The sequence below is a fragment of the Cronobacter sp. 153480017-3 genome, assembly GCF_053627815.1.
In genome coordinates this window covers 686033-739207 of the sequence record NZ_JBSEYN010000002.1, presented here as the reverse complement: position 1 = coordinate 739207, position 53175 = coordinate 686033, and the positions used below count along the sequence as shown (strand labels likewise).

The window sequence follows — 53175 nt, the reverse complement described above, 5'->3', positions numbered from 1 at the left end:
TTTCTGCGCGCCACCGGTGTGCAGATTTAACTTCAGGTTAATACGGGCTTTAGGAATTTCTTCCTGAAATGAACCAGACATGACGTGTTCCTTCATTAAGGCAATTTGACGTTGACGGAAAGAACAGGGAGCGTCAGCGACAATCCCTGCCGCATTCTCTGCCGCATCCTTTACGGCAGATAAAATCAAACACTTTAAATATGTTACGCCCGAAGCCAGCGTATACAAGAGGCCCGACTCTTATATCTGTTACACTGCATTTCAAAAAACAATAAAGCTTACAGACAGCCTTTGATATAATACAAAACGACTCCTGCTTCGTGTATTTATACACAAATACAGAAACCGGCAGGCGAAAATGACATCCGAATCTGGACCACGAAGAAATAAACGGAAAAATCCGCACTGCGCAAAGGCGAATCCACCACAAAAATTTCAGCCTCAAAAAAAATTCACCATAAAAATACATATCAGGGAATAACATTCATCCGCAGGCAATTCATCCCAAAAATACATTTGACGCACTAATAATAATCAGGACACCAATTCGAAATTATCCATTAATAAATAACAACACTACTCATTTAAATATTGGCGTTAATACCGCGACACGTTTTCCCTTTCACCACGTATATTCGCTGACAAACGCTTTCTTTTTTGCTTTGTCATACAGACAAATCAGGCTAACCTTGTGTTTCATCTTGCCTGTGTTGCCTTTCATCATTAGCCCTGCCATACCCGTTTCATCCGGGAATAATACCGGTTTCGAAACTTGCACCTCGTCTATCCCGGCCGCGCTGACGCAAGCTTTGTTCATCGCGGAGAACAGCGCCTGCCAGCTGTCATCGCTTGAGGCTAACGCAGGGAGACTGCACATCGCGCTCCCGAAAAACATCATCGTCACGATTAATTTCATCACCTTACTCCGCATAAAAGTTCGCGCGAGGCGCGCCCCAGAAAGCATAGCGTGCGAACAGACTTCTGACCGCAAAGAGGCCGTTATTATGATTTCAACAACCCGTAAAATCGTCATCACCGGCGGGCCCGGCGCAGGCAAAAGTACGCTACTGGCGAGCCTTGCCCGCGCGGGATCGAACACGTCGCCAGAAACCGGCAGAGCAATTATTCAGGAACAGGTAAGCGCGGGCGGCGTTGCGCTGCCGTGGCTCGACAGAGAAGCATTCGCGGCGATGATGCTCAACCGGGAAAAGCAGGCATGGTATGCAGCCGACGCGATGAATGATGTGGTGTTCTTCGACCGGGGCATTCCGGATATCATTGGTTACCTGAATCTGTGTGAGTTGCCTGTACCAGAAACGCTTCACGACGCCGCACTTCGATTGCGCTACGACGCCACCGTTTTTATCGCGCCACCCTGGAAAGCTATCTTCACGCAGGACGCCGAACGCAGGCAGACATTTGAAGAAGCGGTACGTACCTGGGAAGCAATGAAGCAAGTCTACACGCGCTACGGCTATGAACTGGCGGAAATTCCATTCGCCACGCCGCAGGCACGAGCCCACTGGATACGGGCACAAACCGCGTTAATTCCGCCATGCCAGTAATCAACACAAACTGCCCTGATGGCCTGGCCTGTTTCTCATTCCGCCTCTCCCGTGCCGGGATCAAAAAAGGCCACTCGCGTGGCCTCACTCCTTTTACACCTCCGGGAACACCAGGTTGTTCCCTGGCGCTTCGCGATGAAGATGAATAAAGTTCAGGTGACGCTCGTACTGGTCGAGAATATCGATAATCACCTGCTCTTTGTTGTAATCCATCAGGTCATTGCCCTGGCTGCCCTCCAGCAGGAAGGTTTCCAGGCGGAAATAGTGCGATTTTCCGCGGCGGGCGCGGTAGGTAAAGCCCGGCACTGAATACTGCTGCGGCCACACCTGATAAATAAAATCCTGCTCCTCGCCGAGATGCACGCGCAGATCCAGATACCCCAGCGGCGTCTCGTCGTCCGCCGCCACTTTTCTCAGCGTCACGCGGCCACCGCGCAGCTCCAGCTCTTTCGCCACATCTTCCATCGCCGGGTAAATCACGGTTTCCATCATCTGCTGGGTATAGCGCGTTCCCGGATAATTCATCAGGCGTGACAGGCGTTTTTTCCAGCTCAGACGATCATTGCCCGATGGAATATACGGCGCCGTATCGCGGCTGGCGCTGACGCGACGGTGATCTTCCACCTTCAGCGATTTATAGAGGCCTGCCATGATGAAGAAAATGACGAAGCTGAACGGCAGCCCCATGATAACCGTCGTGTTTTGCAGCGCCGAGATGCCGTTGGTCATCAGCATCCCCATCGTCAGCACGCCGATGGCGACCGACCAGAAAATACGCAGCCAGTTCGAAGCGTCGCTGTTAATGTCTTTCAGCTTTGAGGTGAAGTTCGCAAGCACCAACGAGCCGGAATCGGCGGACGTCACATAAAACAGCATGCCGGTGATGGTCGCGACCGACGCGCTCAGTTTAAACGCCGGATACTCTGCCAGCAGGCTGTAAAAGCCGCGTTCGGCATGGGCGATAACCTCCTGCGCAAAGCCTGCGTCGCCGTGAATGATCTCGTACAGCGCCGCGTTGCCGAACACCGAGAGCCACAGCAGCGTAAAGGTAAACGGAATGATCAGCGTGCCGAGCACGAACTGACGAATGGTGCGCCCGCGCGAAATGCGCGCCAGGAACAGCCCGACAAACGGCGACCACGCCACCCACCAGGCCCAGAAGAAGAGCGTCCAGCTGTTCATCCACTGGCGCGGCATGTCAAAAGCGAAGGTATTGAGCGTCATCCCCATAAAACGGTTGATGTAATCGCCAATATTGAGCACCAGCGCGTTCAGCAGGAAATCCGTTTTACCCATAAACAGCACAAACAGGATAAGCCCCAGCGCCAGAATAACGTTCAGCTCCGAAAGAAAACGGATGCCTTTATCGACGCCCGATGTCACCGAAATGGTGGCGATAATCACCGACAGCACAATCAGCGCCATCTGCGCCGTCAGCCCTTCCGGGATATCAAACAGCACTTTCAGGCCGTAGTTAAGCTGTACCACGCCGATGCCAAGCGTCGTCGCGATGCCGAAAATGGTGCCGATCACCGCCGCGATATCAACGGTGTGACCAATCGGGCCGTTAATGCGCTTGCCGAAAATCGGGTACAGCGCGGAGCGAATGGTCAGCGGCAGGTTATAGCGATAGCTAAAGTAGCCAAGCGCAATACCCATCAGCGCGTACATCGACCAGCCCGTCAGACCATAGTGAAACAGCGTCCAGACCATCGCCTGTCGCGCGGCTTCGATGGTTTCCCCTGCCCCAGTCGGCGGTTGCATATACTGTGTGACCGGCTCGGCCACCGAGAAAAACATCAGGTCGATGCCGATGCCTGCGGCAAACAGCATCGCCGACCAGCTCAACAGGCTGAATTCGGGTTTTGACTGCTCAGGCCCGAGTTTAATATCGCCATAGCGCGAGCAGGCCATGAAAATAACGAAAACGATGTAGAGCGTGGCGGCCAGCATGTAATACCAGCCAAACGTCGCCGAGACCCAGTTGACCGCCGTCTGGATCCAGGCCGCAGACAGCTCACTGAAGAAGATAGTGACCAGTGAAAAAGTCAGAATCAGCGCGGCTGAGGTGTAAAACACCACGGGGTTAATTCTGTTTTTTTCACTGGCAGGTGGATTAGTCATCGGTTACCTCTGGTTAATATCCTGTCAAAAATGAAAGCGTTAGCGTGTTTATTGTTCTCCGCCCCTAAGGCGCGTCTCTTCTCTCCTTTCCAATAATTCATGACGGTGATTAATCGCCTTTTAGCGTAGCGTACCGTTTCGCTTTTGCGACAAAACAATCACAGCATCTTAACAATTTCTTTTTTTATATTGAACGTCCAATCAAAAAAAGTTCTAATAGATATTAACAACGTGGTGAAGCGGAGTCCGGGTCATGCCCAAAGTAGGAATGCAGCCGATACGGCGCAGGCAGTTAATTGATGCAACGTTAAGCACCATTAATGATGTTGGGATCAACGACGCCACTATCGCGCAGATCGCGCGCCGGGCGGGCGTCTCGGCAGGCATTATCAGCCACTACTTTAAGGACAAAAACGGCCTGCTCGAAGCGACCATGCGCGACATTACTCGCCAGCTTCGCGATGCCGTCGCCGCCCGCCTGAGGCCGCTGGCGCAGGCCAGTACTGAGGCGCGCCTGCTGGCGATTGTCGAAGGCAACTTTGATGACACCCAGGTACACAGTGCGGCGATGAAAGCCTGGCTCGATTTCTGGGCCAGCAGTATGCATCAGCCGCAGCTCGGGCGGCTTGAGCGCGTCAGCAGCCGCCGCCTGTTTTCGACGCTCGCCGCCGAGTTTCGCCGCGAGCTGCCGCGCGAGCAGGCGCGGCTGGCGGCGCATGGCCTGGCCTCGCTCATTGATGGCCTGTGGCTGCGCGCGGCGCTAAGTGGCCAGCCGTTTAATCTGGAGACAGCCCGCACGCTCACTACCCAATTCATCCGCCAGCAACTGGCTGGCGCAGCACCCCATGAGAAGGAGGAATGATGTCCCGATTCGCAGAACAGCCGCTTTATATTGACGGCAAATATGTACCCTCCGCCACGGGTAACACTTTCCAGACCATCAACCCGGCAAACGGCGAAGTCCTCGCCGACGTCCATGAAGCAGGCAAAGCCGATGTCGATAGTGCCGTGGAAGCGGCCCGCAAAGGCCAGAAAATCTGGGCGGCGATGACCGCGATGGAGCGCTCGCGCATCCTGCGTCGTGCGGTCGATATCCTGCGCGAGCGCAACGATGAACTGGCCGCGCTGGAAACGCTCGATACCGGTAAACCGCTGAGCGAAACCCAGGCGGTGGATATCGTCACCGGTGCCGACGTGCTGGAATACTACGCCGGGCTTATCCCCTCGCTTGAAGGACAGCAGATCCCACTGCGCGACACCGCTTTCGTCTACACGCGCCGCGAGCCGCTCGGCGTGGTGGCGGGCATCGGCGCGTGGAACTACCCGATCCAGATTGCGCTGTGGAAATCCGCGCCGGCGCTTGCCGCCGGTAACGCCATGATTTTCAAGCCAAGCGAAGTGACGCCGCTCACCGCGCTTAAGCTTGCGGAAATCTACACCGAAGCGGGCGTGCCGGACGGCGTCTTTAACGTACTTAACGGCAGCGGCGCGGTCACCGGACAACTGCTGACCGAACATCCGGGCATCGATAAAGTCTCGTTCACGGGCGGCGTCGCCAGCGGCAAAAAAGTCATGGCGAACGCGGCGGGATCGACGCTGAAAGAGGTGACGATGGAGCTGGGTGGTAAATCCCCGCTGATCATTTTTGACGATGCGGATCTCGATCTCGCCGCCGACATCGCCATGATGGCCAACTTCTACAGCTCGGGCCAGGTCTGCACCAACGGCACGCGCGTGTTTATCCCGGCGAAATGGCAGGCGGCCTTTGAAGAGAAAATCGCCGCGCGCGTGGCGCGTATCAAAGCGGGCGACGTGAACGACCCCGCCACGAACTTCGGCCCGCTGGTGAGCTTCGCACACCGCGACAACGTCATGCGTTATATCGACACCGGCATTCGTGAAGGCGCGCGCGTCCTGTGCGGCGGTAAACGTCTGACCGGCGACGGGTTCGATAACGGTGCCTGGGTTGAGCCCACCGTCTTTACCGACTGCCGCGATGACATGACCATCGTGCGCGAAGAGATCTTCGGGCCGGTGATGTCGATTCTGACTTACGAGCGCGAAGACGAAGTCATACAGCGCGCCAACGCCACCGATTACGGCCTCGCCGCAGGCGTCGTCACGCGGGATCTCAACCGCGCGCACCGCGTGATTCACCAGATTGAAGCCGGGATCTGCTGGATCAACACCTGGGGCGAATCCGCAGCCGAGATGCCGGTCGGCGGCTACAAACACTCCGGCGTTGGCCGTGAAAACGGGCTGATGACCCTGCAAAACTACACGCAGGTGAAATCCGTGCAGGTCGAGATGACCCGCTTTCAGTCCGTATTTTGATCCACCTTTTAACCTGAGGAACGACTAATGGAATTTGATTACATCATTATCGGAGCCGGATCCGCAGGGAATGTTTTGGCAACAAGACTGACCGAAGACAGCGATGTCACTGTATTACTGCTGGAGGCGGGCGGTCCTGACTATCGTTTTGATTTCCGCACCCAGATGCCGGCGGCGCTGGCATACCCGTTACAGGGCAAACGCTATAACTGGGCTTATGAAACCGAGCCTGAGCCGTACATGAATAATCGTCGCATGGAGTGCGGGCGCGGCAAGGGCCTCGGCGGCTCGTCGCTGATTAACGGCATGTGCTATGTGCGCGGCAACGCGATGGATCTCGACAACTGGGCACAGCAGCCCGGCCTTGAGCGCTGGACCTATCTCGACTGCCTGCCCTACTACCGTAAGTCGGAAACGCGCGATATCGGCGCTAACGACTACCACGGCGGCGACGGCCCGGTCAGCATCACCACCTGCAAGCCAGGCAACAACCCGCTGTTCGCAGCGATGATAGAAGCAGGCGTGCAGGCGGGCTATCCGCGTACCGACGATCTGAACGGCTATCAGCAGGAAGGCTTCGGCCCGATGGATCGCTTCGTCACGCCGAAGGGCCGCCGCTCCAGCACCGCGCGCGGCTATCTGGATACCGCGAAACAGCGTCCGAACCTGAAAATCATCACCCATGCCACAACCGACCGCATTCTCTTTGAGAACAAACGCGCGGTGGGTGTGGCATATCTTCACGGTGCCAGCAACGCGCCGCAGGAAGTTCATGCGCGCCGCGAAGTGCTGCTCTGCGCGGGCGCTATCGCCTCGCCGCAGATCCTCCAGCGTTCCGGCGTCGGTAATGCGGAACTGCTGAAACAGTTTGATATTCCGGTGGTGCATGATCTGCCGGGCGTCGGCGAAAATCTGCAGGATCACCTGGAGATGTATCTGCAGTACGAATGTAAAGAGCCGGTTTCGCTCTACCCGGCGCTGAAATGGTGGAACCAGCCGAAAATCGGCGCGGAGTGGCTGTTTAACGGCACCGGTATCGGCGCCAGCAACCACTTTGAAGGCGGCGGGTTTATCCGCAGCCGTGACGAGTTCGCATGGCCGAACATTCAGTACCACTTCCTGCCGGTGGCGATTAACTACAACGGCTCCAACGCCGTCGAAGCGCACGGATTCCAGTGTCACGTCGGCTCTATGCGCTCGCCGAGCCGCGGCCACGTGCGCATTAAATCGCGCGACCCGCGCCAGCATCCGGCGATCCTGTTTAACTACATGTCGCACGAGCAGGACTGGCAGGAGTTCCGCGACGCCATTCGCATCACGCGCCAGATAATCAACCAGCCCGCGCTGGATAAATTCCGCGGCCGTGAAATCAGCCCGGGCATCGACTGCCAGACTGACGAACAGCTTGACGAATTTGTCCGTAACCACGCAGAGACCGCCTATCACCCGTGCGGCACCTGCAAAATGGGCAGCGATGAGATGGCCGTTGTGGATGGCGAGGGCCGCGTGCACGGGCTGGAAGGCCTGCGCGTGGTGGATGCGTCCATCATGCCGCTGATTATCACCGGCAACCTGAACGCGACCACCATCATGATCGGCGAGAAAATCGCGGATAACATCCGTGGCCGCACGCCGCTGCCGCGCAGCACCGCCCGCTATTTTGTGGCGGGCGACCGCCCGGTACGTGGCGAACCCCTGCGTCCATAACCCTTCCCTTGCCGGTAAGCTCGCCGCTTACCGGCTTTTCGCCCGCCAGCGCGGCGGCAAACGCCATCTCGTTTATATAACCTCGCCCCGGCGTGATCGCACATCTTGTTTTGGCGCGGGCCTTTATCTGGTCACGTTTCTGCTAACGCGGTTCTTCAGGCGCAGGCCGTCACTTTTCAACCGGCGTGTAACGTAAATAACCGGCGACCCCGCCCCCACCGTCGTTCGGGTGGTGAATACCTTCTGTCACTTTGATTTCAGGAAAATCAAAGGGCGAAACGCCTTCAAGGCAAGCCACATTCACGCCATATTGATCCGGGTTTGAACGTCGCTGGTGAAAGGTATAAATGCCGCATACCGAACAGAAATAGTGCGCGGCCTGGCGGGTATTAAAACGATACTCCGTCAGTTTTTCCTTACCCTCCAGTACCGTAATACCATTGAGCGGTGCCGACACCGTAATAGCGCCGCGCATCCGGCAATAAGAGCAGTTGCAGCGGCGGGCGGTATTCAGCCCGTCCGTTAATTCCACGGTAAATTTCACCGTACCGCAGTGACACTGGCCATTCATTTTTTCCACGCTATATATCTCCTTGCCAATAAAGTATTTTCAGCGGCGCTCGCCCGCGCGAGGCGGTACGTGGGGATTATGCGATTACGCCCGCGCTTTTACGTGTGAATATGCAGACAGACGGGCCTGTTATCGTATATATAATAGGTACCCTATCTCTTTTAATGACATCTTTTAACGACTTTCTCTGAACCACACCTGCGCGCAAGGCACAGGCCGTTGCGTTCAGCATTCTTGCGGCGCGCTGCGCTGATTTAAGACTACACAACATTGCCCGTGCTCGCCTCCCTGATATGCTGGTCGAGCAAAAGGAGGAAGTGCCATGAATAATGTGATTTACAGCATGATTGCTAAAATCTCGAAAATGGATGCGGAAGCGAAAATTCTGACGGCTCAGGTAGAAGCGCAGGCACTGCTGTTAAGCGCCATGCTAATGACTATCGGGAAAAACGGCGGAATGGATGAGATGATTGAGGGCGTGAAAAAAGCCATCAATGCGGCGCTGGATGCAGAAGATAACGCGTTTAAATCGGACACTGAAATATTACTCAACCAGTTTAACGAGCTGTTATCCATTGCCTGCGTACTGGATAAAGAGAAGCCGGAACTGGATATCGACGCCTTGCGTAAACTCTCATCCTCTCTCACCAGCGATAAGCAATTCTGACCGCGAATAAACGTTACAGGGGCTCTGTGCCCCTGTAACCCAACATTAATAGAACTGTCGGATCGCGTTTTCGGTTTCCTGATCGCTCACCAGCCCGGAAAACCGCGCCACCAGATACGTTTCTCCGTCGAGCTTATAACTTTCGATCGGCAGCTCAAGCGTGGCGCCCTTTTCTCCGCTGATCCGCATGACCTGCAGCTCATCATCCACAGCCACATGCTCAACCTGTCCGCCTGGCATAATTGTCACGACATTCTTTGGCATTTATCAGCCCTCTGGTTCGATTAAAAATCGACCTTAACACAGGCTACGCGGACGCGCCTGATTTTATAACCCGCCCGGTAACGCGGGAATAGCACAGGTGACCGCCCTGTGGCCTTAACGCTTGCGTAAACGGCTGACGCTGAAGGCCAGCGCCAGCAGCGAGGTCGCAGCGGCGATCCACAGCGCGAGACGCACGCCTGCGACCTCGGCGATACCACTGGCAGACGTTGCCCCTACAGTGAGGAGCACACCCACCAGCGCCGCGCCCAGACATTGCCCGAAGGTGCGCATAATCGCCAGCACGCCGGAGGCGTAACCGCTGTATTCACGCGGCGCGCCCGCCAGCATCTCGCGGTTATTCGGGCTCTGAAAGCAGCCGAACCCAATGCCGCACAGCAATCCGCGCAGGCTGATGTCCCAGGCGGCGGCGTGCGCAGGCAGCAACGCCAGCGCCACCAGGCCCGCCACAAAAAGCGCAAGACCCGCGGTCGCGATAACCGACGGCGCGTAGCGGTCGGCCAACCGCCCGGCGTGCGGGGCCACCAGAATGATCCCGACAGGCCAGGCGGTGAAGAGCAGCGCGGCGTGGAGCGCGCTGTAACCGTAGACGCTCTGGAACAGAAACGGCAGCGCCACGAAGGTCATCCCCTGGCTCACAAACGACGCCAGCGAGGTCAGCGCCGCGAGCGAAAACCGCGCGTTGGCAAAGAGCTGCGGCGGCAGCAGCGGCGCTGGCGCGCGTTTTAAACGCCAGGCCAGCAGCAGGCCCGCCACCAGCGCCAGTGCGCCGAAGCCGAGTAGCGCCTCAAGCGACAGCGCGTCTGACGCCATCACCGCCGCGCCGAGCATCATCGCCGAAAGCAGCGCGCCTGGCACATCAAACGGCCCGCGCGACGGGTGTGTATCATTGGGTAGCGTGCGCAGCGTCAGCAGCAGCGCCAGCACGCCCGGTGCAATGTTGATCGCGAACAGCCAGGGCCAGCCGAGCGTGGCGAGCAGCGCGCCGCCCAGCACCGGCGCGATGGCCGTGCTGGTGGCGATAAGCAGCGCGTTCATGCCGAGAATGCGCCCGAGCAGCCGGTTCGGGAAAATGGTGCGCAGAATAGCGGGCGCGATGCTGAGCGTCGCCGCGCCGCCCACGCCCTGTAAAATTCGCATCGCCACAAGCCAGGGGAGCGACGGTGAAAGCGCGCAGCCGAGTGAGGCGAGCGTAAACAGCCCGACGCCTGCGGCAAATAACGTGCGAAAGCCGAGCCGCCCGGCCAGCGCGGCGAAAATCGCGAGCGTCATCGCCGCCGAGAGCAGATAACCGTTCGCCACCCAGACAGTCTGCGCCGCCGTCGCATTCAGGGCATGGGCCATTTCCGGCAGCGCGATATTCACCATCGCGCCATCAAAAACCGCCATCGTGGTACTCGTCATCACCGCGATCATCGCCAGCGCGCGCTCGCGCCCCGGCAGCCCTTCATCGCCGGGCAGGTCAGTAAATAACGTCATGGTCACTCCAAAATGTGTGCTTGCGTTCACTCTACTTTCCGGCGATACATAGCGGAAGACGCAACGATTGCATTTTATCCCTGCATGAAACGCCATCTGTCATGATGACACCCGGAGCCTGACGATGAATGACCCGGATTTAAATTTGCTGTTCGCGCTGGATGTTCTGCTCGCCGAGAAAAGCGTGGCGGCGGCGGCGCGTCGCCTGAATTTAAGCGCGTCGGCGATGAGCCGCACGCTGAGCCGCCTGCGCGAGGCCACCGGCGACCCGCTACTGGTGCGCGCCGGACGCCAGATGGTGCTCACGCCCTACGCCGACTCCCTGCGCGAGCGCACCCAGGGCGCGGTCTTTGCCGCGCGCGCCGTGCTGCGCCCTGCGCCGCAGGAATTTGATATCACACGTCACCAGCAGACGTTTACGCTGCGCGCCAACGACGGTTTTGTGGAGGCGTTCGGCCCGGCGCTGATTGCGGCGGCTGCACGATGTGCGCCCGGCATACGCCTGCGTTTTGCGCCCAAGCCGGTGAAAAGCGACCGGCCCTTGCGTGAAGGCGAGGCGGATCTGGAAATCGGTGTGCCGGGCGAGATGGGGCCGGAAATCAAACAGCAGCGGCTGTTCCGCGACCGCTTCGTGGGCGTGGTGAGACGCGGCCATCCGCTCGCCGGGCGCGACGTCACGCCTGAGGAGTACACCGCGTGGGGTCATGTGGCGGCGTCGCGGCGCGGCGTGCTGACCGGGCCGGTCGATGACGCGCTCGCGCAACGGGGGCTGTCACGCAATATTGCCGCGGTGGTGCCGGGGTTCCCAGCGGCGCTCGCCGTCGCGCGCGGTACCGATCTGGTGGCGCTGGTGCCCGCCTCGTTTCTGATTAATCTGCCGGGCGATACCGGGCTTACGTGGTTTGAATTACCTGTGGCGACCCGGCCGATTACCGTGTCGCAGATGTGGCACCCGCGTCTCGATGCCGATCCGGCGCACCGCTGGCTGCGCCAGTTTGTCCTGGCGGAGTGCCGCGCGCGGATGCCGGAAGGCTGAATGCCGGGCAAAAAAATCCCCCTTGCGGGGGATTCGTTATTTAACCCTGCGCGGACTCCCGCAGCCGGGTTTTCAGAGCGTTGTACTCGTCAATCACATACTGCTCGGCGGCTCGCTGATCCGCTATCGGCTCGACGCGCACGGCGCAGTACTTATACTCCGGCGTTTTTGTGATCGGGCTTAGATTCTCCGCCACCAGCTCGTTACAGGCACCAATCCACCACTGGTACGTCATGTAGACCGCGCCTCTGTTCGGCCTGTCGCTCACCTGCGCGCGGGTAATGACTTTGCCTTTGCGCGACACCACCCACACCAGCGCCTCGTCTTTAATGCCGAGGCGCTGTGCGTCGGCGCTGTTGATTTGCGCGTAACCCGGCTCATCCGCCAGCGCCGCCAGCGCGGCGCAGTTGCCGGTCATCGAACGGCAGGAGTAGTGCCCCACTTCGCGCACCGTGGAGAGCACCAGCGGATACTCCTCGTTGATCCGGTCAAGCGGCGGTGCCCAGTCGCAGGTGAAGAACTGCCCGAGCCCGTTCGGCGTGGAGAATTCCTTTTCAAACAGGTAATCGGTGCCCTGATCGGCCTCGGATTCATCACGGCACGGCCACTGAATGTAGCCCAGTTCCCCCATTTTCTCGTAGGTGGCGCCATAAAAATCGGGGCACAGCGCGCGCAGCTCATCCCAGATCTGTTTGGTGTTGTCGTAATGCATCGGGTAGCCCATCCGGGTGGCGATTTCGCTGATGATCTGCCAGTCGGTTTTCAGATCCCACTTGGGCTCCACTGCTTTAAAAAAGCGCTGAAAGCCGCGATCCGCCGCCGTGTAAACCCCTTCATGCTCGCCCCAGGAGGTGGAAGGCAAAATTACGTCCGCCGCTGCAGCGGTTTTGGTCATGAAAATGTCCTGCACAATCACCAGCTCCAGCGTCTCGAATGCCTGGCGCACCGCCGAGAGCTCGGCATCGGTTTGCAGCGGATCTTCGCCCATGATGTAAGCGGCGCGCACTTCGCCATGCGCCGCGCGGTGCGGCAGCTCGCTGATGCGATAACCGGTATGCGCCGGCAGCGACGCCACGCCCCAGGCTTTGGCGAACTTCTCACGGTGCTCGGGGAATTTCACATACTGATAGCCCGGATAGGTATCCGGCAACGCGCCCATGTCGCACGCGCCCTGTACGTTATTCTGCCCGCGTACCGGGTTAACGCCCGCGCTCGGCTTGCCAAGATTTCCCGTCAGCAGCGCGAGGCTGGTCAGTGAACGCACGGTCTCGACGCCCTGGTAAAACTGCGTCACGCCCATGCCCCAGAGGATCGCCGCACGTTCCGCACGCGCGTACATCCGCGCCGCCTCACGGATCTCCTCAGCGCTGACGCCGGTGATGGTTTCCACCGACTCCGGCGTATAGCCTTCAACGATTTTGCGATACTCTTCAAAGCCTTCAGTACGCGCCGACACAAAAGCGTGATCCCAGAGCTCTTCTTCGATAATCACGTGCCCCATCGCGTTCAGCAGCGCGATGTTGGAGCCGTTTTTCAGCGCCAGATGTCTATCCGCAATCCGCGCGGTTTCGATTTTCCGCGGGTCGCAGACGATAATTTTCGCCCCGTTTTTCTTCGCTTTAATCACGCGATTGGCGACGATCGGATGCGAATCCGCCGGGTTGTACCCAAATACAAAGACTAAATCGGTATTTTCAATGCCAGTGATGGAGTTGCTCATGGCGCCGTTACCGACCGACTGGTGCAGACCTGCAACCGAGGGGCCGTGTCAGACGCGCGCGCAGCAATCGACGTTATTGGTGCCGATCACCGCGCGGGCAAATTTTTGCATCACATAGTTGGTTTCGTTGCCGGTGCCGCGTGACGATCCGGTCGTCATGATGGCATCCGGGCCATATTTGGCTTTAATGTCGGCAAGGCGCTGCGCCACATAATCGAGCGCCTCCTCCCAGGAGACCGCTTCCAGCCTGCCGCCGCGCTCACGGCGGATCATCGGCGTTTTCAGGCGCGGAGTGAGGATTTGGGTATCATTGATAAAATCCCAGCCGTAATAGCCCTTCAGGCATAAATCGCCCTGATTGGTTTTCCCCATTGCCGCTTCCGCCTTAACGACCTTGCCGTTATCGACGATCAGGTTGATTTTGCAACCCGACGCGCAATAGGGGCAAACCGTAACGACTTTTTTCATCGGTTATGCTCCAGAGTTAACTGCGTAAAGAGTGGAGCGGATAATGCAGAAAGCGTGCCAGCTGCCGGAAAGCGCGCCGCACGCGGGTTGAAAAGGAAAAATCACTGTCGAGGGCGCGCCTTTCGTCAAAAGTGACGTGACGAAAGGCGCGTGGCGGCTCAGCGCGCAGGCAGCGCGTCGTAGCCTTTCAGTCGGTAGTTGAGAATAGACAGCGCCCAGCAGGCGATGAACAAACCAACCACGATAAACCCGGCGTTGCCGAGATTATCGTTCACGCTCGCCACCCAGCGCCAGAGGCCGCCGGAAAGACCGAATTTATCCATCAGCAGCCCCAGCGCCTCCAGCCCGCCGATAAACAGCGCCACCACCACCGACGTGCCGGTAATGGTCATGTTGTAGTAGAGCTTGCGCTGCGGCTTGCTGAAAGCCCAGCCATACGCGCCGACCATCACCAGATTGTCGAGCGTGTCGACAAGTGCCATACCGCTGGTAAAGAGCGCCGGGAAGACCAGAATCGACCAGACCGACATGCCGTGTGACGCGCCTGCCGCCGAGATGCCCAGCACGCCAATCTCGGTGGCGGTGTCAAAGCCGAGCCCGAAGAGAAAACCGACCAGATACATATGCCAGCTTTTATTGACCAGCCGGAAGGTGGCGCGAAACAGCCAGTTCATCGGCCCGCCTGCGGTCACGGCATCTGCGGGCATATTCAGCGGCTCGCCACGTTTTAAGCGGCTGAAACTCTGCCAGATACCGCGCAGGATAACCAGATTCACCAGCGCCATCGCCAGCAGAAACACCGCCGAGACGGTGGTGCCAATCACGCCGCCCACCTCATGAAACCAGGCCATGTCTTCTTTTACCGCCGCGGCGGTCGCGGCAATGGCGACCGACGCCAGCACCACAATGCTGGAGTGGCCGAGCGAAAACCACGCCCCGACGCCACACGGCCGTTTACCCTGCTGCATCATTTTACGCGTGACGTTATCGATGGCGGCGATATGGTCTGCATCCACCGCGTGGCGCAGGCCGTAGCCCCAGGCGAGCAGACTCGCGGCCATCAGCGCGGGAGTGTCGTGAAACGCATAAAACGCCCAGATCCAGGCGGCCAGGTTGGCAAGACCAAGCACGGCCACCAGGGCCAGCGCACGGGGTGGAAGATTACGCAATTGAGTCAGCATGACGTCGTTCCTGTAAGTGATGAAAACGCGGCGGCGGCAATCGCCGCCTGGCCCAACGCCACCGCGCCGTCGCCTGCAGGCAACGCGTGCGGCAGCAGCAGCCGGAAATCGTGAAGATAAAACGCGAGCCGTTCGCGCAGAAGCTGGTTATGCAGCACGCCACCGCCACAGGCGATGGTGGTGATGCCGCGTGCGCTGGCGTGACGGCGCGCCATTATCGCGAGCCCGCTTGCGAGTGCGTCGTGAAACGCCCAGGCGCGGGCACCCAATGGTGCGTCAAATGCCAGCAGACTCGCCCAGAAGGCGGGCATGTCGAAAGCATCGCCCTTAAGTGACAACGTCACGGAATGCGCTACCGGACCGTGACGCTGCGCCAGCGCTTCCAGGCGGCAGGCCGCCTCGCCTTCATAGCTTTGCGTCTCAGGCGCCACGCCGAGCATCGCCGCCACGGCGTCAAATAAACGCCCGGTCGATGACGCAAGCGGCGCATTAATGCCGCGCGCCATCGCGCGCGTGAGCGGTGCCCAGGGTTTAACGAGAAGCCCGGCGGCCTGCGGGAGCGTTTGCCACTGCGGCACAAACGCCTGCCACTGTGCGAGCCAGTTACGCCACGGCTGACGCGCCGCGAGGTCACCGCCCGGCAGCGCCACCGCAGGCAGGCCGCCGAGCCGTACGCAGCGGTCATAATCCACCAGCAAACACTCGCCGCCCCACAGCGCGCCGCCCTCACCCATGCCGATGCCGTCCAGCGCCAGCGCAATGACGGGGCCGCCGTCGCGCGGCCAGCGGTGCTCGGCAAGGCAGGCGGCAATATGCGCATGGTGATGCAGAACGCGTTTCACCGGCAGCCCCATCGCCTCGCCGAGCGCGCTGCTGCGATACCCCGTATGCGCATCCACCACCACCTGCTGCGGGTGAAAATCGTAAATGTCGCGAAACAGCGCCAGCGCCGTGCGCCACTGTGCTTCGGTCTGCGGATTGCTGAGGTCGCCCAGATGCTGGCTCAGCACCGCCTCGCCGCCACGCGCGAGACAAAAGGTGTTTTTAAGATCGGCTCCGAGGCAGAGCGTGGCGGGGATATCGGCAAAGCCCGGCGGCAGCGGGATGGCGTCCGGCACAAAGCCGCGCGCCCGGCGCAGCATCTCGCCGCAGGATCGCATCACCGAATCATCCATCCGCTGCAGGATGTCGCGGTTATGCAGCAAAAAGCCGTCGGCAATCTCACTAAGCTGCGAGAGCGCCTGCGCACTGGTGAGCGCGGGCGGCTCGCCGCTGCGGTTGCCGGAGGTCATCACCAGCGGACGCCCGACGCCCTGCATCAGCAGGTGTTGCAGCGGGTTCGCAGGCAGCATCACGCCAGTTTCGTTAAGCCCAGGCGCTATGGCCTCACACAGCGGCGGCAGGTGCGCGTTATTCACCAGCACAATCGGGGCGGCGGGCCTGAGTAATTGCGCGCGGGCATCATCAGGCAGCCCTTCGGCGTCCGTCAGCATCACCGCCAGCGGTTTGGCCGGGCGATGTTTACGCACGCGCAGGCGCGCCACGGCGTCAGTGTTTTGCGCATCGCAGGCGAGATGAAACCCGCCGATGCCTTTGATGGCGACAATCTGGCCTGCAATGAGCGCAGCGATGGCGGCCTGCAGCGCCGCCTCTTTTTGTGCCGTCTGTTCACCGCTCACCCAACTCAGCTGCGGGCCACATGTCGGGCAGGCCACGGGCTGCGCGTGAAAGCGCCGGTCGGCCGGGTCACGGTATTGCACCTCGCACGGCGCGCAGAGCGGAAAGCCTGCCATCGCGGTATTGGGGCGGTCATAGGGCATCGCGCGGATAATGGTGAAGCGCGGGCCGCAATGGGTGCAGTTAATAAACGGATAGCGCCAGCGCGGGTCTGCGGGATCGTTGAGTTCGCGCAGGCATTGCGGGCAGGTGGCGGCGTCCGGGGTGATTTGCGTGCGCATCGCCCCGCCGCCGCTCTCGCGAATGGAAAACGCGTCAGGCCGTTGCGGCCAGCGAAACGGCGCGGCGCTGACGCTGTCGATACGCGCGAGCGGCGGGCAGTGCTGCCACAGCGCGGCGATAAACGCCCCTTCACCGCCGGTCAGGCGCACTTCCACCCCCGCGCCGTCGTTGCAGACGTCGCCGGTAAGCGCCAGCCGCTGCGCCAGTTGCCAGACGAAGGGGCGAAAACCGACACCCTGCACGCGGCCCTGAATGCGTAAAATCGTACCGTTAAGGTTCATCGTCTCGTCGAAAACGCGCGGGCACGAGGCCCGCGCAGGCTGAGCTATACCGCAGCGGCGTCGCGCAGGCGCGCCTTCATGCTGGTATAGGTGGTCTGGACATACGCTTCGGCCTCGCGCTGATCGGCGATAGCCTCGACATTCACCGCGCAATATTTGGTTTCCGGCGTTTTGGAGACCGGGTCGAGATTGTCCTGGGTGAGCTCGTTGCACGCGCCGATCCACCACTGGTAGGTCATGTAGACCGCGCCGGGATTGATGCGCTCGCTGACGTCAGCGCGGCTGATGACCCGCCCGCGACGCGAGTTTACCCACACCAGCTGGCCGTCTCGCACGCCGAGGCGTTCCGCGTCCTGCGGGTGCATCTGCACGCGGCCCGGCTCGTCGGCGAGCGTTTGCAGCGCCGCGCAGTTGCCGGTCATCGAGCGGCAGGAGTAGTGCCCCACTTCGCGCACGGTACACAGCACCAGCGGGTAGTCGGCGTCCGGCTGTTCCGCCGGCGCGCGCCACGGTGCCGCGAAAAGCTGGCCTTTGCCGGTCGGCGTATCGAAGTGATTCCCGGCGTAGAGGTACGGCGTGCCGGGGTGTTCCAGCGTCGGGCATGGCCACTGCACGTGCCCCATATCGCCCATTTTCTGGTACGTCACACCGTAAAAGAGCGGGCAGAGCTCGCGCATTTCGTCCCAGATCTGCTGGTTGTTGTCGTAATGCATCGGGTAGCCCATCGCGGTGGCGATAAGGCTGATGATTTCCCAGTCGCGCTTGACGTTATATTTAGGTTCAACCGCCGCTTCAAAGCGCTGGAAACCGCGATCGGCGCAGGTAAAGACGCCGCCATGTTCGCCCCAGGAGGTGGCGGGCAGCAGAACGTCCGCCACTTCGGCGGTTTTGGTCATAAAGATGTCCTGCACCACCACAAAATCGAGCGCGTCGAAGCCCTGACGAACCAGGCCGAGATCGGCTTCGGTCTGGAGCGGATCTTCTCCCATGATGTAGTAGGCTTTGACTTTGCCTTCGAGCGCCAGGTGCGGCACCTCGGTGATGCGCACGCCGATTTTGTCATCCATCACGGCCGGATCGATGCCCCAGGCGCGCGCGAATTTTTCCCGCACCGCCGCGTCTTCGACATCCTGATAGCCAGGGAACTGGTTTGGCAGTACGCCCATATCGCACGCGCCCTGCACGTTGTTCTGACCGCGCACCGGACCGACGCCCACATGCTCGCGCCCGAGATTACCGGTAAGCAGCGCCAGACTTGAGAGCCCCTTAACGACATCCACCGCCTGGCCGAACTGCGTGACGCCCATGCCCCACATAATGGTGGCGGACGGCGCGGCGGCGAACGTGCGCATCGCCTGGCGGATCTGCTGCGCGCTGACGCCGGTGAGATGCTCGACGGCTTCCGGCGCGTAATCTTTTACGGTCTCGCGGTAGGCGTCGAGCCCTTCGGTGTAGCGCGCCACATACTCTTTGTCATACAGCGCTTCTTCAAGCAGCACATAGCCAAAGGCATTGACCAGCGCCATATTGCAGCCGTTATTGATTTGCAGATGCTGATCGGCGATACGCGCGGTTTCGATTTTGCGCGGGTCGCAGACAATTACCTTCGCGCCGTTTTCTTTGGCTTTCAGCACGCGACGCGCCACGATCGGGTGCGAATCAGCACAGTTATAGCCAAACACCAGTAGACATTTCGAGTTTTCTATATCGCCAATGGAGTTGCTCATCGCGCCGTTGCCCAGCGTCTGCTGCAGCCCCGCCACCGACGGCCCGTGACAGACGCGCGCGCAGCAGTCGACATTATTGGTGTTGAGCACTGCGCGGGCGAATTTCTGCATCACGTAGTTGGTTTCGTTGCCGGTGCCACGGGAGGAGCCGGTGGTCATGATGGCGCGCGGGCCATACTGCTTTTTGATGGCCGAGAGGCGCTCTGCGGTATAGCGAATGGCCTCATCCCAGGAGACCGCCTGGAATGCGCCGCCTTTCTGGTAGCGGATCATCGGTTGGGTGAGACGCGGCGTCAGAAGCTGGGTATCGTTAAGAAAATCCCAGCCGTAATAGCCTTTCAGGCAGAGCTGGTTCTGGTTGGTGACGCCTTCGGCGGCCTCGGCGCGAACGATTTTGTTGTTATCCACGACGAGTTTGAGTTTGCAACCCGCACCGCAGTACGGACAGACGCTGGTGATTTTTTTCATCAGTAACAGACCTGTTAAAAGTGAAATCAGTGGCTTAAAAAGCCAGGGATGAGAGGCCATCGAGCGCGGCACGGCGGCGGCGCTCGGCGCTGAGCGCTTCCAGGCGGTTGCGATCGATGCAGACGATGGCGTTAGTCGGGCATGCCTCGATGCAGGCCGGGCCTTCGGCGCGGTGATGGCAGAGATCGCATTTGTTAGCTTCGGCTTTCTCGGCCAGTACGTTGAGGCCCGCGCCGCTGTTGCGTACCACCGGGCGCACCACGACTTCCATCGCGCCGTAAGGACATGCCACGACGCAGGTTTTGCAGCCGATGCAGCGCTGCTGGTGGACGTGGACAAAATCATTGTCGCGGGTGATCGCGCCATTCGGGCAGACGCTGGCGCACGGCGCGTCTTCACACTGGCGGCACATGGTGGCGGTAGAGACATTCACGCCCTTGACGACGTGAATACGCGGCAGAAAGGTTTGCGCGGTGAGCGCGGCGCAGTCCTGGTTTTCCTGGTGCGATACCACGCACGCCACCTCGCAGGTGCGGCATCCTATACATTTACTTGAATCAGCAATGATGAAGCGGTTCATCATGATCTCCGGCTGTGGGTTGAACCCACTCGCTAATACACGATCCGTGCCAGATTTTAATATGATGATTTTAAATGATTTTATTTCCGAGGGAGGCTGGAGCGAAGGTGTCATCGACATTTATGACGATGAAATTGACGGATTTCAGGCAACAAAAAAGCGGGTCTGATAACCCGCTTCATCGGTAGTACGTTTTATGCCGTTACGCGCACAGATTCGTTTCATTACGGGCGGCACTGATGGTCAGTTGCAGCCCTTGTTTACGGTAGTGGTTGTAACGTTCACGAAACCAGGCGGACTGCGCCTCGCTCATATTGCCGGTGACGGCATCGATATCGATACGACGTCCTTCTCCGTTCATACGGGCAAAACTGCTCGCCAGAAAATCAAAGTTCTTGAACGAATAAATATCTTGTCTGTTCATCAGTTTCTCCCTCCAGTTCATCAACTGTATACGATGCTGCACCGCACTTTTTTTATTCAGAGGATTCCTGGTGAGCATGAGGCGGTTTCGGAAGGTTCCTGATGGCGGGAGGCGTTGATTTATAAGGATTGAGGTGAAGCGTGAGCGAGATCTGTCCAGGAAAATTAAAGGTGGGTGCGCGATGCTTACCCACCCTACAAAAAAGCATTCTCACCGTAGGGCGGGTAAGCGCAGCGCACCCGCCATCCAGTTTTTAATATATCAGGTCGGTGAATTCGTTCCGTTCGCCACAACGTCATCTTTATATGGGCGCTTCCCTCACGCGAACGTGCAAAGGGGGCTCACCGCCGCCCCCTTTGCAATCCCGGCTCCCGGCGGAAATCGGCCCTAAGGGGCCGATTTTTTTTAGCCGGAGCAAAACCACCGACATCAGCGCCGCGTGGTTTGTAGTTTGTAGGGCGGGTAAGCATCGCGCACCCGCCATCCCACTCGACTACACACCCTCCTCCACCGCCAGCGCCGCAAACCCACCGTTGTCGGTCCACTGCGCCAGACGGTCATACACGGTATCAACGGCGCGTTTCACCGCATCGGTCATCGGGTAATAAAACCCCACAATATCGGGCTGGATGCCGAGAAAAATCACCTCGCCCACATCCTCGCGCAGCTGATCCACCAGATAATTCAGCGGCATATTGTGGGTCGTCATCATAAACATCTCTGAAATATCGTCCGGATCAATAATGCGGATCTCGCCTGGGTTCAACCCCATCTCGGTGGCATCCACCAGCAACAACCGTCCCGGGCGCAGTTCGCGGATGGCACCGATGTCATTCTCCGGCGCGCTGCCGCCATCCACCAGCACCCACTCGCCCTGCGGCGCGGCGCGGAATTTTTCGGCGAGCAGCGGCCCTGCGCCGTCGTCGCCCATCATGCTGTTCCCGACACACAATAAAACGTCAGACACGATCCCTCCTCACCATCACATACACCGCCGGCTCACGCTGGATGGCCTGAAGCAGCCCTAAAAGCTCGCGGCTCCACGCCTGCTGCTGCGCGTTCTGGCGCGGCAACGCCTCGTCAAACGCCCGCGCCAGCAGCGAGACATGATTCTGGTCGATAACGATCTCCCCGTAGCGCGGCACGCCCTGCATTTTGCGCTGCGCCTCAGCGGGCGCGAGGGTGGCGATCCACGCCTGATAGGCCTCAAACGGGCAGACCAGCGACGCTTTCAGGCAGTCGATCACGCCCAGATGATGGCCTATCGCCAGGCTGTAGTAGATAACCTGCTGCGCCTGCGGCGGCGTCGCATCGTTTTCATCAACGAACTTGCGCGACAGGCGGCTGAACACGACGGTTTCGCTCATCCGATGCTCTCCTGCGCCACCACCGCCTCAAGCTGCGCGACGATTTCGCTAAGACGCGGGTCGTTTTCCTGCGACAGCCACCCCGCCACGCTCTGCTCGCCTGCCGTCAGATGGCGCAGATAGTCATCGGCAATCTGACGTCCATAGCGATACCCCGCCAGACGACGCGCGGCGCGGTCAACGCGCACGCGCAGCGGCTGCACCATCTCCGGGTGCAGAATGGCGGCAGCCTGATTGTCCTCATCGCCAGGCGCGCGGGCGTGGATTTTCTGCTCCAGCAGGCCGAGCGCCATCGCAAAGCCGTAGAGGGTCGCGGCGGGCGTCGGCGGACAGCCGGGGATATAGACATCCACCGGAACGATTTTGTCGGTGCCGCCCCACACGCAGTAGAGATCGTGGAAAATGCCGCCGCTGTTGCCGCACGCGCCGTAAGAGATACAGATTTTCGGATCGGGCGCCGATTCCCAGGCGCGCAGCGCGGGCGAGCGCATGGCGCGCGTCACCGCGCCGGTAAACAGCAGAATGTCGGCGTGACGCGGCGACGGCACCACTTTGATGCCGAAACGCTCGGCGTCAAAGAGCGGCGAAAGCGTGGCGAAAATTTCGATTTCGCAGCCGTTGCAGCCGCCGCAGTCGACGCGGTAGACATACGCCGAGCGCTTGATGTTTTTCAAAAGCGACGTTTTCATACGCGCGATGGATTCCTCCACCGTCACGGGCACCGGAATGTTGTTGTCATCGCGTGGGCCGAGCAGGTTCATCACACCGCCTCCTTCATTTCGCGGGTCAGGTCGATAAGCTCCGAGGGCGCAAGGCCCTGCTGGCGTTTGCAGTCAGGACAGGTTTCAAAGCTTGCGCGATGGCGCTCGGCGCGTTCATCGCCGTTGTGCGCCAGCAACGCTATCGCGTAATCCACCTCTTTTTGCACCGCAAACGGCTGCTGGCAGACGCGGCAGCGACAGAGCGCGAAGCTCGCCTGCTGGAGAAAATCCTCTTTGCGCCAGACCGCCAGTTCATATTCGGGCGTCAGGCGAATGGCCGCCGTCGGGCAGACCTCTTCGCAGCGGCCGCAGAAGATGCAACGGCCGAGATTGAACTGCCAGTCGAGGCGGTCGTGCTGAAGGTCGGTTTCAACCGTCAAGGCATTAGAGGGGCAGGCGTTGATGCAGGCCGCGCAGCCGATACACTGCTGCGGATTGTGCTGCGGCTTGCCGCGAAAATTTTTGTCGACCGGCATCGGTTGCAGCGGATAAGGCTGCGTCGCCACGCCGGTTTTTAAGGCTTTTTTGATAAAGGTAAACATGTTGTCTCCTGTCGCCTGCGCGACGGTTTTACCTGGCGGGTGCGATGCGCTTATCCGCCCTACGATCATTTTGTGACGGTTCTACCCGGCGGGTGCGCTGCGCTTACCCGCCCTACGATCATTTTGCGACGGTTTTACCTGGCGGGTGCGATGCGCTTACCCGCCAGGATTAACAGGTGAGCCGTCGCCGTAGGGTGGGTAAGCGCAGCGCACCCACCGTGGCCGCCTATTTCAGCGGCGAGTTTTTGCGCTCAATGCTGTAGCGCTCCAGCTCTTTATACGGCACCACCTGGCTTTTCTTCTTGCGCACGTCCACCACCGTCATACGGTCGGTGCAGGAGTAGCACGGGTCGAGGCTGCCGATAATCAGCGGCGCGTCCGACACCGTGTTGCCGCGCAGCATATAACGCAGCGTCGGCCAGTTGGCGTAAGTCGCCGCGCGGCAACGCCAGCGGTAGAGCTTCTGGTTGTCGCCGGTCATGCTCCAGTGAATATCATCGCCGCGCGGCGCTTCGGAAAACCCCAGCGCGAAGCGGTTCGGAATATAGGTAAACCCTTCCACCAGCAGCGGCCCACCGGGCAGGTTATCCAGCCCGAAGTCGATCATATTGAGAGCGGTAAACACCTCGTTGATACGCACTTTCAGGCGGGAAATCACGTCGCAACCTTGCTCGCTGTGCACTTCCATCGGCAGCAGGCCGTACCCCACAAACGGATGATCGGCGCGGGTGTCGCGGGCATGACCGCTCGCGCGCACCATCGGCCCGACGTTACTGAAATCACGCGCGATCTGCGGGTCGAGACGGCCAATGCCCGCCGTGCGCTGTTCGATATTCGGCGTGCTGAGCAAAATGCTCACCAGATCCTGCACCTCGCGGCGCATCTGCTGGGCCAGTTGACGGGTCTGCGTCATGTCATCTTTCAGCAGATCGCGGCGAATGCCGCCAATCAGGTTCATGCCGTAGGTTTTGCGCGCGCCGGTGAGGATTTCCGCCATCTTCATGGAGGTTTCACGCACGCGGAAAAACTGCATAAAGCCGGAGTCGAACCCGACAAAATGGCACGCCAGACCGAGATTCAGCAGGTGACTGTGCAGCCGCTCGACTTCCAGCAGAATGGCGCGGATCGCCTGCGCGCGCTCCGGCACCTGAATACCCATCGCGTTTTCCACCGACGTGGTGTAGGCCGTGCTGTGGGCAAAGCCGCAGATACCGCAGACGCGGTCGGAGAGAAACGTCACTTCGTTGTAGCCCATGCGGGTTTCGGCGAGTTTCTCCATGCCGCGGTGGACGTAAAAGAGCCGGTAGTCGGCGTCGATGATGTTTTCGCCATCCACGAACAGCCGGAAGTGGCCCGGCTCGTCGGAGGTGACATGCAGCGGGCCGATGGGCACCACGTTATTTTTGGCATCGCCCAGTTCGTTGATGAACTCGTAGGTCTCTTTATCGCTGGTCGGCGCCGGGCGCTGACGGTAATCCATGCTGTCTTTGCGCAGCGGATAGAGGTCGTCCGGCCAGTCATCCGGCAGCACCAGACGACGCTCATCCGGCAGGCCAACCGGGATCAGGCCATACATATCGCGCACTTCGCGCTCGCCCCAGACGGCGGCGGGCACGCGCGGCGTCACGGACGGAAACTCCGGTTTATTCGCGTCCACCTCGACGCGCACCGTTATCCAGCACTTCACGCCCTGCTCCATCGAGAGCACGTAGTAGACCGCGTAGCTGCCGCAGAGCTTGCGCTCATCGTTGCCAAACAGCACCGACAGCCAGCCGCCCTGCTGGTAGTAAAGAAACTCCACCACTTCCGGCAGATAATTGATTTTCACCGTGACCGTCAGCTGGTCTTTGGTTTGCCAGGCTTCATCAAGCACCACGCCGGGAAACGCCTCGTGCAGCGCGCGCAGATAGTGTTGCCCTGTTTTTTCTTCAGACATCGTTCAGTTCTCTTATCACGCCGCCAGCAAGGAGACGAAAGCTAAAAAGGCCAGGCCGAAACCGGTCCAGGTGACGCGCGAAACGGCGTTAAAGCGCAGGCGCGCCATGCTGTTTTCAAAGAGCGCGATAATCAGTACGCCCACCAGCAGTTTGACGACGGCCAGCGCCAGCGCTATCGCCAGGCCGCTCAGGCTGAAAGTCAGCATCTGGCCCCAGGGCACAAACACGCCGACAAACATCTGTAACACCACCAGTTGCTTGAGGCTGACGCCCCATTTCAGCAGCGCAAAGCCTGAACCGCTGTACTCCGACAGCGGGCCTTCCTGTAACTCCTGCTCCGCTTCGGCGAGATCGAACGGCAGCTTGCCCATTTCGATAAACGTGGCGAAGGCGCAGGCGGCGAGCGCCAGCACCAGCGTCAGGCTGTGCGCGAAAGGCCACTCATAGACGCGTGCGGCTATCTGGCTGATATGTGTTGAACCCGCCACCGTTGCCGCGACCCACAGGCCGAGCAGCAGAATCGGCTCCACCAGCACGCCCAGCATCGCTTCACGGCTTGCGCCGATCCCGGTGAACGGGCTGCCGGTATCCAGCCCGGCAATGGCGAAAAAGAAGCGCGCGATGGCGAAGAGATAGATAAGCGTGATCAAATCCCCCGCGCCTGGCAGCGGTGAGCGAACGGTCACCACCGGCAGTGCGGCGGCGATGGTAAACATCACCGCCAGCATGGCGTACGGCGTGAACCGGAACACCCAGCCGGACGCCGCAGGTGCCACGCTCTGGCGGCCCAGCAGTTTGATGAGATCGCGATATTCCTGAAGCACGCCCGGCCCGCGACGGTTATGCAGGCGCGCGCGCGCCACGCGGGTGACGCCCGCGAGTAGCGGCGCGCAGGCAAACAGCACCAGCGCCTGTAAAAGAGGGAAAATTACGTTTTGCATCTCAGACTCCCCGTGAAATCACGACGACCAGCAACACGGCCAGTTCGACCGCCGCCAGACGACGACACAGCACCGGCAGGCCAGCGCTCTGCCAGCCCGGCAGCAGACGCGCCGGATTAAGGATGTGGCGTAACTGAATCAGCGGCGCGAAGGCGGCCTTGACGGGCCGTGCGAACCCATGCGCGGTAATGACCATCTCCGGCTCGTGGTCGTAACCACAGACCCAGGCGCTGCCACGCGTGCGCGCCGGCAGGCGGTCGCCTTTAAAGAGCGTCATCAGCAGGAACGGCAGCAGCAGCGAGCCTGCCAGCAGCAGCGTAATCACCGGCTGCGAGACGGCAGTGCCTGCGGTGACGATCGGCAGCGGAACGGCGCGGCCCAGCAGCGGCAGCAGCCACGGCGCGGCAACGCCGCCTGCCACACAGCAAATCGCCAGCATCGCGACACAGAAGCGCATGAGCCAGGGCGCGTCAGTCGCCTGCGCAGCGGCCTGCGTGCGCGCCGCGCCGAGGAACGTCACACCGTAGACTTTCGCCATACACATCACCGCCAGCGCGCCGGTGATAGCGAGCCCCACCGCCAGCAGCGGCCCGAGCAGACGCGTGATAAACAGCGGCTGCGCGCCCAGGTTAAAGAACGCCTGATAAATCACCCATTCGCCCGCGAAGCCGTTAAGCGGCGGCAGCGCAGCCATCGCCATCAGGCCCACCAGCATGGAGATCGAAATAAGCGGCATGGTTTTGCCGATACCGCCGAGCTTTTCGATATCGCGCAGGCCGGTGCGGTGAAAGACCGCGCCCGCGCCGAGGAACAGCGTGGTTTTAAAGAGGCTGTGGTTGAAGAGGTGATAGAGCCCACCCACCAGACCGAGCGCCACCAGCGCAGGCTCACCAAGCGAAATCCCCGCAAGCCCCGCGCCGAGCCCCAGCAGGATAATGCCGATGTTTTCAAGCGTGTGGTACGCCAGCAGCCGGTGGATATTGTGCTCAAGCAGCGCGTAAAGCCCGCCGATAAACGCGGTCATCATGCCGAGCAGCAGCACCAGCACCCCACACCAGAGCGGCAGCGCGGCGTTCATCAGCGAAAAGACCAGGATGCCGTAGAGCCCCACTTTCAGCACCACGGCGGAGAAGAGCGCGGCGGCGGGCGCAGTGGCCTGCGCATGGCCCTGCACCACGCCGCCGTGCAGCGGAATAACGCCTGCGAGCAGCCCAAAGCCTGCCAGCCCCGAGAGCCAGATGGTCGCGCTAAACGGCTGCCCGGCGGTGAGCGAACTTAACGCCAGCATGTCGAGCGTCCCGTACTGCCGCCACAACAGCCAGCAGGCGAGCGCCAGCAGCAGCGTGCCGAGACGCCCCAGCGCAAACCAGAGCTTGCCGCCCGCGCTGTCGCCGGTCAGGAATACCGCGGCGAGCGCCATGATTTCCGCCATCACCACCAGCGCGGCGAGGCTCTGCGCCGTGACCGCAAGGGTCGCCGCGCCAAGCAGCAGATTGATAAGCGCCCCGCTGGCGCGCGCCTGCCCGTCGCGCGGAGGAATAAGCGTAAACAGGCAGATAAAAAATCCTGGCAGGCCGAGTGTCGCAAGCCATATGGCGTTAAAGGCAGTGAGATGCACCGCGAGCGCGCCGATGTGCGTCGTAAGCGGCCCGTCGTTCACGTTGATCAGCAGCCAGCCGCCTGCCGCCAGCGCGCACAGGCAACCGAGCGCGCCGCCAAGGCCACCAAGCAGCGCGCTGAGCGGCTTATGCCAGGCGCTCAGCAGCGCGAGCGCAAGCCCCGCGCCAAAGGCCACCAGCGCGCCCTGATATAAGAAAATCGCGTTCATTATTCTCCTCCGCGCGGTTGCAGCAGCAGCGATAAATCGCCGAGGTCGGCGTTAATGGTCAGCTCGCGTTTGCGGCGGCTGGCGCGGGCTATGTCGTGGTTATCGACAAGCTTCAGCGCGCCGGTCGGACAGGTACGTATGCAGGCCGGGCCGTCTGCGTCGAACTGGCAGAGATCGCACTTCATCGCCACAGCGCGCACGCCGGGGGTCCAGTCGAGAAACGCGCCGACGCGCGCAGGCGCAGGCGGCGCGGGCGGCGCTTTCGGGCTGTTGACGTTGGCCGGGATATGCAGCGGGCGGCTGCCGGAGAATTCAATCGCGCCGAATGGACAGGCGATGCCGCAGAGTTTGCAGCTCACGCACAGGCTTTCATTGAGCTGAATCGCCCCCGCCTCGCGGGTGATGGCGTTCGCCGGACAGACCTGCGCGCACGGCGCGTCTTCGCAGTGGTGGCACAGCTGCGGGGCGGAATCTTTTTGGTTACGCATAACCGTCAGGCGCGGCCTGGATTGCAGTCCATGCAGGCGGTGCGTCTCCGAACAGGCGGCCTCACAGGTGTGGCAGCCGATGCAGAGCGTGGAGTCGGCAATGATAAAACGGTTCACCAGGTGTTCCTCAGGTGATGGACATTTTTGACGAAAAGTGACGACGACGGACGATTTCGACAGTCAGCGACACCTCGCCCGGTTAATGTGACGACGCGTCGCGGGCCGCCAGGATCTCGCTGATGCGCAGCGGCGTATCCTGCTGCACGGCGTCATAGAGTCCGTCGACCAGCGCGCCGATTTTGTCGAGATAGTGCGCCAGCACCCGCTCGCGGTCGCGGATATCCACAACGCCATCCAGCAGGCCTTTTGCGTCGAGCTGCGCGGTGGCGAGCAGCGTCTCTTCGCTGCCGTCGCGGCGGGCTATCAGATAGTTAATGGTGCGGCAGTGAAAGCCTTCGGCCTGCTCCACGCGGATGGCGAAGTGCTCAAAAAGAAAGAAGCACAGCCCGTTTTGCGGCTCGCAGCCGAGCGAGTGATGCAGCTTCTGGCGCGACAGCGTAATGGCCTGGACCAGCGTGTTGCAGTAGGTGTGCCAGTGCGTCTGTAACGCGCGGTGACGATCGGCGATAAATTCCGCCTTCTGGCTTAATTCGGAAAGGATCATGGTTATTGGCTCATTTAACAGAGATACCCGTCTTTAGCAGGAACCATGCCATTTTTTAATTTGCTGTTTTTTAATGATTTATTCTTAAACGTCACGTCACGCCGTCTGTCATGACGTGTCATTTCGACAGCCTCGACACCCGCCGCGACAGCCTCCCGCCGCGCCTCTCATGCGCTGGCACCGTTATTGCATTGCCTGTGACATTCGCAAACGCAAAACGTACCGGAGGCGTTATGCACGAACTTACCCTCTGCCAGCGGGCAGTGGAAATTATCGAACAGCAGGCGCAGCAGCGTGGCGCGCGCAAAGTTACCGGCGTGTGGCTGGAAATCGGCGCGTTCTCCTGCGTTGAGCGCAGCGCGCTGGAGTTTTGCTTTGATCTGGCGTGCCGCGACACCCGCGCCGAAGGCTGCACGCTGCATTTAAGCCAGCAGGAGGCGAAGTGCTGGTGTCCGCAGTGCCAGCGCAACGTTCAGTTACTCACGACGCTGGTACGCCGCTGCCCGCATTGCCATAGCGCGGATCTGCGCATCGATGCCGATGACAGCGTGCAAATCAAGCGTCTCGAAATAGAACAGGAGTAGAAGATGTGTACGACCTGCGGTTGCCAGCACGGCAACCTTTATATAGAAGGCGATGAGCACAACCCGCATTCGCCGTTTCGCGCCGCCCCCTTTGCCGCCGCGCCGCGTATCACGGCCCCCATCTCCAGCATAAACGTGAACGCGTTTACCCCTGACGAGGCACCGGATGGTTCTCTCAATTACGGCCACGGCGAGGCGGGCACCCATGCGCCCGGCTTAAGCCAGCGCAAAATGGTGGAGATTGAAATCAATGTGCTCGATAAAAATAACCAGATTGCGCAGCGCAACCGCCAGCGTCTCGCCGCGCGCGGTCAGCTGGCGCTGAACCTGGTCTCCAGCCCCGGCTCCGGCAAAACAACGCTGCTCACCGAAACGCTTAAACGCCTGCGCGACACCACGCCCTGCGCCGTTATCGAAGGCGATCAGCAGACGGTAAACGACGCCGAGCGTATTCGCGCCACCGGTACGCCGGCGATTCAGGTCAATACCGGCAAAGGGTGTCATCTCGACGCGCAGATGATAGAGGACGCGATGGCGCGCCTGCCGCTTGCGGATAACGGCGTGCTGTTTATTGAAAACGTCGGCAATCTGGTCTGCCCGGCGGGGTTTGATCTCGGCGAGCGCCACAAAGTGGCGGTGCTTTCCGTGACCGAGGGCGAAGATAAGCCGCTCAAATACCCGCATATGTTCGCCGCCGCCTCGTTGATGCTGCTTAATAAAATTGACCTGCTGCCGTACCTGAACTTCGACGTTGAGAAATGCATGGCGTACGCGCGCGAGGTCAACCCGAACATCACTATCCTGCTGGTTTCCGCCACGCGCGGCGACGGCATGCGCGCGTGGCTCGCCTGGCTGGAGGAACAGCGATGTGCATAGGCATTCCGGGGCAAATCTGTGAACTGCTCACCGGCAACCTCGCGCGCGTCGAGGTGTGCGGCGTACGGCGCGAGGTTGACTTAACGCTGGTGGGCGCGCATGACGAGAACGGCCAGCCGCGTCTCGGCCAGTGGGTGCTGGTGCATGTCGGTTTCGCCATGAGCCTGATTAACGAGCGCGAGGCGCGCGACACGCTGGAGGCGCTGCAAACGATGTTTGAAGTAGAGCCGGATGTCGGCGCGCTGCTGTATGGCGAGGAGAACCGCTGATGCGTTATGTCGATGAATACCGCAACCCGGAACGGGTGCTGCGCCTGATTGACCGGCTGTGCGAGCGCGCGCCGCGCTTAAGCCACACGGCGCAGAAACCGCTGCGCATTATGGAGGTGTGCGGCGGGCACACCCACGCCATTTTTAAATTCGGCCTCGACCGTCTGCTGCCGGAAAATATCGAGTTTATCCACGGCCCGGGCTGCCCGGTTTGCGTGCTGCCGATGGGACGCATCGACAACGCCACCGAAATCGCCCGCCGCCCGGGCGTTATTTTCTGCACTTTCGGCGACGCCATGCGCGTGCCGGGCAAAAACGGCTCGCTGCTCCAGGCCAAAGCCGAAGGCGCGGACGTGCGTATCGTCTATTCGCCGATGGACGCGCTGAAGATCGCCGGGCAGAACCCGGCGCGCGAGGTGGTGTTTTTCGGCTTAGGCTTTGAAACCACCATGCCCGCCACCGCGCTGACGCTTATCCAGGCGAAAGCGCGCGGCGTGCGTAATTTTTACTTTTTCTGTCAGCACATTACGCTTATCCCGACGCTGCAAAGCCTGCTGGAGCAGCCGGATAACCAGATCGACGCGTTCCTGGCGCCGGGGCATGTCAGCATGGTGATCGGCACGCATCCGTATGATTTCATTGCCGGGCGTTTCGCGCGCCCGCTGGTGGTGGCCGGTTTCGAGCCGCTGGATCTGCTACAGGGCGTGCTGATGCTGGTTGAACAGCGCATCGCCGGAGAAAGCCGGGTGGAAAACCAGTACCGCCGCGTGGTGCCGGACGCGGGCAACCCGGCGGCGCAGCAGGCGATGGACACGGTGTTTTGTGTCGAGGGCGACAGCGAATGGCGCGGACTGGGCGTGATAAACCACTCCGGCGTGCGGCTTCGCGCGCCGTTTCAGGCCTTTGACGCCGAGGCGCATTTCGCGCCAGCGCCACAGCAAGTCAACGATTCCCCCGACGCCCGCTGCGGCGAGGTGCTGACCGGTCGCTGTAAACCCGCCCAGTGCCCGCTCTTCGGCGCTCACTGTAACCCGCAAAACGCCTTCGGCGCACTGATGGTCTCCTCGGAAGGAGCCTGCGCCGCCTGGTATCAGTATCGTTCAGAGGAGTGCGACGCATGAACACCATTACCCTCGCCCACGGCAGCGGCGGCCAGGCGATGCAACAGTTGATCGACCACCTGTTTATGCAGGCGTTTGCAAACCCGTGGCTGGCGGAGCAGGAAGATCAGGCGCGACTGCCGCTCGCCGAACTGACGGCGGCTGGCGACCGGCTGGCGTTTTCCACCGACAGCTATGTTATCGACCCGCTGTTTTTCCCCGGCGGCGACATCGGCAAGCTCGCGGTTTGCGGCACCGCCAATGACGTCGCGGTGAGCGGTGCCATACCGCGCTGGCTCTCCTGCGGGTTTATTCTTGAAGAGGGGCTGGCGATGGCGACGCTTGAGAAAGTCGCCCACAGTATGGCCGCGACGGCGCGCGCAGCGGGCATCCAGATTGTCACCGGCGACACCAAAGTGGTGCCTCGCGGCGCGGCGGATAAGCTTTTTATCAACACCGCCGGGCTTGGGGCTATCCCTGCGGATATTCACTGGGGCGCGCAGCAGCTTGCGCCCGGCGACGTGCTGCTGGTCTCCGGCACGCTTGGCGATCACGGCGCGACGATTCTCAACCTGCGAGAACAACTGGGGCTTGAAGGAGAGCTTGCAAGCGACTGCGCCCTGCTCTCGCCGCTGATTCAGCAATTACGCGCCGTGCCTGGTGTAAAAGCCCTGCGTGACGCTACCCGCGGCGGCGTTAACGCCGTGGCGCATGAATTCGCGGCAAGCGCGGGGTGTGGGATCGAATTACAGGAGCGCGCGCTGCCGCTGAAACCCGCCGTGCGCGGCGTTTGCGAGCTGCTCGGGCTGGATGCGCTGAATTTCGCCAACGAAGGCAAACTGGTGATAGACGTAGCGCGCGAGGCGGCGCAACACGTGCTGGAAGCGCTGCGTGCGCATCCGCTGGGGCAGGATGCGGCCATTATCGGCGAGGTCGTGGCGCAAAAAGGCGTGCGGGTCGCCGGGATTTACGGCGTGAAGCGCACGCTTGATCTGCCGCATAGCGAACCTTTACCCCGGATCTGCTAAACCCTGTTTTTGCGCAAGAACCTGATAAACAGGCTGTGCCTACAATATTGATTTACGTTTCTGCACGTTGCGAACGCATTCTGGATGAGCCAATGTCATACACACCCATGAGCGATCTCGGCCAGCAAGGGCTGTTCGACATCACTCGCACTCTGATGCGCCAGCCCGATCTCTGCGCGCTGGCGGAGGCGCTGAAATCGCTGCTTAACGCCTCCGGCATGGCGGATCGGGTTAACATTCTGCTGTATCACCCGAAACATCAGCGTACCTGTTTTTACAGCGTCGACAGCGTCGGCAATGCCGTGACGTATGAAGACGAAACGGTGCTCTCTCACGGCCCGGTGCGTCGGCTGCTCTCGCGCCCCGAAGTGCTGCACTGCCAGTATGACGAATTCGCCGAGACCTGGCCGCAGCTTGCGGCACTCCCGCTCTACCCGGCCTTTGGCTACTACTGCCTGGCCCCGCTCGCCGCCGAAGGCCATATTTTCGGCGGCTGCGAGTTTATTCGCGACACGCCAGAAAGCTTTAGCGAAAAAGAATTTTCACGGCTGCAGACGCTGACGCAAATCGTGAGCGTCGCGGCGGAGCAAATCCAGACGCGGCTTGGCAACAGCCAGGATTACGCGCTGCTGTGCCGGGAGCGCGACGACTTTCGCATTCTGGTCGCCATCACTAACGCAGTGCTCTCCAAACTGCATCTCGACGAGCTGGTGACTGAGATTTCGCATGAGATCCACCGCTATTTCAGCATCGACTCCATCAGTATCGTTCTGCCGGCGTCGCGCAAAGGCAAACTGACGATTTACTCCACGCACTATGTCGATGAAGCCGCGCCGCTGCACGATCAGAGCGAAGTGCAGGAGAAAGGCACGCTCTCGGCGCGCGTGTTCAGCTCGCGCGAAATGCTGCTGGTGAATCTGCACCAGCGCGACGATCTCGCGCCTTACGAACAGATGCTGTTTGAGATGTGGAATAACCAGATCCAGACCATCTGCCTGCTGCCGCTGATGTTTGGCGAGAAGATGCTGGGCGTGCTGAAGCTCGCGCAGTGCGAGGAGCATATTTTCACCGCCGCTAACTTAAAACTGCTGCGCCAGATTGCCGAGCGCATCGCGATTGCGGTGGATAACGCGCTGGCGTACCAGGAGATCCACCGCCTTAAAGAGCGTCTGGTGGATGAGAACCTGGCGCTGACCGAGCAGATTAACAATGTTCCGGCGGATTTCGGCGAAATCATCGGGCGATCGGATGCGATGATGGCCGTGATGAAGCAGGTGGAAATGGTCGCCAAAAGCGACAGCACGGTGCTAATTCTTGGCGAAACCGGCACCGGCAAAGAGCTTATCGCGCGCGCGATTCATAACCTGAGCGACCGCAACGGGCGGCGCATGGTGAAGATGAACTGTGCTGCGATGCCCGCAGGGCTTCTGGAAAGCGATCTCTTCGGCCACGAGCGCGGCGCGTTTACCGGCGCCAGCGCCCAGCGCATCGGGCGTTTTGAGCTTGCCGATAAAAGCAGCCTGTTTCTGGATGAAGTGGGCGATATGCCGCTGGATCTGCAGCCGAAACTGCTGCGCGTGTTGCAGGAGCAGGAGTTTGAGCGGCTCGGCAGTAACAAAGTTATCCAGACCGACGTGCGGCTGATTGCCGCCACCAACCGCGATTTACGGCAGATGGTGGCGGACCGCGAGTTCAGAAGCGATCTTTACTACCGCCTGAACGTGTTCCCGATCCACCTGCCGCCGCTGCGCGAGCGCCCGGAAGATATTCCGCTGCTGGTGAAAGCGTTCACCTTTAAAATCGCGCGCCGTCTGGGGCGCAGCATCGACAGTATTCCCGCCGAGACGCTGCACACGTTAAGCCAGATGGAGTGGCAGGGTAACGTGCGCGAGCTGGAAAACGTAATTGAGCGCGCGGTGCTGCTGACGCGCGGCAATGTGTTGCAGCTCTCACTGCCGGAGCTGACGCCGCGTCCGGCGAAAAAACCGGTCGCGCCGCCGCCCGTCGAGGTGCGCGACGGTGAAGATGAGGTGGCGCGGATAACGCGGGTTTTGAAGGAAACCAACGGGGTGATCGCCGGGCCGAAAGGCGCTGCCGCGCGCCTGGGCGTGAAGCGCACGACGCTGCTTTCACGAATGAAGCGGCTGGGAATCGATAAGGAAGCGCTGTAAGCGTTGCGGTTTTGGGGAGTGATTTTGAGCGGGGGATTTTTGGCGGGTGCGCTCCGCTTACCCGCCCTACGGTAACGGTGGTTTTCGTTTACTGGCGGGTGCGCTGCGCTTACCCGCCCTACGAGATATTGGGCCTCACGTTTGACGAGATATTGGGCCTCACGTTTGATGTAGGGTGGGTAAGCGAAGCGCACCCACCGTTTTTTTCACCCGGCCACAAAACGAACGGTAAGGTAATGGTTTTACTCCGGCTAAAAAAAATCGGCCCATCAGGGCCGATTTTCCGCCGGGAGCCGGGAGCCGGGATTGCAAAGGGGGCGGCGGCGAGCCCCCTTTGCACGTTCGCGTGAGGAAAGCCTTCATACGAGGGTGACCTCAGGGCGAACGGAACGTGTTCACCGCCCTGGTATATATCATCTGAATCCCCGCCTGATGGCGGGTGCGCGTTGCTTACCCGCCCTACGGTAACGGCGGCTTTCGTTTGCTGGCGGGTGCGCTGCGCTTACCCGCCCTACACGAATCATTCACCCTTAAACATCGGCGGCGGGCGGCGGAAACGGCGCGTCAGCCACGTCAGATACATCAGCCCCAGCGCGGCCCAGATAAGCCCCATCGTCAGCGAACTCTTCTCCAGATTCAGCCACAGCACCGCAACCGTCAGCGCGCCCACCAGCGGAAGGATCAGATAATTAATCCGGTCCTTCCAGCCTTTATTGCGCCCTTCCCGCAGGAAAAAGTGATTCACCACCGAGAGGTTCACAAACGTAAACGCCACCAGCGCGCCGAAGTTAATCAGCGCCGTCGCAGTCACCAGGTCAAAAGAAAGCGCGCTCAGCGCCACGACGCCCACCAGAATCACGTTCAGCGCGGGCGTGCGCCATTTCGGGTGCACATAGCCAAAGACCTTTTCCGGAAAGACGTTATCGCGGCCCATCACATAGAGCAGGCGCGACACGCTGGCGTGCGACGCAAGCCCGGACGCCAGCGTGTTCACAAACGTACAGCAGAGGAAAACCGACTGGAACAGCTTGCCGCCCACGTAAAGCGCGATTTCCGGCAGCGCCGCGTCCGGCTCTTTAAAGCGCCCCATCGTCGGGAAAAAGAGCTGAATAAAAAACGAGGCCGCGATGAAAATCACGCCGCCGTAGAGCGCCGTCAGGAAAATTGCGCGCGGAATGGTCTTGTCTGCATCAGGCGTCTCTTCCGAAAGCGTCGTCACGGCATCGAAACCGAGAAACGAAAAACAGACAATGGTCGCTCCGGTGATAATCGGCAACAGCTGCGCGTTTTCACTGACAAACGGCTGTACCGACCAGATGGTGCCCGTTCCCTCGCCCTTATGCAGACCGTGGATCACAAGAAAAATAAACACCACGATGATGGCCACCTGCACCGTCACAAACAGCGTGTTGAAATTCGCCACCAGATTGACGCTTTTCAGGTTCGCGAGCGTCATGATGCCCACATAAAGCACCACCCAGATCCACTGCGGCACGTCCGGGAACATTGCCGAGAGGTAGAGCTTCGCCAGCAGCACGTTGATCATCGGCAGGAACAGATAATCGAGCAGCGACGACCAGCCCACCAGGAACCCCACGTGCGGGTTAATCGCCTGCTGGGCGTAGGTATAGGCGGAGCCTGCCGTCGGGAAGCGCTTGACCAATTTGCCGTAACTGATGGCGGTAAACAGCACGCCCGCCAGCGCCAGCAAATAAGAGGCTGGCACGTGGCCGTTGCTGATACCGGATACAATGCCGAAGGTGTCGAACACGGTCATCGGGGTCAGATAGGCCAGGCCCATCATCACCACCTGCCAGAGTTTGAGCGATTTGCGCAGCTGCGGACGCGCCGCGGCAACGTTGAGATCGTAGTTAATCGCCATCGCGCGTCCCCCCTTTCGTCTCTTTGATTCGTCGCGAAACAGAGGCCGGAGGGAGTCGTCGTGACGCGCGCTGAAAACGCGGATGAAGCAATGCCTCGGGCGCGGGCCCATAGTTACTGCGGCTCAGGCGGGTGCCCGCGCGCAGCGGACAGACATAAAGTGGCACCATCTCAATATCCTCGTAACGTATCCTGAACGTCGTCTGTAAACCGCTGTCGCGCGCTTATCCTTCACGCGACACCGGAAAAGCCGGCGCAACAGGCCCGGCGAGCTTTCGCCGCGGCCTTCTGTGGCGCGGCATGGTGCGTACTGAATCCGCTTTGGGTATTAACAACCTGTAGCCTGGATAACGCCCGCCTGCCATAAAGCGGGGAAAGTTTCAGGCCAGCCGTCAGGCGTTTTTCAGCATCCACTCAATTTCCGTTTCGGTGATGAGCCGCTCAAACTGGATAAGCTCGTCGTTCTTGCAGGCGTGAAACACCTCGCAAAAACGCGCGCCCAGCCGCTCGCGCATCGCCGGATGAACCTGGAATTCATACAGGGCGTCGCTCTGGCGGATAGGAAACGGCGCTCCTTCCTGCTCCAGACCGTTGCCCTCCACCGCCTCTGGCAGCGGCAAGTCGTTTTCCAGGCCGTGCACTATACCTGCAAGTACCGCAGACATCACGAGATAAGGGTTCGCATCCGCGCCCGCCACGCGATATTCCACGCGGTGGCTGTCGCGATCGCCGCAGGGAATGCGCAGCGCCACAGTGCGGTTGTTGTGGCCCCACGAGGCCTGCGTCGGGACATACATCCCCGGCTGGAAACGGCGGTAGGAGTTAACGTTTGGCGCAAGCAGCGCCATCGAGGCGGGCATCATGTCGATCATCCCGGCGAGCGCCTGCTTAAGCAGCGCGGAATCGTCACCGTCGGGAAGCGCCAGCACATTCTGCCCATTATCATCAACGATGCTGATATGGATGTGCATTCCGCTACCGGCGTGCTCTTCATAGGGTTTAGCCATAAAGGTGGCCTGCATGCCGTGTTTTTCGGCTACCAGGCGCACGAGACGCTTGAGCGCCAGCGCGTGATCGCACGCCTGTAAGACGTTATCGGTATGGTGCAGGTTGATTTCAAACTGGCCCGGCGAGGCTTCCGCCACCGCGCCGTCGGCGGGGATCTGCTGCATACGCGCCAGCTCGTCGATATCGCTTAACACATCAGCGAAGCGATCAAGATTATCGACTGAATAGACCTGGCTTTGCGTGTTGCGATCCTGAGTGCCGGGCGCGCACGGCGGCTGGAGATAGCCTTCGGCGTCACGCTGGCGGTCAATGAGATAGAACTCCAGCTCTACCGCTACCACGGGGTGCAGACCGCGCTGGCGCAGCTGCTGCCAGAGCCGGTTCAGCACGTTGCGCGGCTCAACGTCAAAGGGAGTACCATCTTCATCCTGCATGGTCAGCAAAAGCTGCCCGAGATACTCCGGGTCAGTGGCCGACGGCACCAGGCTTCCCAGGACCGGCACGCAGCGGCGGTCCGGCTCGCCGAGATCCTGCCCTAACCCCGCCTCTTCCACCACATTGCCCAGAATATCCATCGCAAAGACCGAAGCCGGGAAATAACAGCCTTTCTCGACTTTTAAAAGACCCGCCACAGGGATGCGTTTGCCGCGAAAACAGCCGTTGAGATCCGTCAGCATTACGTCGACATACTCGGTCAACGGGTAACGCTCAAGGTAGGCATTCACTTCGCGGGCAAACGCACTGGTTCGCCTCTCTTCACTGTGATGCACAAAATTTTCTACTTCCACGATATTGGTTTCCATGATTCACCGCCGTTGTTGCAGATGCCGGTCCCGCAATCAGACCGTTCGATATAATTTCCACTTTTAGAATCTAGATGCAACAGAAATGTTTTTCAAATGTTAAATCTCGTTTGAATTTTGGTTACATCGCTGCTAGATTGAGAAAATATTGAACAGAAGGCGGTGCAAACGTAGCGTTTGTGCAGAATTTAGACCAGCGCGAGAGGACAGTATGGGCATTATATTTAACAGGCCGATGATAGGCGTCGTGATGTGCAGAAACAGTATTAAGGGGCACCCAAGCCAGACGTTACAAGAGAAGTACATTAACGCCGTGCTGAACGCTGGCGGCTTGCCGGTGCCCCTGCCTCATATCGTCGCTGAGTCTGTTCTTCTCGATCAGCTACTCGCTGAACTTGACGGCATTATGCTGCCGGGCAGCCCCAGCAACGTTCAGCCGCACCTGTATGGTGAAAACGGCGATGAGCCTGCCGCCGATCCCGGGCGGGACACTCTGAGCATCGCGCTGATAGAGCGCGCGCTGGAAAGGCGCATTCCCCTTTTCGCCATCTGTCGCGGGCTTCAGGAACTGGTTGTCGCCACCGGGGGGACGCTGTATCGTCGGCTGTTTGACGAGCCGGAACTGCTGGAACACCGCGAAGATCCTGAACTGCCGCTGGACCAGCAGTACGCGCCCTCTCACGAGGTGCAGGTGGTGCCGGGAGGGCTTCTTGGCAAACTGATACCGGGCTGCAACACGTTTTGGGTAAATTCGCTGCATGGCCAGGGCGCCCGCACGCTGGGCTCGCGGCTGCGCGTGGAAGCGCGCTCGCCGGATGGCCTTGTGGAAGCCGCAAGCGTTATCGATCACCCGTTTGCACTGGGGGTGCAGTGGCACCCGGAATGGAACAGCAGCGAGTACGCACTCTCGCGGCTGTTGTTTGAAGGTTTTATTACCGCCTGTCGGGGGTTTCGGGCCGAGAAGCCCCGACCCGCCTGACGTTACTATGAAGGAAGAGACTCTATGAGCGATGTCACCCTGGCGCCGGGGAAGCGTTTAGCGCAGATCCGCCAGCAACTGGGTTTGTCGCAGCGCCGCGTCGCTGAACTTTCCGGGCTTACGCACAGCGCTATCAGCACCATTGAACAGGACAAAGTGAGTCCGGCCATCAGCACGCTGCAAAAGCTGCTGAAGGTGTACGGGCTCTCGCTGTCGGAATTTTTTGCCGAACCAGAAAAACCGGACGAACCGCAGGTCGTCATCAATCAGGAAGATTTGATTGAGATAGGCAGCCAGGGCGTCTCGATGAAGCTGATTCATAACGGGAATCCGCATCGCACGCTGGCGATGCTGTTTGAAACGTACCAGCCCGGCACCACGACCGGGGAGAGGATCAAACACCAGGGTGAAGAGATTGGCACCCTGCTGGAAGGGGAAATTGTGCTGACCGTTAACGGCCAGACGTTCCACCTGACCGCAGGCCAGAGCTATGCCATCAATACCGGCATACCTCACAGCTTCAGCAATACCTCGGCCGGGATCTGTCGCATCATCAGCGCGCACACGCCCACCACCTTCTGATAACCGTTCAGCGCGTTCGGTTGGAAGAAGACGCCGGGCGCGCCTGACACGGGCCGCATCTGACCTGAGCTAAACGGGCTTTTTTCGCCTGCGGGCTTCTGCGTCAAAAATTCAGGCGGAACCGCCGCCTTACACGCGCTAACCCTTTGTAATCACAGGAGAGGCTATGGAATTTCACGATTTAACCTACTGGCAGAATAAGGCGGCGCGGCTGACCATCGAAGGCCGGCTATTTTATCAGGGCGATTACCGGGCGGCTGCCAGCGGCGACACTTTTAGCGTACTCAACCCGGCCACCGGCGAGACGCTTGCCGAAGTGGCGCGCGGGGCGAAGCGCGACGTGGACGCCGCGGTGGCGAGCGCCCGTGCGGTGTTCGAGCGCGGCGACTGGTCGCAGGCGGCACCCGCTGCGCGCAAAGCGGTGCTCATGCGCCTGGCCGCGCTAATGGAGCAGCATCACGAGGAGCTGGCGCTGCTGGAGTCGCTCGACACCGGTAAACCGATTCGCCATAGCCTGCGTGATGATATTCCAGGCGCGGCCCGCGCGCTGCGCTGGTACGCCGAAGCGGTCGATAAACTCTATGGCGAGGTGGCACCCACCGATAACGCGTCGCTTGCGATGATCGTGCGAGAGCCGGTCGGCGTGGTGGCGGCGGTCGTGCCGTGGAATTTCCCGCTGCTGCTCGCCTGCTGGAAGCTTGGCCCGGCGCTTGCCGCCGGTAACAGCGTGGTGCTCAAACCCTCTGAGAAATCGCCGCTCTCGGCGCTGCGCCTTGCGGGGCTTGCGCGTGAAGCGGGGCTGCCGGATGGCGTGCTGAACGTAATACCGGGCTTTGGCCACGAGGCGGGCCAAGCGCTCTCGCTGCACCCGGATGTGGACGTGATGACCTTTACCGGCTCCACCCGCACCGGCAAACAGCTCCTTAAAGACGCGGGCGAATCGAACATGAAGCGCGTCTGGCTCGAAGCGGGTGGCAAGAGCGCTAATATCGTTTTCGCCGATTGCCCGGATCTCGACCAGGCCGCGGCGTCGGCTGCCGCCGGGATTTTCTATAACCAGGGCCAGGTCTGCATCGCCGGTACGCGCCTGCTGGTGGAAGCCTCCATTAAAGACGCGTTTCTGGCGCGCGTGAAAGCGCATGCGCAGAGCTTTACGCCGGGCGATCCGCTCGACCCGCAAACCACCATGGGCACGCTGATAGATGACGATCACGCCGCCAGCGTGCGCCGCTATATAGAACTTGGCCAGGCGCAGGGCGCGACGCTGTGGCTCGATGGCCGCGCGCAGACGCACCCGGCCTGCGTTGGCCCGACGATTTTTACCGATGTGGATAACCAGATGCGCGTCGCCCGCGAGGAGATTTTCGGCCCGGTGCTGGCGGTCACGACCTTTACCGGCGAAGAGGAAGCGCTGCGGCTCGCCAACGACAGCGACTACGGGCTCGGCGCCGCCGTCTGGACCAACTCGCTCTCCCGCGCCCATCGCATGGCCCGACGTCTGAAGGCGGGCTCCGTCTTTATCAATAACTATAACGACGGCGATATGACCGTGCCGTTCGGCGGCTATAAGCAGAGCGGCAACGGGCGCGATAAATCGCTGCACGCGCTGGAAAAATTCACCGAACTGAAAACCATCTGGATGAGCCTGGAGCACAATCATGACTGAACATGTAAACAGCTACTACGCCGCAAGCGCCAACCCGCATGCGCCCTTCCCGACGCTTACAGAATCACTCCAGTGCGATGTCTGTATTGTCGGCGGCGGCTATACCGGGCTTTCGTCGGCGCTGCATCTGGTGGAGCAAGGCTATGACGTGGTGCTGCTGGAGGCCGCGCGGATTGGGTTTGGCGCGAGCGGACGCAACGGCGGCCAGGTGGTGAACTCGTATAGCCGCGATATTGACGTTATCGAGGCGCGCTACGGCGCAGAAACGGCGCGGATGCTCGGCAGCATGATGTTTGAAGGCGGCGAGATAATCCGCGAGCGCATTACGCGTTATGACATTCAGTGCGACTACCGCCCCGGCGGGATGTTTGTGGCGCTGAACCGCAAACAGTATCTCGGGCTGATGGAGCAAAAGGCCAGCTGGGAGCGCTACGGCAATAACGGTCTTGAGCTGCTGGACGCCGATGCGGTGCGCGGAGAAATCGCGAGCCAGCGTTATACCGGCGCGCTGCTCGATCACAATGGCGGCCATATTCATCCGTTAAACCTGGCGCTCGGCGAGGCGGAGGCGATTCGCTCGCTCGGCGGTAAGATTTTCGAGCAGTCGGCGGCGGTGAGCATTACGCACGGCCAGCCTGCCGTGGTCAAAACCGCGCAGGGCCAGGTGACGGCGCGCTACGTGATTGTGGCGGGCAACGCCTATCTCGGCACGCGTCTTGAGCCTGCGCTCGCGCGGCGCAGTATGCCGTGCGGCACGCAGGTGGTCACGACCGAGCCGCTGGCTCCGGACGTGGCGGCGTCGCTGTTGCCGAATAATTATTGCGTCGAGGATTGTAACTATCTGCTCGATTATTACCGGCTGACGGCGGATAACCGCCTGCTCTATGGCGGCGGCGTGGTCTACGGCGCACGCGACCCGGATGACATCGACCGGCTGATTATGCCGAAGCTTTTGAAGACGTTCCCGCAGCTGAAAGGCGTGAAGATCGATTATCGCTGGACGGGGAATTTCCTGCTGACGCTCTCGCGAATGCCGCAGTTCGGGCGGCTTGAGAACAACATTTATTATATGCAGGGCGACAGCGGCCACGGCGTGACCTGTACGCACCTTGCCGGCAAGCTTATCTCCGAGGCGCTGCGCGGCGACGCCGAGCGTTTCGACGCGTTCGCGACGTTGCCGCATTATCCGTTCCCCGGCGGGCGCTCGTTTCAGATCCCGTTTACCGCGATGGGTGCCGCGTATTACAGCCTGCGGGACCGGCTGGGCGTGTGACTGGTACGCTGGGTGCGTGATTGAAACGGTGGGTGCGCTTCGCTTACCCACCCTACAAAGGAAGATAAGGTCGAATCCGGTGGTTTTGCTCCGGCTTAAAAAAATCGGCTTCGCCGTTTCGCCGCAAACACGGTGGGTGCGCTTCGCTTACCCACCCTACATCTAACGTGCGGCCCAATATCGTAGGGCGGGTAAGCGAAGCGCACCCGCCATCCAGCATTATGGAGAACGCCCTGGCCGGGTGATATATACCAGAGCGGTGAACACGTTCCGTTCGCCATAATGTTCCCTTTATATGGATGCTCGTTTTACGCGAACGTGCAAAGGGGGCTCGCCGCCGCCCCCTTTGCAATCCCGGCTCCCGGCGGAAAATCGGCCCTGATGGGCCGATTTTTTTTTAGCCGGAATAAAACCATCACCTTACCGTTTGTTTTGTGGCGGGTTAAAAAAACGGTGGGTGCGCTGCGCTTACCCACCCTACGAACCACGTGGCGCTGATGCCGCCATCACATCCATTCCTCTTCCTTTATTACACGCAAAAAAAAGCCGCCCCGTGTGGGGCGGCTGTTCTCATTGCGTGTTATCAGAAGCTGACTTTCAGCGTCACCTGGCCACCGTAGCCGCCGGTACCGGCGTCGTCGATGGTTTTGGTGTAACCGGCGCGAACGCCGAGCGTCACGTTGTCGCGGATCTGGCCGTCGATACCCACATCCAGCGCGGCGGCGGTACCGTCCTGATCCGGATTGAAGGAGACCTCGCTGCCTGCCACACCCGGCGCGCTCACGTTAACGTCGCCTTTGGAGTCAAACGTCTGGATAAAGGACGGACGCACCCACCAGCTTACCGGTGGCGGGTTGCCGCTCTCTTTCAGCGTCGCGTTGTTGCCAAAGCGCAGACCGGCACGCACCTGCTGGCTGTGACCGTCGCCGAACTGCACATCAGCAGCATCGTCGTTGCCATCTTTCAGGTTCACGCCGCGGTACTGGTATTGCACCTGCGGTTCGAGCACCAGGCCGCTGCCGATATCAAACGGCAGACCGGTTTCGAAGGAGCCCACATAGCCCCAGCCGTGCGTTTTCATACCGTCGCCATCGCGCGGGTTGGTATCGAAGTTATGACGCGTACCCTGCGCCACCACATCAACCCACCAGCCGCTCTCATGCACACCATTGACATACAGACCGGCGCTGTACGCGTCATCACGCACCGTACCCGCTTTCGATTTCTCGCTGCGCTGAACGTCGATAGCCGACAGACCTGCCGCACCGTAGATGCCGACACCCCATTCCATCGAGGATGCCTGGCCTCTCCACAAATCGCTACCGATCTGCAGGAAGGTGTAGCCGCCTTTGCTTTCCGGCGTGTTGCCGTTACGCAGATCCGCACCACCATGATCGTGGCTCAGTTGGCCTGCCTGGAAGCGCGCCCACAGGTTGCTGCCATCTTCAGACGGGCTGCGTGCCGCGTAGCGACGGCTGTCGAGCGAGCCAAGCAGCGCGCTGTCGTAGTCCATCGCCTGCGCATACAGCGAGGTGTAGAGATACATGGCTGAACGGTAGTTCTGCGGGCCGTTTTCATCGCCGCTACCGGACGCGGTCGTCAGATACCAGCTTTCGTTGCCAGCGCCCTGACGCAGGCTGTAGTTATACGCCCCCGCCTGCAGGTTGTTGGCAAGGCTGAACGCATCGTCGGTGGTGGTCGCACCGTTGATGGCACTCACAACCTGGATGCCGTCGCCGGTGGTGCGCGCACCGAGGCCACCCTGATTACGGATAGCGATGCGGGTGTTGCCGGTCGCGGTGCCGCCGTCAAGGATCAGGCTGTCGGTGGTCGCCGTACCGCCCTGGAACAGGGTGTTCAGGGTGATCGTACCGCCGTTACCTGTCAGATTAGTAACCGTCAGGGTTTTCGGAACGAACGCGCCCGTCGGTGCCTGGTAATCGATGGAGCCGCCGAGCGTCAGGTTGTCCAGCAACGAGTTGCCGGTCATCAGCCAGGTGGAGCCAGCGTCAACGGTCAGATCGGTCGGGTCAATCATACCGGTGAGCGAGGTGCCGTTGGTCAGTTGCAGCGAGGTGCCAAGCTGCGCGATAACGTCCGTCACCGCTTCGAGGCCGCTGAAGACCAGCGTACCGCTCTGCAGCCAGGTGCCGCCGGTCTGCTTCAGAATACCGCTGACGGTCAGTTTGCCGTCGCCGTCTTTGTACAGGCTGCCGGTGCCGTTGATATTCGCGGCAATGGTGTTGTCGCTCTTATCGGTGGTCACGCTCAGCTTGCCGGTATTGGTGACGTTGCCCGCGATGGCCGAGCCATCTTTCAGCGCGGTGGTGCCGGTCAGGATACCGCCATCCGCCACGTTGAGTTTACCGCCATCCTGCACCACGGTGTTGTTGGCGATACCGTCTGCTGCAACGGTCAGCACGCCGCCGCCTTCCAGCAGCACGCTGTTCGCCAGTTTATTGGCGATAGAGAACTGACCCAGCGCGTTGGTGCCGTTAACCGTTGTGTCGGTACCGGCGATAATGCCCGCGCCGCTGTTAAGATCGATGTTGGTCGCTTCGGCCGCATCCGCCACCGCCAGCATACCGCCCTGGTGAATGATGGTTTGGTCGGCGACACCGCCTTTACGGATGTACTGTACGCCGCCTTTGGTCACGGTGGTCGCGATAGCCGTACCGCCCAGCGTCACGCTCTGGCTGCCGTTTTCGCTGACGGTGGAAGACGCCACCGTACCGCCGTTATTGACGACCTGATCGCCCACCACGGTGTTGTCGATGACAATACCGCCTTCATTGACGTTCTGGATCCCGCCCGCCTTGATGATGGTCGAAATCACCGTACCGCCGCTGTTGACGTTCTGCGTACCGCCCAGATTGATGGTGGTGCTGGTCGCCGTACCGCCGGTCAACACGTTCTGAACGCCGCCGTATTCAATATTGGTATTGAAAGCCTGGCCGCCGTTGTAGATATTCTGCGCAGTGCGGCCATACAGGCTGGTGTTTTTCGCCACACCGCCGCGGTAGACGTTCTGTACCGCGTCAGCCGCGAGTTCAGCGCCGTCAGCGGTACCGCGCACGTTCTGTACAGAGCCGTTAATCAGCACGGTATTCTCAGCCGTAGCGCCCGCGCCGATGTTCTGGACAGCGCCGGTATCCATACTGGTGTTCACGGCGCGACCGCCGCTCAGCAGGTTTTGCTCGCCGCCGCGGTTATTGGTTTCGGTAACCACCGCGCCGTTGTAGACGGTCTGTTTCGCATCGTCGTTCAGCCAGGTTGAGGTGACGTTCGCGCCTGCATACACGCGCTGTTCGCCATTCTCATACAGTTCGGAGCCGACAGAAGTCCCGTAAACATCCATCACGCCGTTGTCGAAGACCATCGTCACGTCCGCCAGAGCGTCTTTGTTCACGCGCTGGTAGCCGTTGTTTTGCAGAATGGTCACGATGGAGTGGCCGTCCACAATCTGCGTGCCTTCCACCGTTGTCATATCGGTGGTGCCGCCGGTAAAGACGTTTTCTCTGCCGCCCGTGGCGATGGTGCCGCCGTAGGTGTAACCGCCGGAATTAACGTTCTGAACGCCGCCTTTCTCGACACGGGTGTCGAAGGCTTTACCGCCGCTGCCGATGTTCTGCGTGCCGCCCAGCAGACGGGTCGCCAGCGCCTGCGCGCCGTTGTTGACGTGCTGCTCGCCGCCGTTCATCACGGTAGAGATAGCGACCGCCGAGTTAGCCAAAATCTGGGTGCCGCCGGCGTTAATCACGGTGCTGCGCGACCAGCCGTACGGGTCGACAATCTGCTGCCCGCCGTTGTTAACAACCGCGTCGAACGACTGACCATCGACGCGCTGGACGCCGCCGCTGTTGACCAGCGTGCCTTTCGCGTGACCGCTCGCCATGATGAGCTGCACGCCGCCGTCGCTGATGCTGGTGCCGGACGCGGTGCCTTCAACCAGCTGCGTGCCGCCGCCAAAGACGGTGCCGTCAGACGCCGCGCCGCCCAGTTTCACGTGCTGGACGCCGCCGCTGTGAACGATAGAGCCCGCCGCCAGACCGCCCACATTCACGATTTGCAGACCGCCGTCGTTAATGACAGCCGAAATAGCCGTGCCGTCAACGGATTGCGTGCCGCCCTGGTTGATTTGCGCGTCCACCGCTTTACCGGTTTCCTGCACGAGCTGCGTGCCACGGTCGCCAATGCTGGTGCCGGACGCTGTCCCCGCCACCACCTGGGTGCCACCTGCGAAGATTTTCGCAGTAGACGACGCGCCGCCTTTGTTGATGTGTTGCAGGCCTCCGCTGGTGACGATAGATCCGCGCGCCAGGCCGCCGTTGTTGATAATCTGCGTACCGCCATCTTTCACGACCGCGGACGTCACGGTACCGTCGACGCTCTGTACGCCGCCGCGGTTGACGTGAGTATCGTTCGCCATGCCGGTTTTGGTGACGAGCTGAACACCGCCGTCGCTGATGCTGGTGCCGGACGCCATGCCCGCGACCACCTGAGCGCCGCCGCCAAAGATAACGCCATCGGATGACGCGCCGCCGAAGTTAATATGCTCCAGACCGCCGCTGTTAACCGTGGTGGCACGCGCCAGACCGCCGCTGTTGACAAGCTGAATGCCGTCTTTATTCACGACCGCCGAGGTGGCCGTGCCGTCAACGCGTTGCAGACCGCCCGCGTTCACCAGCGATGCGAAAGCCAGACCGCCGGTTTTCACATGCTGAATAGCGCCCTGACCGATAACGGTACGACCCGCCGTACCGGAGACCGACTGAATGCCGCCGAGCAGCACGGAATCTGACGCTGCGCCGCCCAGTTTCACATCCTGAACGCCGCCGCTGCGCACCACGGCGCTGTTGGCATGGCCGCCGTTCTGCACCAGCTGTACGCCGCCGTCGTTGATGGTCGCGTAGTTGGCGGTACCATCGACATTCTGCAGACCGCCGCTGTTAACGGTCGCGCTAACCGATTTACCGGTCGCTTCGATATGCTGCTCCGCACCAGCATCGATCTGGGTATTAGACGCAGTGCCCGCGAGCTGCTGCACGCCACCAAACAGATGCGCGTCGGCAGAGGCGCCGCCCACGGAGACGTGTTGCAGACCGCCGCTGTTGACCTGGGTGTTTTTCGCCAGACCGCCACTGTTAACAATCTGGGTGCCGCCGTCTTTGACGATGGCGGAAATTGCCGTGCCGTCAACAGCCTGAGTGCCGCGATTGTTGATTTGCGTGCCGGTCGCCTGGCCTGTCACCTGCACCTGCTGCGAGCCGCCGTCGTTCACGCTGGTGCCGGATGCGTTGCCGGAAACCTGCTGGATGCCGCCGCCGAAGACGACGCTGTCAGAGGCGGAGCCGCCTTCTGCCACATACTGCAGGCCGCCGCTGTTGATCGCCGTGCTGTCCGCTTTGCCGCCACGGTTAACGAGCTGGATGCCTTTATCGTTGATGGTGGTGGTTTTTGCAGTACCGTCGACGCGCTGCAGACCGCCTGCGTTAATGAGCGTGCCGGAGGCATTCGCGCCCACCTGCACATGCTGCACGCCGCCGTCGCCGATAATGGTATCGCCCGCCGTACCCGCCAGTTGCTGGGTGCCGCCAAGCAGGATGGAGCCTGAGGCCGCGCCGCCGAGTTTCACATCCTGCACGCCGCCGCTGCGCACCACGGTGCTGTTGGCGTGGCCGCCGGTCTGAATCAGTTGGGTGCCGCCGTCGTTCACGGTGGCGAAATTCGCGGTGCCGTCCACGTTCTGCAGGCCGCCGCTGTTGACCGTCGCGCTGACAGAAAGGCCCGTCGCTTCGATATGCTGTTCGCCGCCAGCGTCAATCTGCGTGTTAGACGCGGTGCCCGCGAGCTGCTGCGTGCCGCCAAAGAGATGCGCATCGGCAGACGCGCCGCCGAGCGACACATGCTGCAGGCCGCCGCTGTTGACCTGGGTATCTTTCGCGAGACCACCCTTGTTGACGATCTGGGTGCCGCCCTCTTTCACCACGGCCGAGATTGCCGTGCCGTCAACGGCCTGGGTACCGCGATTGTTGATCTGGGTGCCGATCGCTTTACCGGTCACCTGCACCTGCTGGGAACCGCCGTCATTTACGCTGGTGCCGGACGCCATGCCGGAAACCTGCTGAATACCGCCGCCAAAAACGGTGCCTTCAGAAGCCGCACCGCCCTGGGCGATGTATTGCAGACCGCCGCTGTGAACCGCGGTGTTGTCCGCAAGGCCGCCGCTGTTGACCAGCTGGATGCCTTTGTCATTGATGGTCGTGTCTTTCGCGGTCCCGTCGACGCGCTGCAGGCCGCCTGCGTTAATCAGCGAGCCGGACGCCGAACCGCCGGTTTTCACATGCTGTACGCCGCCATCGCCAATGATGGTGCCGCCCGCGTTGCCCGCGAGCTGCTGCGTGCCGCCGAGAAGAATGGAGTCAGACGCCGAACCGCCGAGGGCCACGTCCTGAATGCCGCCGTCGCGCACCACGGTACTGTTGGCATGGCCGCCGGTCTGCACCAGTTGCACACCGCCGTCTTTGATAGTGGCATAGTTGGCCGTGCCGTCGACATTCTGCAGACCGCCGCTGTTGACCGTCGCGCTCACGGAAAGCCCGGTCGCTTCGATATGCTGCTGTGCACCAGCGTCGATCTGGGTGTTTGACGCCGTACCCGCCAGCTGTTGCGTGCCGCCGAAAAGATGGGCATCGGCAGACGCGCCGCCAAGCGACACATGCTGCAGGCCGCCACTGTTCACCTGGGTGTTTTTCGCAAGGCCGCCACGGTTGACTATCTGAGTACCGCCGTCTTTGACGATGGCGGAAATCGCCGTGCCGTCAACGGCCTGGGTACCGCGATTGTTGATTTGCGCATCGCGGGACTGACCACCAACCTGGACCTGCTGGCTGCCGCCGTCGTTGATGCTGGTGCCGGACGCAGTGCCGGAAACCTGCTGAATGCCGCCGCCAAAGATCACGCCATCAGAGGAGGAACCGCCCGCGCTGACATACTGCACGCCGCCATTATTAACGGTGGTGTTACGGGCATAACCGCCGCGCTCCACCAGCTGATGGCCCCCGTCGTTGACCACGGCGGAGATGGACGTGCCGTCAACCGACTGCGTACCGCCATTATTGATAATGGTGGTGGTTGCCGTGCCGCTCGCCTGTACATGTTGCTCGCCGCCATTGCCGACGACGGTATGCACCGCTGAACCGGCTACCTGCTGTACGCCACCCTCGAGAACAACCGTTCTCTGCGCCTGGCCATCTTTTTCCACGAACTGCAAACCGTCATTGATGACAGTGCCGTTCGCCACGCCCTGCTGGCGAACAATCTGAACGCCGCCATCATTCAGCGTGGTTTTCTGTGTCAGCCCGCCTGCAACAATCTGATTGCCCTGCGCACCGATAATATGATTTGTCGTCGTCCCGCCGACCAGAACCTGCTGGGTGCCGTTCTGCACCAGCTCATCCTGTACCGACGAGGTGACATCGGGCGTGAACGCGAACGCGCCGCCGCTGGCAAGCGAACTCCCTACCGCTGCCGTCAACAACACCGCCCCGCTGGCGCGTTTGCCCTTCGCTCGCGTGAGCTCGGAGACCACAATAAACGCGCGCTGGACTTCACTCCACACCAGCCGGTAACTGCAATTAAGACTTCTCTTCATATTGATGCCCTCGAAACCCGCTCAGACGCCGTTATGCGGCATGCTGATTTGGGTCTGCCAATGCTGTTGTTTTGATGTCGAATGGGTTGCTTTTCAGGGAGATCAGCCGACGTAAGTGGCCAATCACCTGTTTACCCGTGATAAAACGCGTGCACTCGTACTGCCGGTCCGTGCCTTTGTGGCGCGGACACCAGAAATAGTCCTGATGATCAAAATTAAGCCGCACGTCATCCCAGCAGCCGTTGCAGACGTGGGTATTGATGACGCGCCAGGGGGTATAAAACTCGCTGGCCGGCAGGCTGAAACCGCTAATCAGCACCACCGGAATGCGACAGCCCCAGGCAAGCCAGGAGAGACCGCTGCCGAGGCCGATGAAAAACTCTGCGTGTTCGAGCAGCGCCACGCGGTCGCGCAGCGGCAGGTTGCCGGTGAAATCTTCCGCACCGTGAGGGATTTTGTTCCAGACATAGCCGCGCCCGACAACACGCTCTTTGTCGATGCACAGCACGCGGTAGCCCTGCGCTTTCAGAAATTCAATCACTTCATGCCAGCCGGTGCCGTTATTCCAGAATTTGGCCTGGCTGGTGGATTGCGTGGCGATGCAGACATAGGGTTCGGCTATCTGGCGCGGCGAATGGACGCGCAGATCGGGGACGATTTCGCTCGGGTCGACGCCCAGAATGTGCCCGGCCGTACGGTGCAACCCGACGGCGCGAAAATCAAACGGTTGCTTGTCGAGATCGCCCTGGAAGAACAGCCCGACGCGCCAGGTCGCGTAAGGCAATTCCCGGTGGGTGCGGTGGTTCGCCCAGTTCTCCGGTGCGTAAAACTGCAACTGTGGGTAGACGGGCGCGAAAAGATCGATAATCGGCTGCGCCATCGTGCATTCCACCTGGCAGCCGTAAGTCTGACGAAAGCGTTCGGCATAGGGCACCCATCCCACAAGATCGCCCAGCGTGCCGGTGGGAAAGGAGATCAGCACCGGTTTGTCGCGCATATCGAGCGCGTGGTCGAGCAGCGGTTCGCTCTGCCCTTTTTTCCAGACCTGTAACCGAAACGGGACATAGTATTTCTTGGTACTAATTACCCAGCCTTCGGCGATATCACTCGCAAAAAGTATATTTCCCGTTTCGTCATCGCTTATTTCGACGCGCCAGTCACCTGCGGGGAGCAGCAGTCTGGCGCCGTCATTGAAATCGTAAAAAATGCCTTCCGGACCCTGCTGTGTGGGTATTTCCGGGGGTAAAATAAAGGCGTAGCCATTACTGGCAGATGAAGAAAGCGTCATCGCCATACCTACCTTAATTATCAGTATCAGGGTTATGCTGCTATTAAATAATTAACCCAACGTGTTTCAGACACACTTCAACTCTCGGCGCGCTGTTGCCCGAGACAGTTATTTATCCGACATCTTTCCCGTTCCTTGAGCCATCTTAAAGCTGGTTTTAGTGTAGCTACATCGTTACTTATTGCAAATTTTTACCAAATATAAAAATCCTTTAAAATCAAATATATGAAAAAATGTCACTCTGAGTGACTTTTCACTAAAGCTAAACTTTACAAGCATTTAGCTCTGCTATAGAGACACTCTTTTAGGATTATCCTTACCTTGCAATACGCAGATCAGGCTATTTTCGGGTAGGGAGAATATATTAACCGGGCGACAAGCCAGGCGCTAAAAACATATTCTTTGAAGGATTTCAATAGGACAAACGGAAGCTATAGGCTTTTTCTTAAGACAGATATTAGTAGGGATTGGTTACTGACAGCAATTAATTAATGAATAAAAAATAAACACCCACGACTGAAACCTTATGTGAATAATGATTTTTAGGACTAATACATAAACGATAATAGATATTCCGAAACGTTTTGGGCTGATGAATATATTTTGAGCGTGTTGTTTTATTATTGCGAGCGCATTCACAAGACAGTTGTACAATAACGACGCGCCTATAACGTTTTGTCATCCTTCCTTAACGGGTAAGTAACAGAAACGAAGCGGTGGCAGCTTTTCCATTATGAAACAGCGTTTTTAATTCCTTTCTGTCCTGGTGGAAGCTATAATGCGGGCATTCTAACTTGAATGGTTTCAGCACATTGGATATCGCCTTTACCGTCGAACAATCGCTCACTCGCCGCCTGGCTGAACCACAAGCACACTTTCTCCTGCACGCTTTTTTGATGTCACCTATCCTTA

The 53175-nt window shown here is 60.1% G+C and carries 42 protein-coding genes and 1 pseudogene (1 of these 43 running past the window's edge); 18 read left to right on the top strand and 25 right to left on the bottom strand.

All coding sequences use genetic code 11. From position 1 onward, the window contains the following. Together ACUW6V_RS07890 and ACUW6V_RS07885 are read right to left on the bottom strand one after the other, a co-directional pair. A pseudogene (locus ACUW6V_RS07890) lies at positions 1–228 on the bottom strand (hypothetical protein); the annotation flags it as partial. Between the two features lie 394 nt (positions 229–622). Continuing rightward, positions 623–916 (bottom strand): hypothetical protein, encoded by a 294-nt coding sequence (locus tag ACUW6V_RS07885; protein WP_041460716.1) that lies wholly within the window; start codon positions 914–916, stop codon positions 623–625. A gap of 88 nt (positions 917–1004) precedes the next feature. Between ACUW6V_RS07885 and ACUW6V_RS07880 the strand changes: the two genes are divergently transcribed. Next, complete coding sequence (locus ACUW6V_RS07880; protein WP_104672170.1) at positions 1005–1565, top strand: AAA family ATPase; 561 nt, start codon at positions 1005–1007, stop codon at positions 1563–1565. 93 nt (positions 1566–1658) lie between these two features. Here ACUW6V_RS07880 and ACUW6V_RS07875 read toward each other — a convergent pair whose 3' ends face one another. After that, positions 1659–3689, bottom strand: coding sequence for a choline transporter (locus tag ACUW6V_RS07875; RefSeq protein ID WP_104672171.1), 2031 nt, complete (start codon positions 3687–3689; stop codon positions 1659–1661). Positions 3690–3942: 253 nt separating this feature from the next. Here ACUW6V_RS07875 and betI point away from each other — a divergent pair, with 253 nt between their 5' ends. From betI to betA, 3 genes are read left to right on the top strand one after another with little or no spacing between them, the layout of a single operon-like run. Further along, positions 3943–4551: a transcriptional regulator BetI gene (gene betI / locus ACUW6V_RS07870; protein ID WP_004387948.1), complete on the top strand. Its 609-nt coding sequence runs from the start codon at positions 3943–3945 to the stop codon at positions 4549–4551. Further along, complete coding sequence (gene betB, locus ACUW6V_RS07865; RefSeq protein ID WP_454038209.1) at positions 4551–6023, top strand: betaine-aldehyde dehydrogenase; 1473 nt, start codon at positions 4551–4553, stop codon at positions 6021–6023. The genes betI and betB overlap by 1 nt, the downstream gene beginning before the upstream one ends. A 27-nt stretch (positions 6024–6050) precedes the next feature. Then, positions 6051–7730, top strand: coding sequence for a choline dehydrogenase (gene betA / locus ACUW6V_RS07860; protein WP_097647896.1), 1680 nt, complete (start codon positions 6051–6053; stop codon positions 7728–7730). Positions 7731–7899: 169 nt separating this feature from the next. On the opposite strand, the gene ACUW6V_RS07855 is transcribed toward betA, so the two are convergent. Next, entirely contained in the window at positions 7900–8301 is a 402-nt protein-coding gene (locus ACUW6V_RS07855) for a GFA family protein (protein ID WP_196759506.1), read from the bottom strand. Between the two features lie 322 nt (positions 8302–8623). Here ACUW6V_RS07855 and iraP point away from each other — a divergent pair, with 322 nt between their 5' ends. Continuing rightward, positions 8624–8968 carry an anti-adapter protein IraP gene (iraP, locus tag ACUW6V_RS07850; protein WP_004385463.1) on the top strand — a complete coding sequence of 115 codons (345 nt, stop codon included), beginning with the start codon at positions 8624–8626 and terminating at the stop codon, positions 8966–8968. A 45-nt stretch (positions 8969–9013) separates the two neighbouring features. On the opposite strand, the gene ACUW6V_RS07845 is transcribed toward iraP, so the two are convergent. Further along, positions 9014–9232, bottom strand: coding sequence for a hypothetical protein (locus ACUW6V_RS07845; protein ID WP_007849565.1), 219 nt, complete (start codon positions 9230–9232; stop codon positions 9014–9016). A 114-nt stretch (positions 9233–9346) separates the two neighbouring features. After that, complete coding sequence (locus ACUW6V_RS07840) at positions 9347–10729, bottom strand: MFS transporter (protein ID WP_319703917.1); 1383 nt, start codon at positions 10727–10729, stop codon at positions 9347–9349. Positions 10730–10853: 124 nt separating this feature from the next. On the opposite strand from ACUW6V_RS07840, the gene ACUW6V_RS07835 reads away from it, so the two are divergent. Then, positions 10854–11765, top strand: a complete 912-nt coding sequence (locus ACUW6V_RS07835; RefSeq protein WP_142969552.1) for a LysR family transcriptional regulator — start codon at positions 10854–10856, stop codon at positions 11763–11765. Positions 11766–11805: 40 nt separating this feature from the next. Here ACUW6V_RS07835 and fdhF (ACUW6V_RS07830) read toward each other — a convergent pair whose 3' ends face one another. The 5 genes from fdhF (ACUW6V_RS07830) to hydN all read right to left on the bottom strand — a co-directional run bounded on the left by fdhF (ACUW6V_RS07830) (position 11806) and on the right by hydN (position 20149). Further along, entirely contained in the window at positions 11806–13953 is a 2148-nt protein-coding gene (gene fdhF / locus ACUW6V_RS07830; RefSeq protein ID WP_088277869.1) for a formate dehydrogenase subunit alpha, read from the bottom strand. Positions 13954–14111: 158 nt separating this feature from the next. Continuing rightward, a complete protein-coding gene (locus ACUW6V_RS07825) occupies positions 14112–15134 on the bottom strand; it encodes a HoxN/HupN/NixA family nickel/cobalt transporter (RefSeq protein ID WP_454038208.1) in 1023 nt (340 codons plus the stop codon). Then, positions 15128–17374 carry a carbamoyltransferase HypF gene (gene hypF / locus ACUW6V_RS07820; protein ID WP_454038207.1) on the bottom strand — a complete coding sequence of 749 codons (2247 nt, stop codon included), beginning with the start codon at positions 17372–17374 and terminating at the stop codon, positions 15128–15130. The genes ACUW6V_RS07825 and hypF overlap by 7 nt, the downstream gene beginning before the upstream one ends. 44 nt (positions 17375–17418) lie before the next feature. Then, entirely contained in the window at positions 17419–19569 is a 2151-nt protein-coding gene (fdhF, locus tag ACUW6V_RS07815; RefSeq protein WP_012124954.1) for a formate dehydrogenase subunit alpha, read from the bottom strand. Between the two features lie 34 nt (positions 19570–19603). After that, complete coding sequence (hydN, locus tag ACUW6V_RS07810; RefSeq protein ID WP_007894228.1) at positions 19604–20149, bottom strand: electron transport protein HydN; 546 nt, start codon at positions 20147–20149, stop codon at positions 19604–19606. Here hydN and ACUW6V_RS07805 point away from each other — a divergent pair. Then, positions 20133–20318 (top strand): hypothetical protein, encoded by a 186-nt coding sequence (locus tag ACUW6V_RS07805; RefSeq protein ID WP_146204059.1) that lies wholly within the window; start codon positions 20133–20135, stop codon positions 20316–20318. The two genes, hydN and ACUW6V_RS07805, sit on opposite strands and share 17 nt — an antisense overlap. Positions 20319–20351: 33 nt before the next feature. Here the strand turns inward: ACUW6V_RS07805 and glgS are convergent, their stop codons facing one another. The 10 genes from glgS to hycA form a co-directional block, all read right to left on the bottom strand. Then, complete coding sequence (glgS, locus tag ACUW6V_RS07800; protein ID WP_007894222.1) at positions 20352–20573, bottom strand: cell surface composition regulator GlgS; 222 nt, start codon at positions 20571–20573, stop codon at positions 20352–20354. A gap of 493 nt (positions 20574–21066) precedes the next feature. Continuing rightward, positions 21067–21540 (bottom strand): hydrogenase maturation peptidase HycI, encoded by a 474-nt coding sequence (hycI, locus tag ACUW6V_RS07795; protein WP_454038206.1) that lies wholly within the window; start codon positions 21538–21540, stop codon positions 21067–21069. Then, the gene (locus tag ACUW6V_RS07790; protein WP_454038205.1) at positions 21533–21940 is read right to left on the bottom strand and encodes a formate hydrogenlyase maturation HycH family protein; all 408 of its coding nucleotides are present in this window, start codon (positions 21938–21940) and stop codon (positions 21533–21535) included. The genes hycI and ACUW6V_RS07790 overlap by 8 nt, the downstream gene beginning before the upstream one ends. After that, entirely contained in the window at positions 21937–22704 is a 768-nt protein-coding gene (locus tag ACUW6V_RS07785) for an NADH-quinone oxidoreductase subunit B family protein (protein WP_454038204.1), read from the bottom strand. Before ACUW6V_RS07785 ends, ACUW6V_RS07790 begins: the two co-directional genes overlap by 4 nt. Further along, positions 22701–23243 carry a formate hydrogenlyase complex iron-sulfur subunit gene (locus ACUW6V_RS07780; RefSeq protein ID WP_007760608.1) on the bottom strand — a complete coding sequence of 181 codons (543 nt, stop codon included), beginning with the start codon at positions 23241–23243 and terminating at the stop codon, positions 22701–22703. Before ACUW6V_RS07780 ends, ACUW6V_RS07785 begins: the two co-directional genes overlap by 4 nt. Before the next feature lie 226 nt (positions 23244–23469). Continuing rightward, complete coding sequence (hycE, locus tag ACUW6V_RS07775; protein ID WP_012124960.1) at positions 23470–25179, bottom strand: formate hydrogenlyase subunit HycE; 1710 nt, start codon at positions 25177–25179, stop codon at positions 23470–23472. A 15-nt stretch (positions 25180–25194) separates the two neighbouring features. After that, entirely contained in the window at positions 25195–26121 is a 927-nt protein-coding gene (locus tag ACUW6V_RS07770; RefSeq protein WP_454038203.1) for a respiratory chain complex I subunit 1 family protein, read from the bottom strand. Between the two features lies 1 nt (position 26122). Further along, positions 26123–27949, bottom strand: coding sequence for a formate hydrogenlyase subunit 3 (gene hycC, locus ACUW6V_RS07765; protein ID WP_319705699.1), 1827 nt, complete (start codon positions 27947–27949; stop codon positions 26123–26125). Further along, positions 27949–28554 carry a 4Fe-4S dicluster domain-containing protein gene (locus tag ACUW6V_RS07760; protein WP_454038202.1) on the bottom strand — a complete coding sequence of 202 codons (606 nt, stop codon included), beginning with the start codon at positions 28552–28554 and terminating at the stop codon, positions 27949–27951. Before ACUW6V_RS07760 ends, hycC begins: the two co-directional genes overlap by 1 nt. Positions 28555–28636: 82 nt before the next feature. Then, the gene (gene hycA / locus ACUW6V_RS07755; RefSeq protein ID WP_004385378.1) at positions 28637–29101 is read right to left on the bottom strand and encodes a formate hydrogenlyase regulator HycA; all 465 of its coding nucleotides are present in this window, start codon (positions 29099–29101) and stop codon (positions 28637–28639) included. A gap of 233 nt (positions 29102–29334) precedes the next feature. Between hycA and hypA the strand changes: the two genes are divergently transcribed. From hypA to flhA, 6 genes are all read left to right on the top strand, one after another. Then, entirely contained in the window at positions 29335–29685 is a 351-nt protein-coding gene (hypA, locus tag ACUW6V_RS07750) for a hydrogenase maturation nickel metallochaperone HypA (protein WP_004385379.1), read from the top strand. A 3-nt stretch (positions 29686–29688) separates the two neighbouring features. Beyond that, complete coding sequence (gene hypB / locus ACUW6V_RS07745) at positions 29689–30561, top strand: hydrogenase nickel incorporation protein HypB (RefSeq protein ID WP_454038201.1); 873 nt, start codon at positions 29689–29691, stop codon at positions 30559–30561. After that, positions 30552–30830 (top strand): HypC/HybG/HupF family hydrogenase formation chaperone, encoded by a 279-nt coding sequence (locus ACUW6V_RS07740; protein ID WP_454038200.1) that lies wholly within the window; start codon positions 30552–30554, stop codon positions 30828–30830. The genes hypB and ACUW6V_RS07740 overlap by 10 nt, the downstream gene beginning before the upstream one ends. Next, the gene (gene hypD, locus ACUW6V_RS07735; protein ID WP_454038199.1) at positions 30830–31951 is read left to right on the top strand and encodes a hydrogenase formation protein HypD; all 1122 of its coding nucleotides are present in this window, start codon (positions 30830–30832) and stop codon (positions 31949–31951) included. Before ACUW6V_RS07740 ends, hypD begins: the two co-directional genes overlap by 1 nt. Next, positions 31948–32958 (top strand): hydrogenase expression/formation protein HypE, encoded by a 1011-nt coding sequence (gene hypE, locus ACUW6V_RS07730; protein ID WP_454038198.1) that lies wholly within the window; start codon positions 31948–31950, stop codon positions 32956–32958. The genes hypD and hypE overlap by 4 nt, the downstream gene beginning before the upstream one ends. A 92-nt stretch (positions 32959–33050) precedes the next feature. After that, positions 33051–35129 (top strand): formate hydrogenlyase transcriptional activator FlhA, encoded by a 2079-nt coding sequence (gene flhA, locus ACUW6V_RS07725; protein WP_454038197.1) that lies wholly within the window; start codon positions 33051–33053, stop codon positions 35127–35129. A 520-nt stretch (positions 35130–35649) separates the two neighbouring features. Here the strand turns inward: flhA and ACUW6V_RS07720 are convergent. Next, on the bottom strand, positions 35650–37011 hold the full coding sequence (locus ACUW6V_RS07720) for an APC family permease (RefSeq protein ID WP_454038196.1): 1362 nt from the start codon (positions 37009–37011) through the stop codon (positions 35650–35652). Between the two features lie 391 nt (positions 37012–37402). Beyond that, a complete protein-coding gene (locus ACUW6V_RS07715; RefSeq protein ID WP_012124971.1) occupies positions 37403–38821 on the bottom strand; it encodes a glutamine synthetase family protein in 1419 nt (472 codons plus the stop codon). A gap of 211 nt (positions 38822–39032) precedes the next feature. Here ACUW6V_RS07715 and puuD point away from each other — a divergent pair, with 211 nt between their 5' ends. The 4 genes from puuD to ACUW6V_RS07695 all read left to right on the top strand — a co-directional run bounded on the left by puuD (position 39033) and on the right by ACUW6V_RS07695 (position 43321). Then, positions 39033–39800: a gamma-glutamyl-gamma-aminobutyrate hydrolase gene (gene puuD, locus ACUW6V_RS07710; protein ID WP_105579957.1), complete on the top strand. Its 768-nt coding sequence runs from the start codon at positions 39033–39035 to the stop codon at positions 39798–39800. Between the two features lie 24 nt (positions 39801–39824). Further along, the gene (puuR, locus tag ACUW6V_RS07705) at positions 39825–40382 is read left to right on the top strand and encodes an HTH-type transcriptional regulator PuuR (protein WP_004386885.1); all 558 of its coding nucleotides are present in this window, start codon (positions 39825–39827) and stop codon (positions 40380–40382) included. Between the two features lie 166 nt (positions 40383–40548). Next, positions 40549–42048, top strand: coding sequence for an aldehyde dehydrogenase PuuC (gene puuC, locus ACUW6V_RS07700; RefSeq protein WP_105579958.1), 1500 nt, complete (start codon positions 40549–40551; stop codon positions 42046–42048). Then, the gene (locus ACUW6V_RS07695; RefSeq protein ID WP_087599943.1) at positions 42041–43321 is read left to right on the top strand and encodes an NAD(P)/FAD-dependent oxidoreductase; all 1281 of its coding nucleotides are present in this window, start codon (positions 42041–42043) and stop codon (positions 43319–43321) included. The genes puuC and ACUW6V_RS07695 overlap by 8 nt, the downstream gene beginning before the upstream one ends. A gap of 583 nt (positions 43322–43904) precedes the next feature. On the opposite strand, the gene ACUW6V_RS07690 is transcribed toward ACUW6V_RS07695, so the two are convergent. Both ACUW6V_RS07690 and ACUW6V_RS07685 read right to left on the bottom strand, forming a co-directional pair. Next, the gene (locus ACUW6V_RS07690; protein ID WP_454038195.1) at positions 43905–50975 is read right to left on the bottom strand and encodes an AIDA repeat-containing protein; all 7071 of its coding nucleotides are present in this window, start codon (positions 50973–50975) and stop codon (positions 43905–43907) included. A gap of 31 nt (positions 50976–51006) precedes the next feature. Beyond that, entirely contained in the window at positions 51007–52269 is a 1263-nt protein-coding gene (locus ACUW6V_RS07685; RefSeq protein WP_454038194.1) for an autotransporter strand-loop-strand O-heptosyltransferase, read from the bottom strand. 788 nt (positions 52270–53057) lie between these two features. Between ACUW6V_RS07685 and ynhH the strand changes: the two genes are divergently transcribed. Next, positions 53058–53175: the 5' portion of a protein YnhH gene (ynhH, locus tag ACUW6V_RS07680; RefSeq protein WP_419669806.1), read on the top strand. 86 nt of this gene lie beyond the right edge of the window; 118 of the gene's 204 nt are visible here — the first part of the coding sequence; it begins with the start codon at positions 53058–53060; its stop codon lies off the right edge, out of view.

Coding starts and splice junctions, on each gene's coding strand:
- ACUW6V_RS07885 (WP_041460716.1), bottom strand. CDS start 916: ATGAAATTAATCGTGACGATGATGTTTTTCGGGAGCGCGATGTGCAGT.
- ACUW6V_RS07880 (WP_104672170.1), top strand. CDS start 1,005: ATGATTTCAACAACCCGTAAAATCGTCATCACCGGCGGGCCCGGCGCA.
- ACUW6V_RS07875 (WP_104672171.1), bottom strand. CDS start 3,689: ATGACTAATCCACCTGCCAGTGAAAAAAACAGAATTAACCCCGTGGTG.
- betI (WP_004387948.1), top strand. CDS start 3,943: ATGCCCAAAGTAGGAATGCAGCCGATACGGCGCAGGCAGTTAATTGAT.
- betB (WP_454038209.1), top strand. CDS start 4,551: ATGTCCCGATTCGCAGAACAGCCGCTTTATATTGACGGCAAATATGTA.
- betA (WP_097647896.1), top strand. CDS start 6,051: ATGGAATTTGATTACATCATTATCGGAGCCGGATCCGCAGGGAATGTT.
- ACUW6V_RS07855 (WP_196759506.1), bottom strand. CDS start 8,301: ATGAATGGCCAGTGTCACTGCGGTACGGTGAAATTTACCGTGGAATTA.
- iraP (WP_004385463.1), top strand. CDS start 8,624: ATGAATAATGTGATTTACAGCATGATTGCTAAAATCTCGAAAATGGAT.
- ACUW6V_RS07845 (WP_007849565.1), bottom strand. CDS start 9,232: ATGCCAAAGAATGTCGTGACAATTATGCCAGGCGGACAGGTTGAGCAT.
- ACUW6V_RS07840 (WP_319703917.1), bottom strand. CDS start 10,729: ATGACGTTATTTACTGACCTGCCCGGCGATGAAGGGCTGCCGGGGCGC.
- ACUW6V_RS07835 (WP_142969552.1), top strand. CDS start 10,854: ATGAATGACCCGGATTTAAATTTGCTGTTCGCGCTGGATGTTCTGCTC.
- ACUW6V_RS07825 (WP_454038208.1), bottom strand. CDS start 15,134: ATGCTGACTCAATTGCGTAATCTTCCACCCCGTGCGCTGGCCCTGGTG.
- hypF (WP_454038207.1), bottom strand. CDS start 17,374: ATGAACCTTAACGGTACGATTTTACGCATTCAGGGCCGCGTGCAGGGT.
- fdhF (WP_012124954.1), bottom strand. CDS start 19,569: ATGAAAAAAATCACCAGCGTCTGTCCGTACTGCGGTGCGGGTTGCAAA.
- ACUW6V_RS07805 (WP_146204059.1), top strand. CDS start 20,133: ATGATGAAGCGGTTCATCATGATCTCCGGCTGTGGGTTGAACCCACTC.
- hydN (WP_007894228.1), bottom strand. CDS start 20,149: ATGAACCGCTTCATCATTGCTGATTCAAGTAAATGTATAGGATGCCGC.
- glgS (WP_007894222.1), bottom strand. CDS start 20,573: ATGAACAGACAAGATATTTATTCGTTCAAGAACTTTGATTTTCTGGCG.
- ACUW6V_RS07790 (WP_454038205.1), bottom strand. CDS start 21,940: ATGAGCGAAACCGTCGTGTTCAGCCGCCTGTCGCGCAAGTTCGTTGAT.
- ACUW6V_RS07780 (WP_007760608.1), bottom strand. CDS start 23,243: ATGTTTACCTTTATCAAAAAAGCCTTAAAAACCGGCGTGGCGACGCAG.
- hycE (WP_012124960.1), bottom strand. CDS start 25,179: ATGTCTGAAGAAAAAACAGGGCAACACTATCTGCGCGCGCTGCACGAG.
- ACUW6V_RS07770 (WP_454038203.1), bottom strand. CDS start 26,121: ATGCAAAACGTAATTTTCCCTCTTTTACAGGCGCTGGTGCTGTTTGCC.
- hycC (WP_319705699.1), bottom strand. CDS start 27,949: ATGAACGCGATTTTCTTATATCAGGGCGCGCTGGTGGCCTTTGGCGCG.
- hycA (WP_004385378.1), bottom strand. CDS start 29,101: ATGATCCTTTCCGAATTAAGCCAGAAGGCGGAATTTATCGCCGATCGT.
- hypA (WP_004385379.1), top strand. CDS start 29,335: ATGCACGAACTTACCCTCTGCCAGCGGGCAGTGGAAATTATCGAACAG.
- hypB (WP_454038201.1), top strand. CDS start 29,689: ATGTGTACGACCTGCGGTTGCCAGCACGGCAACCTTTATATAGAAGGC.
- ACUW6V_RS07740 (WP_454038200.1), top strand. CDS start 30,552: ATGTGCATAGGCATTCCGGGGCAAATCTGTGAACTGCTCACCGGCAAC.
- hypD (WP_454038199.1), top strand. CDS start 30,830: ATGCGTTATGTCGATGAATACCGCAACCCGGAACGGGTGCTGCGCCTG.
- hypE (WP_454038198.1), top strand. CDS start 31,948: ATGAACACCATTACCCTCGCCCACGGCAGCGGCGGCCAGGCGATGCAA.
- flhA (WP_454038197.1), top strand. CDS start 33,051: ATGTCATACACACCCATGAGCGATCTCGGCCAGCAAGGGCTGTTCGAC.
- ACUW6V_RS07720 (WP_454038196.1), bottom strand. CDS start 37,011: ATGGCGATTAACTACGATCTCAACGTTGCCGCGGCGCGTCCGCAGCTG.
- ACUW6V_RS07715 (WP_012124971.1), bottom strand. CDS start 38,821: ATGGAAACCAATATCGTGGAAGTAGAAAATTTTGTGCATCACAGTGAA.
- puuD (WP_105579957.1), top strand. CDS start 39,033: ATGGGCATTATATTTAACAGGCCGATGATAGGCGTCGTGATGTGCAGA.
- puuR (WP_004386885.1), top strand. CDS start 39,825: ATGAGCGATGTCACCCTGGCGCCGGGGAAGCGTTTAGCGCAGATCCGC.
- puuC (WP_105579958.1), top strand. CDS start 40,549: ATGGAATTTCACGATTTAACCTACTGGCAGAATAAGGCGGCGCGGCTG.
- ACUW6V_RS07695 (WP_087599943.1), top strand. CDS start 42,041: ATGACTGAACATGTAAACAGCTACTACGCCGCAAGCGCCAACCCGCAT.
- ACUW6V_RS07690 (WP_454038195.1), bottom strand. CDS start 50,975: ATGAAGAGAAGTCTTAATTGCAGTTACCGGCTGGTGTGGAGTGAAGTC.
- ACUW6V_RS07685 (WP_454038194.1), bottom strand. CDS start 52,269: ATGGCGATGACGCTTTCTTCATCTGCCAGTAATGGCTACGCCTTTATT.